This is a genomic window from Haemophilus haemolyticus M19501, from assembly GCF_000222025.1.
In the GTDB taxonomy this organism is placed as follows: Bacteria; Pseudomonadota; Gammaproteobacteria; order Enterobacterales; family Pasteurellaceae; genus Haemophilus; species Haemophilus haemolyticus_G.
On record NZ_AFQO01000016.1, the window covers coordinates 57672 to 113561 of the forward strand.

At 39.1% G+C, this 55890-nt stretch carries 67 protein-coding genes, 1 tRNA gene, 3 pseudogenes and 1 riboswitch (2 of these 72 running past the window's edge); of the genes and pseudogenes, 47 read left to right on the forward strand and 24 right to left on the reverse strand.

Going from position 1 to position 55890, the window contains the following annotated elements:
* A protein-coding gene (fruK, locus tag GG9_RS00740) for a 1-phosphofructokinase (RefSeq protein WP_005632741.1) crosses the window boundary here: on the forward strand, nt 1-305 show its end. The gene continues 637 nt to the left of window position 1, outside the view; the window shows 305 of its 942 coding nt (coding positions 638-942); its start codon lies off the left edge, out of view; its stop codon occupies nt 303-305.
* Nucleotide 306: 1 nt separating this feature from the next.
* The gene (locus GG9_RS00735; RefSeq protein WP_005632742.1) at nt 307-1977 is read left to right on the forward strand and encodes a fructose-specific PTS transporter subunit EIIC; all 1671 of its coding nucleotides are present in this window, start codon (nt 307-309) and stop codon (nt 1975-1977) included.
* A gap of 61 nt (nt 1978-2038) precedes the next feature.
* Here the strand turns inward: GG9_RS00735 and GG9_RS00730 are convergent, their stop codons facing one another.
* The gene (locus GG9_RS00730; protein ID WP_005632743.1) at nt 2039-2719 is read right to left on the reverse strand and encodes a metallophosphoesterase family protein; all 681 of its coding nucleotides are present in this window, start codon (nt 2717-2719) and stop codon (nt 2039-2041) included.
* Nucleotides 2716-3957, reverse strand: a pseudogene (gene nadR, locus GG9_RS00725) (multifunctional transcriptional regulator/nicotinamide-nucleotide adenylyltransferase/ribosylnicotinamide kinase NadR); the annotation flags it as partial. The pseudogene nadR and the gene GG9_RS00730, both read right to left, overlap by 4 nt.
* Nucleotides 3934-4111: riboswitch (FMN riboswitch) on the forward strand. (Overlaps the previous pseudogene by 24 nt.)
* Before the next feature lie 88 nt (nt 4112-4199).
* Between nadR and ribB the strand changes: the two are divergent.
* On the forward strand, nt 4200-4847 hold the full coding sequence (gene ribB / locus GG9_RS00720) for a 3,4-dihydroxy-2-butanone-4-phosphate synthase (protein WP_005632745.1): 648 nt from the start codon (nt 4200-4202) through the stop codon (nt 4845-4847).
* A 160-nt stretch (nt 4848-5007) separates the two neighbouring features.
* Entirely contained in the window at nt 5008-5748 is a 741-nt protein-coding gene (locus GG9_RS0108995; RefSeq protein ID WP_237702631.1) for a glycosyltransferase family 25 protein, read from the forward strand.
* 48 nt (nt 5749-5796) lie between these two features.
* Here the strand turns inward: GG9_RS0108995 and trmL are convergent, their stop codons facing one another.
* Complete coding sequence (trmL, locus tag GG9_RS00715; RefSeq protein WP_005632747.1) at nt 5797-6279, reverse strand: tRNA (uridine(34)/cytosine(34)/5-carboxymethylaminomethyluridine(34)-2'-O)-methyltransferase TrmL; 483 nt, start codon at nt 6277-6279, stop codon at nt 5797-5799.
* Between the two features lie 10 nt (nt 6280-6289).
* Nucleotides 6290-6871 carry a 16S rRNA (guanine(966)-N(2))-methyltransferase RsmD gene (rsmD, locus tag GG9_RS00710; protein ID WP_005632748.1) on the reverse strand — a complete coding sequence of 194 codons (582 nt, stop codon included), beginning with the start codon at nt 6869-6871 and terminating at the stop codon, nt 6290-6292.
* Nucleotides 6872-6967: 96 nt separating this feature from the next.
* Here rsmD and ftsY point away from each other — a divergent pair, with 96 nt between their 5' ends.
* From ftsY to rplQ, 31 genes are all read left to right on the forward strand, one after another.
* Nucleotides 6968-8185, forward strand: coding sequence for a signal recognition particle-docking protein FtsY (ftsY, locus tag GG9_RS00705; protein WP_005632749.1), 1218 nt, complete (start codon nt 6968-6970; stop codon nt 8183-8185).
* An 18-nt stretch (nt 8186-8203) separates the two neighbouring features.
* Nucleotides 8204-8860 (forward strand): cell division ATP-binding protein FtsE, encoded by a 657-nt coding sequence (ftsE, locus tag GG9_RS00700; RefSeq protein WP_005632750.1) that lies wholly within the window; start codon nt 8204-8206, stop codon nt 8858-8860.
* 9 nt (nt 8861-8869) lie between these two features.
* Nucleotides 8870-9802, forward strand: a complete 933-nt coding sequence (ftsX, locus tag GG9_RS00695) for a permease-like cell division protein FtsX (protein WP_005632751.1) — start codon at nt 8870-8872, stop codon at nt 9800-9802.
* Between the two features lie 319 nt (nt 9803-10121).
* A complete protein-coding gene (rpsJ, locus tag GG9_RS00690; protein WP_001181005.1) occupies nt 10122-10433 on the forward strand; it encodes a 30S ribosomal protein S10 in 312 nt (103 codons plus the stop codon).
* A 16-nt stretch (nt 10434-10449) separates the two neighbouring features.
* Nucleotides 10450-11076, forward strand: coding sequence for a 50S ribosomal protein L3 (gene rplC / locus GG9_RS00685; protein WP_005632753.1), 627 nt, complete (start codon nt 10450-10452; stop codon nt 11074-11076).
* A gap of 15 nt (nt 11077-11091) precedes the next feature.
* Nucleotides 11092-11694 carry a 50S ribosomal protein L4 gene (gene rplD / locus GG9_RS00680; RefSeq protein WP_005625901.1) on the forward strand — a complete coding sequence of 201 codons (603 nt, stop codon included), beginning with the start codon at nt 11092-11094 and terminating at the stop codon, nt 11692-11694.
* On the forward strand, nt 11691-11990 hold the full coding sequence (gene rplW, locus GG9_RS00675) for a 50S ribosomal protein L23 (RefSeq protein ID WP_005632756.1): 300 nt from the start codon (nt 11691-11693) through the stop codon (nt 11988-11990). Before rplD ends, rplW begins: the two co-directional genes overlap by 4 nt.
* Before the next feature lie 17 nt (nt 11991-12007).
* A complete protein-coding gene (gene rplB, locus GG9_RS00670; RefSeq protein ID WP_005625898.1) occupies nt 12008-12829 on the forward strand; it encodes a 50S ribosomal protein L2 in 822 nt (273 codons plus the stop codon).
* Nucleotides 12830-12855: 26 nt separating this feature from the next.
* Complete coding sequence (rpsS, locus tag GG9_RS00665; RefSeq protein WP_005539416.1) at nt 12856-13131, forward strand: 30S ribosomal protein S19; 276 nt, start codon at nt 12856-12858, stop codon at nt 13129-13131.
* Nucleotides 13132-13142: 11 nt separating this feature from the next.
* Nucleotides 13143-13475 carry a 50S ribosomal protein L22 gene (rplV, locus tag GG9_RS00660; RefSeq protein ID WP_005625897.1) on the forward strand — a complete coding sequence of 111 codons (333 nt, stop codon included), beginning with the start codon at nt 13143-13145 and terminating at the stop codon, nt 13473-13475.
* 17 nt (nt 13476-13492) lie between these two features.
* The gene (gene rpsC, locus GG9_RS00655; RefSeq protein ID WP_005625894.1) at nt 13493-14200 is read left to right on the forward strand and encodes a 30S ribosomal protein S3; all 708 of its coding nucleotides are present in this window, start codon (nt 13493-13495) and stop codon (nt 14198-14200) included.
* A gap of 13 nt (nt 14201-14213) precedes the next feature.
* On the forward strand, nt 14214-14624 hold the full coding sequence (gene rplP / locus GG9_RS00650; RefSeq protein WP_005625890.1) for a 50S ribosomal protein L16: 411 nt from the start codon (nt 14214-14216) through the stop codon (nt 14622-14624).
* Nucleotides 14624-14815: a 50S ribosomal protein L29 gene (gene rpmC, locus GG9_RS00645; RefSeq protein WP_005625888.1), complete on the forward strand. Its 192-nt coding sequence runs from the start codon at nt 14624-14626 to the stop codon at nt 14813-14815. Before rplP ends, rpmC begins: the two co-directional genes overlap by 1 nt.
* On the forward strand, nt 14815-15072 hold the full coding sequence (gene rpsQ / locus GG9_RS00640; RefSeq protein ID WP_005625886.1) for a 30S ribosomal protein S17: 258 nt from the start codon (nt 14815-14817) through the stop codon (nt 15070-15072). The genes rpmC and rpsQ overlap by 1 nt, the downstream gene beginning before the upstream one ends.
* 234 nt (nt 15073-15306) lie before the next feature.
* Nucleotides 15307-15678, forward strand: coding sequence for a 50S ribosomal protein L14 (gene rplN, locus GG9_RS00635; protein WP_005548786.1), 372 nt, complete (start codon nt 15307-15309; stop codon nt 15676-15678).
* 10 nt (nt 15679-15688) lie between these two features.
* Nucleotides 15689-16000, forward strand: a complete 312-nt coding sequence (rplX, locus tag GG9_RS00630) for a 50S ribosomal protein L24 (protein ID WP_005632759.1) — start codon at nt 15689-15691, stop codon at nt 15998-16000.
* A 17-nt stretch (nt 16001-16017) separates the two neighbouring features.
* Entirely contained in the window at nt 16018-16557 is a 540-nt protein-coding gene (rplE, locus tag GG9_RS00625) for a 50S ribosomal protein L5 (protein ID WP_005625881.1), read from the forward strand.
* 11 nt (nt 16558-16568) lie between these two features.
* Nucleotides 16569-16874, forward strand: a complete 306-nt coding sequence (gene rpsN, locus GG9_RS00620; RefSeq protein ID WP_005625879.1) for a 30S ribosomal protein S14 — start codon at nt 16569-16571, stop codon at nt 16872-16874.
* A gap of 36 nt (nt 16875-16910) precedes the next feature.
* Entirely contained in the window at nt 16911-17303 is a 393-nt protein-coding gene (gene rpsH / locus GG9_RS00615; RefSeq protein ID WP_005632761.1) for a 30S ribosomal protein S8, read from the forward strand.
* 15 nt (nt 17304-17318) lie between these two features.
* Nucleotides 17319-17852, forward strand: a complete 534-nt coding sequence (rplF, locus tag GG9_RS00610; protein ID WP_005632763.1) for a 50S ribosomal protein L6 — start codon at nt 17319-17321, stop codon at nt 17850-17852.
* A 13-nt stretch (nt 17853-17865) separates the two neighbouring features.
* Nucleotides 17866-18219 (forward strand): 50S ribosomal protein L18, encoded by a 354-nt coding sequence (gene rplR, locus GG9_RS00605; protein WP_005625873.1) that lies wholly within the window; start codon nt 17866-17868, stop codon nt 18217-18219.
* A gap of 14 nt (nt 18220-18233) precedes the next feature.
* Entirely contained in the window at nt 18234-18734 is a 501-nt protein-coding gene (gene rpsE, locus GG9_RS00600) for a 30S ribosomal protein S5 (RefSeq protein WP_005625871.1), read from the forward strand.
* A gap of 6 nt (nt 18735-18740) precedes the next feature.
* Nucleotides 18741-18920, forward strand: a complete 180-nt coding sequence (gene rpmD / locus GG9_RS00595; protein WP_005543631.1) for a 50S ribosomal protein L30 — start codon at nt 18741-18743, stop codon at nt 18918-18920.
* Between the two features lie 3 nt (nt 18921-18923).
* Entirely contained in the window at nt 18924-19358 is a 435-nt protein-coding gene (rplO, locus tag GG9_RS00590) for a 50S ribosomal protein L15 (RefSeq protein ID WP_005632765.1), read from the forward strand.
* Nucleotides 19359-19365: 7 nt separating this feature from the next.
* A complete protein-coding gene (secY, locus tag GG9_RS00585) occupies nt 19366-20691 on the forward strand; it encodes a preprotein translocase subunit SecY (protein WP_005625869.1) in 1326 nt (441 codons plus the stop codon).
* Between the two features lie 28 nt (nt 20692-20719).
* On the forward strand, nt 20720-20833 hold the full coding sequence (rpmJ, locus tag GG9_RS00580) for a 50S ribosomal protein L36 (protein ID WP_005625868.1): 114 nt from the start codon (nt 20720-20722) through the stop codon (nt 20831-20833).
* A gap of 141 nt (nt 20834-20974) precedes the next feature.
* Nucleotides 20975-21331 (forward strand): 30S ribosomal protein S13, encoded by a 357-nt coding sequence (gene rpsM, locus GG9_RS00575; protein WP_005625867.1) that lies wholly within the window; start codon nt 20975-20977, stop codon nt 21329-21331.
* A 16-nt stretch (nt 21332-21347) separates the two neighbouring features.
* Complete coding sequence (rpsK, locus tag GG9_RS00570) at nt 21348-21737, forward strand: 30S ribosomal protein S11 (protein ID WP_005543603.1); 390 nt, start codon at nt 21348-21350, stop codon at nt 21735-21737.
* A 29-nt stretch (nt 21738-21766) separates the two neighbouring features.
* On the forward strand, nt 21767-22387 hold the full coding sequence (gene rpsD, locus GG9_RS00565; protein ID WP_005625866.1) for a 30S ribosomal protein S4: 621 nt from the start codon (nt 21767-21769) through the stop codon (nt 22385-22387).
* A gap of 31 nt (nt 22388-22418) precedes the next feature.
* Nucleotides 22419-23408: a DNA-directed RNA polymerase subunit alpha gene (locus tag GG9_RS00560; RefSeq protein ID WP_005632767.1), complete on the forward strand. Its 990-nt coding sequence runs from the start codon at nt 22419-22421 to the stop codon at nt 23406-23408.
* 40 nt (nt 23409-23448) lie between these two features.
* Nucleotides 23449-23835, forward strand: a complete 387-nt coding sequence (gene rplQ, locus GG9_RS00555; protein ID WP_005632768.1) for a 50S ribosomal protein L17 — start codon at nt 23449-23451, stop codon at nt 23833-23835.
* Nucleotides 23836-23955: 120 nt separating this feature from the next.
* Here the strand turns inward: rplQ and GG9_RS00550 are convergent, their stop codons facing one another.
* Nucleotides 23956-24552 (reverse strand): Crp/Fnr family transcriptional regulator, encoded by a 597-nt coding sequence (locus GG9_RS00550; protein ID WP_005632769.1) that lies wholly within the window; start codon nt 24550-24552, stop codon nt 23956-23958.
* Between the two features lie 121 nt (nt 24553-24673).
* Nucleotides 24674-25753: an anaerobic sulfatase maturase gene (locus GG9_RS00545; RefSeq protein ID WP_005632770.1), complete on the reverse strand. Its 1080-nt coding sequence runs from the start codon at nt 25751-25753 to the stop codon at nt 24674-24676.
* A 136-nt stretch (nt 25754-25889) separates the two neighbouring features.
* On the opposite strand from GG9_RS00545, the gene GG9_RS00540 reads away from it, so the two are divergent.
* A complete protein-coding gene (locus GG9_RS00540; protein ID WP_032825188.1) occupies nt 25890-26699 on the forward strand; it encodes a sulfite exporter TauE/SafE family protein in 810 nt (269 codons plus the stop codon).
* 31 nt (nt 26700-26730) lie between these two features.
* Here the strand turns inward: GG9_RS00540 and ispC are convergent, their stop codons facing one another.
* The 13 genes from ispC to GG9_RS00475 all read right to left on the reverse strand — a co-directional run bounded on the left by ispC (nt 26731) and on the right by GG9_RS00475 (nt 41510).
* Entirely contained in the window at nt 26731-27924 is a 1194-nt protein-coding gene (ispC, locus tag GG9_RS00535) for a 1-deoxy-D-xylulose-5-phosphate reductoisomerase (protein ID WP_005632772.1), read from the reverse strand.
* Between the two features lie 109 nt (nt 27925-28033).
* Nucleotides 28034-28591 (reverse strand): ribosome recycling factor, encoded by a 558-nt coding sequence (gene frr / locus GG9_RS00530; RefSeq protein WP_005632773.1) that lies wholly within the window; start codon nt 28589-28591, stop codon nt 28034-28036.
* Between the two features lie 150 nt (nt 28592-28741).
* On the reverse strand, nt 28742-30358 hold the full coding sequence (pckA, locus tag GG9_RS00525) for a phosphoenolpyruvate carboxykinase (ATP) (protein WP_005632774.1): 1617 nt from the start codon (nt 30356-30358) through the stop codon (nt 28742-28744).
* 173 nt (nt 30359-30531) lie between these two features.
* A complete protein-coding gene (hslO, locus tag GG9_RS00520; protein WP_005632775.1) occupies nt 30532-31413 on the reverse strand; it encodes an Hsp33 family molecular chaperone HslO in 882 nt (293 codons plus the stop codon).
* 155 nt (nt 31414-31568) lie between these two features.
* Nucleotides 31569-32942, reverse strand: coding sequence for an argininosuccinate lyase (gene argH, locus GG9_RS00515; RefSeq protein ID WP_005632777.1), 1374 nt, complete (start codon nt 32940-32942; stop codon nt 31569-31571).
* A gap of 134 nt (nt 32943-33076) precedes the next feature.
* Complete coding sequence (gene galU / locus GG9_RS00510; protein WP_005632779.1) at nt 33077-33964, reverse strand: UTP--glucose-1-phosphate uridylyltransferase GalU; 888 nt, start codon at nt 33962-33964, stop codon at nt 33077-33079.
* A gap of 21 nt (nt 33965-33985) precedes the next feature.
* Nucleotides 33986-34177, reverse strand: coding sequence for a carbon storage regulator CsrA (gene csrA, locus GG9_RS00505; RefSeq protein ID WP_005632782.1), 192 nt, complete (start codon nt 34175-34177; stop codon nt 33986-33988).
* A gap of 78 nt (nt 34178-34255) precedes the next feature.
* On the reverse strand, nt 34256-36880 hold the full coding sequence (gene alaS / locus GG9_RS00500) for an alanine--tRNA ligase (RefSeq protein WP_005632784.1): 2625 nt from the start codon (nt 36878-36880) through the stop codon (nt 34256-34258).
* A gap of 187 nt (nt 36881-37067) precedes the next feature.
* Nucleotides 37068-37493: a universal stress protein UspA gene (gene uspA, locus GG9_RS00495; protein WP_005629483.1), complete on the reverse strand. Its 426-nt coding sequence runs from the start codon at nt 37491-37493 to the stop codon at nt 37068-37070.
* 101 nt (nt 37494-37594) lie between these two features.
* A complete protein-coding gene (gene pepP, locus GG9_RS00490; protein ID WP_005632786.1) occupies nt 37595-38887 on the reverse strand; it encodes a Xaa-Pro aminopeptidase in 1293 nt (430 codons plus the stop codon).
* Nucleotides 38888-38898: 11 nt separating this feature from the next.
* Nucleotides 38899-39447 (reverse strand): YecA/YgfB family protein, encoded by a 549-nt coding sequence (locus tag GG9_RS00485; RefSeq protein WP_005632788.1) that lies wholly within the window; start codon nt 39445-39447, stop codon nt 38899-38901.
* A gap of 109 nt (nt 39448-39556) precedes the next feature.
* Nucleotides 39557-41200, reverse strand: a complete 1644-nt coding sequence (gene groL / locus GG9_RS00480) for a chaperonin GroEL (protein ID WP_005632790.1) — start codon at nt 41198-41200, stop codon at nt 39557-39559.
* Between the two features lie 19 nt (nt 41201-41219).
* A complete protein-coding gene (locus tag GG9_RS00475; protein ID WP_005629492.1) occupies nt 41220-41510 on the reverse strand; it encodes a co-chaperone GroES in 291 nt (96 codons plus the stop codon).
* 290 nt (nt 41511-41800) lie between these two features.
* Between GG9_RS00475 and GG9_RS09790 the strand changes: the two are divergent.
* Nucleotides 41801-41887: pseudogene (locus GG9_RS09790) on the forward strand (urease accessory protein UreD); the annotation flags it as partial.
* Between the two features lie 155 nt (nt 41888-42042).
* Nucleotides 42043-43461 (forward strand): aspartate ammonia-lyase, encoded by a 1419-nt coding sequence (aspA, locus tag GG9_RS00470; protein WP_005632791.1) that lies wholly within the window; start codon nt 42043-42045, stop codon nt 43459-43461.
* Between the two features lie 88 nt (nt 43462-43549).
* Here aspA and tal read toward each other — a convergent pair whose 3' ends face one another.
* Together tal and GG9_RS00460 are read right to left on the reverse strand one after the other, a co-directional pair.
* Nucleotides 43550-44503, reverse strand: coding sequence for a transaldolase (gene tal / locus GG9_RS00465; RefSeq protein ID WP_005626807.1), 954 nt, complete (start codon nt 44501-44503; stop codon nt 43550-43552).
* Nucleotides 44504-44626: 123 nt separating this feature from the next.
* Nucleotides 44627-45493, reverse strand: a complete 867-nt coding sequence (locus tag GG9_RS00460) for a VirK/YbjX family protein (RefSeq protein ID WP_032825189.1) — start codon at nt 45491-45493, stop codon at nt 44627-44629.
* A gap of 104 nt (nt 45494-45597) precedes the next feature.
* Here GG9_RS00460 and yihA point away from each other — a divergent pair, with 104 nt between their 5' ends.
* Nucleotides 45598-46215 carry a ribosome biogenesis GTP-binding protein YihA/YsxC gene (gene yihA / locus GG9_RS00455; RefSeq protein ID WP_005632793.1) on the forward strand — a complete coding sequence of 206 codons (618 nt, stop codon included), beginning with the start codon at nt 45598-45600 and terminating at the stop codon, nt 46213-46215.
* 114 nt (nt 46216-46329) lie between these two features.
* On the forward strand, nt 46330-47859 hold the full coding sequence (locus GG9_RS00450) for a YifB family Mg chelatase-like AAA ATPase (protein ID WP_005632794.1): 1530 nt from the start codon (nt 46330-46332) through the stop codon (nt 47857-47859).
* Between the two features lie 33 nt (nt 47860-47892).
* Here the strand turns inward: GG9_RS00450 and deoC are convergent, their stop codons facing one another.
* Nucleotides 47893-48564 (reverse strand): deoxyribose-phosphate aldolase, encoded by a 672-nt coding sequence (gene deoC / locus GG9_RS00445; protein WP_005632795.1) that lies wholly within the window; start codon nt 48562-48564, stop codon nt 47893-47895.
* Between the two features lie 108 nt (nt 48565-48672).
* On the opposite strand from deoC, the gene GG9_RS00440 reads away from it, so the two are divergent.
* The 6 genes and pseudogenes from GG9_RS00440 (at nt 48673) to rfaC (ending at nt 53764) form a co-directional block, all read left to right on the forward strand.
* The gene (locus tag GG9_RS00440; RefSeq protein WP_005632796.1) at nt 48673-49176 is read left to right on the forward strand and encodes a protein disulfide oxidoreductase; all 504 of its coding nucleotides are present in this window, start codon (nt 48673-48675) and stop codon (nt 49174-49176) included.
* A gap of 52 nt (nt 49177-49228) precedes the next feature.
* The gene (gene rfaD / locus GG9_RS00435; RefSeq protein ID WP_005632797.1) at nt 49229-50155 is read left to right on the forward strand and encodes an ADP-glyceromanno-heptose 6-epimerase; all 927 of its coding nucleotides are present in this window, start codon (nt 49229-49231) and stop codon (nt 50153-50155) included.
* Nucleotides 50156-50240: 85 nt separating this feature from the next.
* Nucleotides 50241-51299, forward strand: coding sequence for a lipopolysaccharide heptosyltransferase II (gene waaF, locus GG9_RS00430; RefSeq protein ID WP_032825191.1), 1059 nt, complete (start codon nt 50241-50243; stop codon nt 51297-51299).
* Nucleotide 51300: 1 nt separating this feature from the next.
* Entirely contained in the window at nt 51301-51885 is a 585-nt protein-coding gene (locus GG9_RS00425) for a hypothetical protein (RefSeq protein ID WP_032825192.1), read from the forward strand.
* 28 nt (nt 51886-51913) lie between these two features.
* The gene (locus tag GG9_RS00420; RefSeq protein WP_005632801.1) at nt 51914-52819 is read left to right on the forward strand and encodes a DMT family transporter; all 906 of its coding nucleotides are present in this window, start codon (nt 51914-51916) and stop codon (nt 52817-52819) included.
* Nucleotides 52816-53764, forward strand: a pseudogene (gene rfaC / locus GG9_RS0109000) (lipopolysaccharide heptosyltransferase RfaC). Before GG9_RS00420 ends, rfaC begins: the two are co-directional and overlap by 4 nt.
* 43 nt (nt 53765-53807) lie before the next feature.
* On the opposite strand, the gene GG9_RS00415 reads toward rfaC, so the two are convergent.
* Both GG9_RS00415 and GG9_RS0109005 read right to left on the reverse strand, forming a co-directional pair.
* Nucleotides 53808-55031, reverse strand: a complete 1224-nt coding sequence (locus tag GG9_RS00415) for an MFS transporter (protein WP_005632805.1) — start codon at nt 55029-55031, stop codon at nt 53808-53810.
* Nucleotides 55032-55196: 165 nt separating this feature from the next.
* Nucleotides 55197-55286, reverse strand: a tRNA-Ser gene (locus GG9_RS0109005).
* A 124-nt stretch (nt 55287-55410) separates the two neighbouring features.
* Here GG9_RS0109005 and dauA point away from each other — a divergent pair.
* Nucleotides 55411-55890, forward strand: partial view of a C4-dicarboxylic acid transporter DauA gene (dauA, locus tag GG9_RS00410; protein WP_005632806.1) — the beginning only. It continues 1263 nt past the right edge of the window; 480 of the gene's 1743 nt are visible here — the first part of the coding sequence; its start codon is at nt 55411-55413; the stop codon falls past the right edge of the window.

The window sequence follows — 55890 nt, forward strand, 5'->3', positions numbered from 1 at the left end:
CGGAAGGCATTGAAAATGTGATTATTTCAATGGGCGCAGAAGGTTCTTTATGGATTAATAATGAAGGCGTGCTCAAAGCCGAACCACCAAAATGTGAAAATGTAGTGAGTACTGTTGGAGCAGGGGATTCCATGGTAGCAGGCTTAATTTATGGTTTTGAAAAAGGTTTATCGAAAGCTGAAACCTTAGCGTTTGCTACGGCTGTGTCCGCTTTTGCAGTGTCTCAAAGTAATGTCGGTGTGAGTGATTTGAGTTTACTTGACCCCATTTTAGAAAAAGTACAAATAACGATGATTGAAGGATAGTATGAAGTTATTTTTAACCCAATCAGCTAATGTAGGCAATGCGAAAGCCTATTTATTACATGAAGTTTTTCGAGCAGCTGCGCAAAAAGCGAATGTCTCTATTGTAGAAACACCAGCCGAAGCAGATCTTGTTCTCGTATTTGGTTCTGTATTACCAAATAACCCAGCTTTAGTCGGTAAAAAAGTCTTTATTATCGGAGAAGCTATCGCCATGATTTCTCCTGAAGTCACGCTGGCAAATGCCTTAGCGAATGGGGCAGATTATGTTGCACCGAAAAGTGCGGTGAGTTTTACAGGTGTTTCTGGTGTAAAAAATATTGTTGCGGTAACGGCTTGTCCAACTGGCGTTGCGCATACGTTTATGTCAGCCGAAGCGATTGAAGCCTATGCGAAAAAGCAAGGTTGGAATGTAAAAGTTGAAACCCGAGGTCAAGTTGGGGCTGGCAATGAAATTACTGCAGAAGAGGTCGCGGCGGCTGATTTGGTATTTGTTGCAGCAGATATTGATGTGCCTTTAGATAAATTTAAAGGTAAACCAATGTACCGCACTTCAACAGGATTAGCCTTGAAGAAAACTGAGCAAGAATTTGATAAAGCATTTAAAGAAGCCAAAATTTTTGATGGTGGAAATAATGTAGGATCAAAAGAAGAAAGCCGTGAGAAAAAAGGTGTGTACAAACACTTAATGACTGGTGTTTCTCATATGTTACCGTTAGTGGTTGCAGGGGGATTGTTGATCGCGATTTCCTTTATGTTCAGTTTTAATGTGATTGAAAATACTGGGATTTTGCAAGATCTTCCAAATATGTTGATGAATATCGGTAGTGGCGTGGCGTTCAAGTTAATGATTGCTGTGTTTGCCGGTTACGTTGCATTTTCTATCGCTGATCGTCCAGGGCTTGCAGTTGGTTTGATTGCTGGGATGCTGGCAAGTGAAGCGGGCGCAGGGATTCTTGGCGGTATTATTGCGGGTTTCTTAGCGGGCTATGTGGTGAAAGGGCTGAATGTGATTATTCGATTGCCAGCAAGCCTAACTTCATTAAAACCGATTTTAATTTTACCGCTCTTGGGTTCGATGATTGTTGGCTTGACGATGATTTACCTCATCAATCCACCAGTGGCTGAAATTATGAAAGAGCTAAGTAATTGGCTTACTTCAATGGGCGAAGTGAATGCGATTGTGTTAGGTGCAATTATCGGCGCAATGATGTGTATCGATATGGGCGGGCCGGTAAATAAAGCCGCATACACCTTTTCTGTTGGATTGATTGCTTCCCAAGTTTATACGCCAATGGCTGCGGCAATGGCCGCGGGTATGGTTCCACCAATTGGTATGGCAGTTGCCACTTGGATTGCTCGCAATAAATTTACCGTTAGCCAACGCGATGCGGGGAAAGCATCATTTGTCCTTGGTTTATGCTTTATTTCTGAAGGTGCATTACCATTTGTGGCCGCAGATCCAATTCGTGTCATTATTAGCTCTGTGATTGGTGGTGCGGTGGCTGGTGCGATTTCAATGGGATTAAATATTACATTACAAGCTCCACACGGCGGATTATTTGTCATTCCATTTGTATCTGAGCCATTGAAATATCTTGGTGCAATTGCGATTGGTGCTTTATCAACAGGTGTGGTTTACGCCATTATTAAATCGAAAAACAATGCGGAATAATACCGCACTTTGAATGTAAAAAAGCCGATTCAAATGAGTCGGCTTTTATTTTGGGATAGATTTATTTTTCACGATCGTCGATCGTTTGTAGCAAATAATTTCCTTCAGCGTCAGCAAGACTGCGGAAACCTACATTCGTGATTTTGTAGGGATACTTTGTTCGATAAGTAAAGTTTTCGTGATGATGTCCGTGGAATACTTGCTTAACCCTCATCTTCATTGCCAAATCATTGATTACTTGGAAACCCATCGGATGTGGTTTAGGTGCTTCGTGGCAAATCAACACATCTGCTTGTTGGTTTTCTAAGATTTCAATATCGGATGGAAAAATTGACGTGCGATGACGCAAAGGCACGCCGCCTCGCCAGATTTTCTCCTGTGGGCTATATTGGCAATAATGAATAGGATCAAAAAACATGGGGCGATTTGGCGGCATCCAGATTTGCCCGCGGAATACACCGCCTAATCCCGCAATGCGAGTACCTTGAATATCAACTACGCGATTGTGTAAATTCCGTGATTGCCATTCAGAACCCCAAATCGCATCAAAAGCACTAATTGTTTTGCTATCATGATTTCCATGAATAAACCAAATATCACAATGTTGTGCGAGTTTATCCAACTCATTTGTTGTGGTGAGCTGTAAATCGCCTAAAATTATGAGTGCGACATTTTCCTGTTCTCTCACAAAAGGGTAAATATGATCGTAGCTTCCGTGTGGATCACCGGCAAATAAGATCATTGATGTTTTCCTTTTATAACAAATGGACTATTTTGTAATTCACTGATTTCTTCTTCATTTAACACTTTCTCAATGACTGCTTTAACTTGGTTATAACGGTCAAGATAACTTGGCGATTCAATCTCTATGTAAGGGACTTTATATTTATCTAACAGTTTTTTGAGTAGTTGTTGAAATTGTTGGCGTTGTTTTTGTGAGCCTAAGCTACGCAAGCCATCATCCACCCATTCAGTATTGTTTTTCAGCAAAATGGTGACATCGAAGGGATATTCTTTAATCATCGAGTCTAAAAATGGATGGGCTTTTCCTTCATATTGAATGCAGAACGCTTGCGTGGTGATGAAATCCGTATCAATAAATGCAATTTTATGTGCATGGCGTACAGCGTAATCAATGTATCGTTGATGACCAAGAGCCATTTGCGGATAGTCAGAATATTGCATAGCCTGCTCATTACCACCGAGCTTTTCAAATACAAATTCACGTCCGTATTCCCATGCAGAAGTGGTATTAAATACGGCAGCTAACTTATTAACCAGCACGCTTTTACCACTGCTTTCTCCGCCTAAAATCGCCACAGTTTTAGCAAAGAAAGGGCGAACTTCTTTCGGAATAAATTTCCAATATTGGAATGGAGTCGTACGAATTTTAGTTGCGGACACATTAAAGAAAGTGCGGTCAGGATCGACTAACGAAACTTCTAAACCTAAGTATTTCTCGTAAGGCACTTTATCTTGAGGCTCGCTACTAAATACGATTGAAGGTTCAAAATGCTTTTCATTAAATAGCGTTTTAACTGCTTCACTCCAAGATTGCCAGCCATTTGGATAACTCGGAATACCGTCTTCAACCAAATGATGAATAAAAATTTGATTTTTTTGATATTTGAAAATTTGCTGCATCCAACGCAAACGATCTTGCACGGTCGGCATATGTTTCATTTTACTATCGTAAAACAATTTCAAATCACGTTCCGTATCACTACACACGATAACGTGCAGTTCATCGACTTTACTGAACGCCTCATAAATCATATTTATATGGCCTGTGTGTACGGGATAAAATTTCCCGAAAATGACACCGACTTTTTTCTCTTTTGCTTTTGACATAATCCGCTCTTGATAGCGTAAGAATTGAGTGTGTTTATTGTAGGCTAAATGAAAATATTTTTCACGTTCTGATTTAGTGCCTAGGTATTTTGCGTTATACTTAGTGTGCATTCTCAGGGCAGGGCGAAATTCCCTACCGGTGGTAAAGCCCACGAGCGTTTAAAAGTGCGGTCAATTTTTGGCAAATTTTTCTTGCTAAATTGTCCTGAACTTCACTTTTAAAGTCAGCAGATTTGGTGAAATTCCAAAGCCGACAGTAAAGTCTGGATGAAAGAGAATAAAACGAGTTGGGTTCCCAAATCGTTCATTTTATTTGCATTTCTCAGCCCTGATTCTGGTATTTAATTGAAATCTCAAATTAGGAAATTACTATGAATCAGTCAATTTTATCTCCATTCGGCAATACCGCTGAAGAACGCGTACTTAATGCAATTAATGCCTTCAAAAATGGAAATGGCGTATTAGTTTTAGATGATGAAGATCGTGAAAATGAAGGTGATTTAATTTTCCCAGCAGAAACAATCACGCCAGAACAAATGGCAAAATTAATTCGTTATGGCAGTGGCATTGTTTGTTTATGCATTACTGATGAACGTTGCCAACAACTCGATTTACCGCCAATGGTAGAACACAATAATAGCGTAAACAAAACGGCTTTTACCGTAACGATTGAAGCTGCGAAAGGTGTTTCTACAGGCGTATCTGCTGCAGACCGAGTCACAACCATTCAAACGGCGATTGCTGATAATGCAGTTCCAACAGATTTACATCGTCCTGGCCATGTCTTCCCACTTCGTGCCGCAAATGGTGGCGTACTTACTCGCCGCGGACACACTGAAGCGTCCATTGATTTAGCACGTCTAGCTGGATTTAAAGAAGCAGGTGTTATTTGTGAAATTACTAACGACGATGGCACAATGGCTCGCGCCCCTGAAATTGTAGAATTTGCGAAAAAATTTGGTTATTCGGTGCTTACTATTGAAGATTTAGTCGAATATCGTTTAGCACATAATATTTAAAATACAAAAGTGCGGTGAAAATTTCTATGATTTTTTACCGCGCTTTTTATATTATACTGTTCCACTTTTTTATTTATTTGGGTTACTTTTATGCACAGCACAGCACAGCACAGCACAGCACAGCACAGCACAGCACAGCACAGCACAGCACAATTATGTTATTAGTTTAACGACTGAACAAAAACGCCGAAAACATATTACAGAGGAATTCGGTAAGCAAAATATTCCTTTCGCATTTTTTGATGCTATTACGCCCGAAATTATTGAAGAAACTGCTAAAAAATTCAATATTACATTAGATCGTTCTCCTAAAGCCAAGTTATCGGATGGAGAAATTGGTTGCGCATTAAGCCATATTGTTTTATGGGATTTAGCATTAGAAAATAATTTAAACTATATCAATATCTTTGAAGATGATATTCATCTGGGAGAAAATGCTAAAGAATTATTAGAAATTGATTATATTTCTGATGATATTCATGTCTTAAAATTAGAAGCAAATGGCAAAATGTTCTTTAAACAGCCACAATCTGTAAAATGCGATAGAAATATTTATCCTATCACAGTGAAACAATCAGGATGTGCGGGATATACTGTTACAGCGAAAGGGGCTAAATATTTACTTGAATTAGTAAAAAATAAACCACTTGACGTGGCGGTTGATTCTCTTGTTTTCGAGGATTTTTTACATTTTAAAGATTATAAAATAGTACAACTTTCTCCTGGTATTTGCGTTCAAGATTTTGTGTTACATTCAGATAATCCTTTTGAAAGCAGTTTACAAGAAGGACGAGATAGAGTACACGGAAATCAACGCAAGTTTTCTATTTTAGAAAAAATAAAAAATGAATTTGGACGAGTAAAAATAAAAATATTTGGAAAACAAGTTCCATTTAAATAATAAAAGTGCGGTTAAAAATCTTATTAAATTTTAACCGCACTTTTTTGTTTATTTTACTTCTGGTAAATTTACTGCACCTTCGTAGCCTAATTGTCGCCACGCTTCATAAACCGTTACTGCAACCGAATTAGACAAGTTCATACTGCGGCTATTGGCTGTCATTGGAATGCGGATTTTTTGTTCCATCGGCATTTCATTTAAAATTAACATCGGAATGCCACGAGTTTCTGGGCCAAACATTAAATAATCCCCAAGTTCAAATTTTACTTGGCTATGTGCTGGACTGCCTTTTGTTGTGAGTGCCAAGAGACGTTTGGGTTTCTCGCTTTCTAAAAAGGCTTCAAAAGTCTTGTGGCGTTTGATTTCCGCAAATTCGTGATAATCCAAACCTGAGCGGCGTAAGCGTTTATCATCCCAAGTGAAACCAAGTGGTTCAATTAAGTGCAAGCGAAATCCTGTATTGGCACAAAGGCGGATAATGTTACCGGTATTTTGTGGGATTTCTGGTTCATATAAAACAATATCTAACATAATTTTCTCTCTAATTCTGATATAAACGATAACTCACCATTCCTGTCGTTTTTTCTTTCAATAACATCCAGTTTTCTGGTGTGATGAGTGGTTTATCTTTCTCTGTTTCTACGTAAATTAACGCATTGGGTTTTAGCCAATTATTTTCGCAAAGCAAGTTAATTGCTTGTTCTGCTAAATTAAAATGAAAGGGTGGATCTAAAAACACCACATCAAAGTGCGGTTGATTTTGTGGCTGTTTTAGAAAATCCAAACTACTTTGATTAATCACTTCAGCCTGTTCTGATGAGCATTTGAGCGTTTGTAAATTCTTTTTTAATTGATTGGCGACGGTTTTATCTAGTTCTAAAAAAGTCACTTTTTTCGCTTGACGAGAAAGTGCCTCAAAACCTAATGAGCCGCTCCCCGCAAAGCCATCTAAACATTCAGATTGGTGGATATAAGGCATTAACCAATTAAAAAGCGTTTCTTTCACTCTATCGCCAGTTGGGCGTAAGCCTTCTGAACTTAATACGGGAAGTTTTCGCCCTCGCCACAGTCCAGCAATAATGCGAACCTCGCCCTTTGCATTTGGCGTTTGTATTTTTTTCATAAAGATTCGATTTTTATTGAAAATTGTGCTTAGTTTAGACGATTTTTTGCTAGAATGAACGACATTTTTATCGGATTACAGTTAAGAGAGCATTTTATGGCTGAAGAAAATAAAAAAGGCGGATTTTGGGCATCGTTATTTGGGCGTAATAAAAAGCAAGATGAACCTAAAATTGAGCCGAAAATTGAAGAAGAAAAGATTAAAGATGTTGAGCCATCTGTTGAAAAATTTGACGCTAATGATTTAGTCGAAGAAGAAAAAATACAGGAAATTTCAACCGCACTTGAGCCAGTTGCACTTGAGCCAGTCGAAGAAATCATCGAAGCGAAAAATTTAGAAGATGATCTTCAGCCCGTTGTTGAAATTGAAACTCGCGAAAAGCCAAGTGAAGGGAGCTTTTTTAGTCGTTTAGTTAAGGGATTACTGAAAACTAAACAAAATATTGGCGCGGGTTTTCGTAGTTTTTTCTTAGGAAAGAAAATTGATGATGAGTTGTTTGAAGAATTAGAAGAACAACTTTTGATTGCGGATATTGGCGTGCCGACAACAAGTAAAATCATCAAAAATTTGACTGAACATGCAAGTCGCAAAGAATTACAAGATGCCGAGCTTTTATATCAACAATTAAAAGTAGAAATGGCAGATATTCTTGAGCCAGTAGCACAACCGTTAGAGATTGATAGCACGAAAAAACCTTATGTGATTTTAATGGTGGGCGTAAATGGCGTGGGTAAAACAACGACAATTGGTAAGCTTGCACGTAAATTTCAGTCTGAAGGAAAATCAGTGATGCTTGCGGCGGGCGATACTTTCCGTGCGGCGGCTGTTGAGCAGCTTCAAGTTTGGGGAGAACGTAATCATATTCCAGTTGTTGCGCAAAGCACTGGCTCTGATTCTGCATCGGTAATTTTTGATGCGATGCAATCAGCGGCTGCACGCAATATTGATATTCTTATTGCGGATACGGCGGGTCGTTTGCAAAATAAAAATAACTTAATGGACGAACTGAAAAAAATTGTTCGTGTTATGAAAAAATATGACGAAACTGCACCACATGAAATTATGCTTACGCTGGATGCTGGAACAGGACAAAATGCTATTAGCCAAGCGAAGTTATTTAATGAGGCTGTCGGTTTAACAGGAATTTCACTCACAAAATTAGACGGCACGGCAAAAGGCGGCGTGATTTTTGCCATAGCCGATCAGTTTAAGTTGCCTATTCGTTATATTGGCGTGGGCGAGAAAATTGAAGATTTACGTGAGTTTAATGCCAAAGAATTTATTGAGGCATTATTCGTTCATGAAGAAGAATAAAAAGAATAAGGAAAAATTGTGATTAAGTTCTCAAATGTTTCTAAAGCCTATCATGGTGCAACGCAGCCAGCGTTACAAGGCTTGAATTTTCATCTTCCTGTGGGAAGTATGACTTATTTGGTTGGACATTCAGGTGCAGGGAAGAGTACATTACTCAAGCTTATTATGGGGATGGAAAAAGCCAATGCTGGTCAAATTTGGTTTAACGGGCACGATATTACTCGTTTGTCAAAATATGAAATTCCATTTCTGCGTCGCCAAATCGGTATGGTTCACCAAGATTATCGTTTATTAACAGATCGTACTGTGGTGGAAAATGTGGCATTGCCGTTGATTATTGCAGGTATGCATCCAAAAGATGCGAATACTCGAGCAATGGCATCTTTAGATCGAGTAGGATTGCGTAATAAAGCGCACTATTTGCCACCACAAATTTCTGGCGGGGAGCAGCAACGTGTTGATATTGCGCGTGCGATTGTGCATAAACCTCAACTTTTATTAGCAGATGAACCAACGGGTAATTTAGACGATGAACTTTCTTTAGGCATTTTTAATTTGTTTGAAGAATTTAATCGTCTCGGAATGACAGTGTTAATTGCTACTCACGACATTAATTTAATTCAACAAAAACCAAAACCTTGTCTTGTGCTTGAACAAGGTTATTTACGTTATTAAGGAATAATCATGAGCCGATCAACGGATGCATCTGTTTTTGTTCAAACAGCCTATACTTTGCGTGCAGTATGGGTAGATTTATGGCAACGTAAATTTGGCACGCTGCTCACGATTTTGGTTATTGCTGTGTCTCTGACAATCCCAACCGTGAGCTATTTAATGTGGAAAAATTTACATTTAGCGACCACTCAATTTTATCCTGAAAGTGAATTGACGATTTATCTTCACAAAAATTTAAGTGAAGAAGATGCGAATTTAGTGGTAGAGAAAATTCGTCAGCAAGAAGGGGTGGAATCCCTTAATTATGTTTCTCGTCAAGAAAGTTTAAAGGAATTTAAAAGCTGGTCTGGCTTTGGCGAAGAATTGGAAATTTTAGATGATAATCCATTGCCTGCGGTCGTGATGGTAAAACCGACGAGCGAATTTAATGTGTCAGAAAAACGTGATGAATTACGTACCAATTTAAATAAAATCAAAGGGGTACAAGAAGTTCGCTTGGATAATGATTGGATGGAAAAATTAACCGCACTTTCTTGGTTAATTGCTCATGTGGCAATTTTCTGTACTGTATTAATGGCGATAGCGGTATTTCTGGTTATTGGTAACAGTATCCGCTCTGATGTGTATAGTAGCCGATCAAGTATTGATGTGATGAAATTGCTTGGTGCAACAGATCAATTTATTCTCCGTCCTTACCTTTATACAGGGATGATTTATGCTGTATTAGGTGGATTAGCCGCTGCAATTTTTAGTAGTTTTATTATCAGCTATTTTACTTCTGCAGTGAAATATGTAACGGATATTTTTGCCGTCCAATTCAGTTTGAATGGATTAGGTGTTGGCGAATTTATATTCCTATTAGTGTGCTGTTTAATTATGGGCTATGTTGGGGCGTGGATTTCTGCAAAACGGCATTTATCGGTGTTAGATAATCGTTATTAATTGAAGATGTTAAAGTGCGGTTATTTTTCAATATATTTTTTGAAAGAGAAATTATGGAGAAAAATAACCGCATTTTTTATTTGTTTTGAATAAATTCCTTGCAATTTGTTTAACTTTTGTGTAGCATTCACGGGCTTTCAATGTGAGAGCCGTTTAATGTAATCATTTATTAAACGAGTATTACGATATGTAATACTAACAATGTTTCCGATTTGGAGACTATATAACAGGTAACTTGCACCTCCTTTTCTATTTTGAAGTTAGAATTGTGATTGGTGTTAGTTTTTTATTAGCTAAATTTTATTGGAGCTCTGGTCTAATGCAGAACCAAAGAATCCGTATCCGCTTAAAAGCTTTCGATCACCGTTTGATCGATCAATCTACTGCGGAGATCGTAGAAACAGCTAAACGTACTGGTGCACAAGTTCGTGGTCCAATTCCTTTACCAACTCGTAAAGAGCGTTTTACCGTGTTGATTTCTCCACACGTGAACAAAGATGCGCGTGATCAATACGAAATTCGTACACACAAACGTTTAGTAGATATCGTAGAGCCAACAGAAAAAACTGTTGATGCATTAATGCGTTTAGATTTGGCTGCCGGCGTGGACGTGCAGATCAGCCTAGGTTAATTAAGAGGTTATTACAATGATTGGTTTAGTCGGTCGTAAAGTTGGTATGACCCGTATCTTCAATGAAGACGGTGTTTCTGTACCAGTTACCGTTATCGAAATCGAAGCCAACCGCGTAACTCAAGTTAAAACTCTTGAAAACGATGGCTATACTGCAGTTCAAGTTACTACTGGTTCTAAAAAAGCGAATCGTGTAACTAAACCTGAAGCAGGTCATTTCGTGAAAGCAGGTGTTGAAGCTGGTCGCGGTTTATGGGAATTTCGTACTGAAGGTGAAGAATTCACTTTAGGTCAAGAAATCAATGTTGACATCTTTGCAGATGTTAAAAAAGTAGATGTTACTGGTACTTCTAAAGGTAAAGGTTTCCAAGGTGGTGTTAAACGTTGGAACTTCCGTACTCAAGATGCTACACACGGTAACTCTTTATCACATCGTGTACTTGGTTCTATTGGTCAAAACCAAACTCCAGGTCGTGTGTTTAAAGGTAAAAAAATGGCAGGACATTTAGGTGCTGAGCGTGTAACCGTTCAATCACTTGAAGTTGTTCGTGTAGATGCTGAGCGTAAATTGCTATTAGTAAAAGGTTCTGTACCTGGTGCTATCAATGGCGATGTTATCGTTAAGCCAGCAGTTAAAGCATAAGTCTAGGAGATAGAGATGGAATTACAAGTTGTAGGTGCAAACGCACTAACTGTTTCTGAAACTACCTTCGGACGTGAGTTTAACGAAGCTTTGATTCACCAAGTTGTTGTTGCTTATGCAGCAGGTGCTCGTCAAGGTACTCGTGCGCAAAAAACTCGTGCTGAAGTGTCTGGTTCAGGTAAAAAACCTTGGCGTCAAAAAGGTACAGGTCGTGCTCGTGCTGGTGATATCAAATCACCAATCTGGCGTTCTGGTGGTATAACCTTCGCGGCTAAACCACAAGATCACAGCCAAAAAGTGAACAAGAAAATGTACCGTGGTGCTATCAAGAGCATTCTTTCTGAATTAGTTCGTCAAGACCGTTTAGTGGTTGTTGAAAAATTCGAATTAGATGCACCAAAAACTAAAGTTTTAGTACAAAAATTAAAAGATTTAGCAGTTGAAGATGCATTAATTATCACAGCAAGCTTAGATGAAAATCTATTCTTAGCAGCGCGTAACTTATACAAAGTTGATGTACGTGATGTTCAAGGTATCGATCCAGTTAGCTTAATCGCTTTCGATAAAGTGATTGTTACTGTTGATGCTGTGAAACAAATTGAGGAGATCCTAGCATGAGTCAAGAACGTTTGCTAAGCGTGCTACGTGCACCGCACATCTCTGAAAAAGCAACGAACAATGCTGAAAAATCTAACACTGTTGTACTTAAAGTTGCTTTAGATGCGAACAAAGCTGAAATTGCTGCTGCTGTTGCTCAATTATTTGAAGTAAAAGTTGACTCAGTTCGTACTGTGGTTGTTAAAGGTAAAACTAAACGCCGTGGTAACAAAATGGGTCGTCGCAGCGACTGGAAAAAAGCTTATGTAACTTTAGCCGAAGGCCAAAACTTGGACTTCGTGGACAGTGCAGAGTAATCGGAGGAAATTAGAGAATGGCTATCGTTAAATGTAAGCCGACCTCCGCTGGTCGTCGTCACGTTGTTAAAATCGTGAACCCTGAATTACACAAGGGTAAACCTTACGCACCTCTTCTAGATACTAAATCTAAAACTGGTGGTCGTAACAACTATGGTCGTATTACTACTCGTCACATTGGTGGCGGTCACAAACAACACTACCGTTTAATCGATTTCAAACGTAACAAGTTAGACATCCCAGCGGTTGTTGAGCGTTTAGAATATGATCCAAACCGTTCTGCTAACATTGCTTTAGTGCTTTATAAAGATGGTGAACGCCGTTATATCTTAGCACCTAAAGGTTTGTCAGTAGGCGATCAAATCCAAGCTGGTGTAAACTCACCAATTAAAGTGGGTAACTCATTACCAATGCGTAATATCCCAGTTGGTTCAACAGTACATAACGTTGAATTAAAACCAGGTAAAGGCGGTCAAATCGCTCGTTCTGCTGGTGCTTATGTACAAATCATCGCACGTGAAGGCAACTATGTAACTTTACGCTTACGTTCTGGCGAAATGCGTAAAGTATTAGCTGAATGTGTTGCAACAATCGGTGAAGTTGGTAACTCAGAACATATGCTTCGCGTATTGGGTAAAGCTGGTGCTAACCGCTGGAGAGGTATTCGCCCTACAGTTCGTGGTACTGCAATGAACCCAGTAGATCACCCACACGGTGGTGGTGAAGGTCGTAACTTTGGTAAACACCCAGTAACTCCTTGGGGCGTTCAAACCAAAGGTAAGAAAACTCGTCACAACAAACGTACTGATAAATATATCGTACGTCGTCGTGGCAAATAATAGATTAAATTAAAAGAGGATTAGCCATGCCACGTTCTCTCAAGAAGGGTCCTTTCCTTGACCTACACTTGTTGAAGAAGGTAGAGAAGGCGGTGGAAAGCGGGGATAAAAAACCAATCAAAACTTGGTCCCGTCGTTCAATGATCATTCCATCAATGATCGGATTGACCATCGCAGTCCATAATGGTCGTCAGCACGTTCCTGTTTATGTATCTGATGAAATGATCGGTCATAAGCTTGGTGAATTTGCACCGACTCGTACATACCGCGGTCACGCGGCAGATAAGAAAGCTAAGAAATAAGAGGTAAATAGATGGAAACTATCGCAAAACATCGTTACGCTCGCACTTCTGCCCAAAAAGCTCGCTTAGTTGCCGATTTAATTCGTGGTAAAAAAGTTGCGCAAGCATTAGAAATCTTAACTTTCACTAACAAAAAAGCAGCAGCTTTAGTGAAGAAAGTTTTAGAATCAGCTATTGCAAACGCAGAGCACAATGACGGTGCAGATATCGATGATCTTAAAGTTGCTAAAATCTTCGTTGATGAAGGTCCTAGCATGAAACGTGTTATGCCACGTGCTAAAGGTCGTGCAGATCGTATTTTAAAACGTACTAGCCACATTACTGTGGTTGTGTCAGATCGTTAATAAGTAGAGGAATAGCAATGGGTCAAAAAGTACATCCACATGGTATTCGCCTAGGTATTGTTAAACCTTGGAGCTCTACTTGGTTCGCGAATACACAAGACTTCGCTGACAATCTTGAAGGCGATTTCAAAGTACGCAAATTCTTAAATAAAGAATTAGCAAATGCTTCAGTTTCACGTATTACTATTGAGCGTCCAGCTAAAAGTATTCGTGTAACTATTCACACAGCTCGTCCTGGTATCGTAATCGGTAAAAAAGGCGAAGATGTTGAAAAATTACGTAACGCAGTGTCTAAAATCGCTGGCGTTCCTGCTCAAATCAACATTGCTGAAGTGAAAAAACCTGAATTAGATGCGAAATTAGTTGCAGATAGCATCGCTTCTCAATTAGAACGTCGTGTAATGTTCCGTCGTGCAATGAAACGTGCGGTACAAAGCGCTATGCGTTTAGGTGCTAAAGGTATCAAAGTTGAGGTTAGCGGTCGTTTAGGTGGTGCAGAAATCGCACGTTCAGAATGGTATCGTGAAGGTCGCGTACCTCTACATACTCTTCGTGCGGACATCGATTATAACACTGCAGAAGCTCACACAACTTACGGCGTAATCGGCGTTAAAGTGTGGATCTTCAAAGGTGAAATTCTTGGTGGAATGGCTGCCGTTGCGCAATCAGAACAACAACCTGCCGACAAGCCTAAAAAGGCTCCTCGCGGTAAAGGTCGTAAGTAAGGAGAAACGCTAAATGTTGCAACCAAAACGTACAAAATTCCGTAAAGTTCACAAAGGCCGCAACCGTGGTATCGCGGGCGGTACTGAAGTTAGTTTCGGTACTTACGGTTTAAAAGCAGTTGGTCGTTGTCGTTTAACCGCTCGTCAAATCGAAGCGGCACGTCGTGCAATGTCACGTGCAGTAAAACGTCAAGGTAAAATCTGGATTCGTGTATTCCCAGATAAACCAATTACTGAAAAACCATTAGAAGTCCGTATGGGTAAAGGTAAAGGTAACGTTGAGTACTGGGTAGCCTTAATCCAACCGGGTAAAGTGCTTTATGAAATGGATGGTGTGTCTGAAGAAGTAGCAAGAAACGCATTTGCATTAGCAGCTGCTAAATTGCCAGTTAAGACCACTTTCGTAACTAAGACGGTGATGTAATGAAAGCTCAAGATTTACGTACAAAAAGTGTTGAAGAGCTGAATGCTGAATTAGTAAACCTTTTAGGTGAACAATTCAAGTTGCGTATGCAGACAGCCACCGGTCAGCTTCAACAAACCCATCAGGCTAAACAAGTGCGTCGTGATATTGCACGTGTAAAAACTGTATTAACCGAAAAGGCGGGTGAGTAATGACTGATAAAATTCGTAGCGTACAAGGTAAAGTTGTTAGCGACAAAATGGAAAAATCTTTCGTTGTTGCTATTGAACGTAAGGTAAAACACCCTTTATATGGTAAATTTATCCGTCGTACAACTAAATTACACGTACACGATGAGAACAATGAAGCCAAAGTTGGTGATACCGTAGAGATTCGCGAATGTCGCCCTCTATCAAAAACCAAATCTTGGACTTTAGTTCGTGTTGTTGAGAAAGCAGTAATCGCTTAATTCACAATGTAACAATAAAAGGCCAATGGTTAATTCCATTGGCTTTTTTTACATTTAAAGTATTGTAAATTTCAACCGCATTTTTAGTAAATGGGTCAAGAGGATAAAGGTAAATTATCATTGCCTTTCTCTTTTTCTTTTGATAAAATCCGCCACCTATCCGCCATTCTATCTGAATAGTGTGGATGGGTTCGTCCCGAAAGGGTGTTTTTTTAATCTTAACGGAGCACTAATATGATCCAAGAACAGACTATGCTGGATGTTGCTGATAATTCAGGCGCTCGCAGCGTAATGTGTATCAAGGTTCTAGGTGGATCGCACCGTCGTTATGCTGCGATTGGTGACATCATCAAAATTACTGTAAAAGAAGCAATTCCACGCGGTAAAGTAAAAAAAGGTGATGTATTAAAAGCAGTTGTTGTGCGCACCAAGAAGGGTGTTCGTCGCCCAGATGGCTCAGTTATTCGTTTCGATGGTAACGCTTGTGTAATTTTAAATAATAACACTGAGCAACCAATCGGTACTCGTATTTTTGGACCAGTGACTCGTGAACTTCGCTCTGAGAAATTCATGAAGATCATTTCTTTAGCTCCAGAAGTACTGTAAGGGGAATGTAATGGCTGCTAAAATCCGTCAAAATGATGAAGTAATTGTTCTTACTGGTAAAGATAAGGGCAAACGTGGCAAGGTAACTAAAGTGTTACCAAACGGTAAAGTGTTTGTTGAAGGTATCAACATCATTACTAAACATGAAAAACCAGTTCCTGCATTAGGAAAAGCTGGTGGTTTAGTGAAAAAAGAAGCTGCAATTGACGCTTCAAATGTTGCGATTTTCAATCCTAAAACAAATAAAGCTGACCGTATAGGTTTTAGATTCGAAGACGGCAAAAAAGTACGTTTCTTCAAATCTAACAATGAAATTATCTAACAAACTGGAGTAATGCGATGGCGAAACTGCATGATTACTACAGAGATCAAGTAGTAAGCGAATTAAAAAATAAATTCGGCTACAAATCTGTCATGCAAGTCCCACGAATCGAAAAGATTACCCTGAATATGGGTGTGGGTGAAGCATTGACCGACAAAAAATTGCTAGACAACGCAGTAGCGGACCTAGCAGCAATCAGCGGTCAAAAACCTTTAGTAACTAAAGCCCGTAAATCTGTTGCTGGCTTTAAAATCCGTCAGGGATATCCAATCGGTTGTAAAGTAACACTACGCGGTGAGCGTATGTGGGAGTTCTTTGAACGTTTAATTACAATTGCTGTTCCACGTATTCGTGACTTCCGCGGTTTAAGCGCGAAATCATTCGATGGTCGTGGTAACTATAGCATGGGTGTGCGTGAACAAATCATCTTCCCTGAAATCGATTACGATAAAGTAGATCGTGTACGTGGTTTAGATATCACTATCACAACTACTGCTAAGAATGATGAAGAAGGTCAAGCACTACTTGCTGCCTTTAATTTCCCATTCCGTAAATAAGGCAGGTTATAATGGCTAAACAATCAATGAAAGCACGCGATGTAAAACGCGTTAAATTGGCTGAAAAATTCTACGCAAAACGTGTTGAATTAAAGAAAATCATTTCTGATGTCAATGCCTCTGATGAAGATCGTTGGGATGCAGTGTTAAAGTTACAAACTTTGCCACGTGATTCTAGCCCATCTCGTCAACGTAACCGTTGCCGCCAAACTGGACGTCCTCATGGCGTTTTACGTAAGTTTGGTTTAAGCCGAATTAAGGTTCGTGAAGCTGCGATGCGCGGTGAAATCCCTGGTCTTAAAAAGGCGAGCTGGTAATATACCACTTTATTTTGGAATCGGAGAAAAAGTACAATGAGTATGCAAGATCCAATCGCAGATATGCTGACCCGTATTCGTAACGGTCAAGCTGCGAATAAAGTTGCGATCAATATGCCTTCATCCAAGCTAAAAGTGGCAATCGCCAATGTATTAGCTGCTGAAGGTTATATCGAAAGCGTTAAAGTTTTAGAAGGTGCAAAACCTGAATTGGAAATTACTTTAAAATATTTCCAAGGTAAACCGGTTGTAGAAAGCATCCAACGTGTAAGCCGTCCTGGTCTTCGTATTTACAAACGTAAAGACGAATTACCAAAAGTGATGGGTGGTTTAGGTGTTGCAGTTGTTTCTACATCTAAAGGTGTTATGACTGACCGCGCTGCTCGTCAAGCAGGTTTAGGCGGTGAGATTATCTGTTACGTAGCTTAATAGAGAGGTAGGAAAATGTCTCGTGTTGCAAAGGCACCTGTTAATATTCCTGCCGGCGTTGAAGTTAAACTCGACGGTCAGCTATTAACAGTAAAAGGTAAAAATGGCGAGTTATCTCGCGAAATTCACAAATCAGTTGAAGTAAAACAAGATAACGGACAATTTACTTTCACACCTCGTGAAGGTTTTGTTGAAGCGAATGCTCAATCGGGTACAGCTCGTGCATTAGTTAATGCAATGGTTATCGGTGTTACTGAAGGCTTCACTAAGAAATTAGTATTGGTGGGTGTTGGTTACAGAGCTCAACTTAAAGGCAATGCAATTGCATTAAGTTTAGGCTATTCTCACCCAGTAGAGCACACTTTGCCGGCAGGTATTATTGCAGAATGTCCATCTCAAACCGAAATCGTGTTGAAAGGTGCAGACAAACAGTTGATCGGTCAAGTTGCAGCAGATATTCGTGCTTATCGCCGTCCTGAACCTTATAAAGGTAAAGGGGTACGTTACGCTGATGAAGTGGTACGTATCAAAGAGGCTAAGAAGAAATAATTAAGGTAACACTATGGATAAGAAATCAGCTCGTATCCGTCGTGCAGCTCGTGCACGTCATATGATGAGAGAGCAAGGTGTAACTCGTTTAGTTATTCACCGCACTCCACGTCATATTTATGCACAAGTTATTGCACCAAACGGTTCAGAAGTGCTTGCCGCTGCTTCAACTGTTGAGAAAGCAATTCGTGAGCAAGTAAAATACACCGGTAATAAAGATGCCGCTGCTGCAGTAGGTAAAGCTGTTGCAGAACGCGCATTAGCAAAAGGCGTTCAAGCTGTTGCTTTTGATCGTTCCGGTTTTAAATATCATGGTCGTGTCCAAACTTTAGCGGACGCTGCACGTGAAGCTGGTCTACAGTTCTAATGAGGTAAATTGAGATGTCAAACATCGAAAAACAAGTTGGTGAACTGCAAGAGAAGCTAATCGCAGTAAACCGTGTATCAAAAACTGTAAAAGGTGGTCGTATTATGAGTTTCACTGCATTAACTGTGGTGGGCGATGGTAATGGCCGAGTAGGTTTTGGTTATGGTAAAGCACGCGAAGTTCCAGCAGCGATCCAAAAAGCAATGGAAAAAGCACGTCGTAATATGATTAACGTTGCTTTGAATGAAGGTACATTACAGCATCCAGTTAAAGGTGTACATACTGGTTCACGTGTATTTATGCAGCCAGCAAGTGAAGGTACAGGTATCATCGCTGGTGGTGCAATGCGTGCAGTATTAGAAGTTGCAGGTGTACGTAACGTTCTTTCTAAAGCGTATGGTTCTACCAACCCAATTAACGTTGTTCGTGCAACTATTGATGCATTAGCAAACATGAAATCACCAGAAATGGTTGCTGCAAAACGCGGTAAAACTGTTGATGAAATCTTGGGGTAATGAATAATGGCTAAAACTATTAAAGTAACACAAGTTCGTAGCTCAATTGCTCGTTTACCGAAGCATAAAGCTACCTTGCGTGGTCTTGGTCTTCGCCATATGCACCACACTGTTGAGTTAATTGATACGCCTGCAGTACGTGGTATGATTAACCAAGTTTCATACATGGTTAAAGTGGAGGAGTAAGAGATGCGTTTAAATACTCTATCTCCGGCTGAAGGTTCAAAGCATAGCGCTAAACGCCTCGGTCGTGGTATTGGTTCAGGTTTAGGCAAGACTGGTGGCCGTGGTCATAAAGGTCAAAAATCTCGTACTGGTGGCGGTGTTCGTCGCGGTTTCGAAGGTGGTCAAATGCCGTTATACCGTCGTTTACCAAAATTTGGTTTTACTTCAATGAAAGCTGCAGTAACTGCAGAAGTTCGTTTGAATGAGTTAACCAAAGTTGAAGGTAATGTAGTAACCTTAGAAACATTAAAAGCAGCAAATATCTTAACTAAAGATATCCAATTCGCTAAAGTAGTTTTAGCGGGTGAAGTGAAATCTGCAGTAACAGTTCGTGGTTTGCGTGTAACTAAGGGTGCAAAAGCAGCAATTGAAGCTGCTGGCGGTTCAGTTGAGGAATAATTAGCAAATGGCTAAACAACCAGGTTATCAAGCAAGAAGTACTAATAGCGGTAAAGGTGAATTAAAAAGCCGATTACTTTTCGTTTTAGGTGCGCTTATCGTTTACCGAATTGGTTCTTTCATTCCGGTTCCTGGTATTGATGCGGCTGTGCTAGCTCAATTAGTTGAACAACAAAAAGGCACCATCATTGACATGTTTAATATGTTCTCTGGTGGTGCATTAAGCCGTGCATCTATCTTAGCATTAGGTATTATGCCGTATATCTCGGCATCTATTGTAATTCAGTTGCTTGCAACGGTTTCTCCTGCTTTAGCAGAATTAAAGAAAGAAGGTGCTGCTGGTCAACGTAAAATTTCTAAGTATACTCGGTATGCGACAGTTGTTTTTGCAACCATTCAGGCAGTAGCTATTTCAACAGGCTTACCAAATATGTTACCTGGCTTAGTGCCAAACGTTGGATTTGGTTTTTACTTCACTTCGGTTGTTAGCTTAGTAACTGGAACTATGTTCCTCATGTGGTTAGGTGAACAAATTACTGAAAGAGGTATTGGTAACGGTATTTCAATTCTTGTTTTTGGCGGTATCGTAGCTGGTTTACCATCAGCTATACTTCAAACTATTGAGCAGGCTCGTCAAGGACAGATGCATCCATTAGTGCTTCTTCTGATCGCAGCTATTGTATTTGCAGTAACTTATTTCGTTGTTTTTGTTGAAAGAGGACAGCGTAGAATTCGCGTTGAATATGCAAAGCGTCAACAAGGTCGTCAAATTTTAGGTGGTCATTCGACACATTTACCATTGAAAGTAAATATGGCAAACGTAATGCCGGCAATTTTTGCCTCAAGTATTATTTTATTTCCTGCTACCTTAACTCAATGGTTTGGACAAAATGATAAGTTTGAGTGGTTAAATAACTTATCTATGCTGTTGAATCCTGGTCAGCCTCTTTATTTGCTTGTTTATGCTGTAGCAATTATTTTCTTTAGCTTCTTTTACACTGCAATGCAGTATAATCCGCGAGATACAGCAGATAATCTAAAAAAATCTGGTGCATTTATTCCAGGAATTAGACCAGGGGAACAAACATCTCGTTATATTGATAAAGTTATGACTCGTCTTACACTGATTGGCGGTCTTTATGTAACGTTTGTGTGTTTAGTTCCTTATATTATGACATCGGCTTGGGATGTTAAATTTTACTTCGGTGGAACATCTCTTTTAATTGTAGTCGTTGTAATTATGGATTTCATCGTGCAGGTTCAGAGTCACTTAATGTCGTCTCAATATGAATCTGCGTTGAAAAAAGCAAACCTAAAAGGTTTTGGACAATAATTGTTCATTTAGTAGAAAAGGATAAGCAATGAAAGTTCGTGCTTCCGTAAAGAAAATGTGTCGTAACTGTAAAATTGTTAAACGTGAAGGTGTTGTACGTGTATTGTGCAGCGATCCTAAACATAAACAACGTCAAGGTTAATTCATATTTTTTCTTGCAAAGAACCAGTTGAGCAGTTATACTGCTCAACTCATTTATGTCCTTGGTATTCTGTTTGAGTATCCTGAAAACGGGCTTTTCAAGATCAGAATACCAAATTAGTTAAAATAATAGGAGTGCATAGTGGCCCGTATTGCAGGCATTAACATTCCTGATCACAAACACGCTGTAATCGCTTTAACTGCAATTTACGGTATTGGTAAGACTCGTTCGAAAGCTATTTGTGCTGCAGCGGGTATTGCTGAAGATGTTAAGATCAGAGAATTGTCTGAAGAGCAGATTGACAAACTGCGTGACGAAGTTGGTAAATTTACCGTTGAAGGTGATTTACGTCGTGAAGTAACACTAAACATCAAACGTCTTTTAGACTTAGGTTGTTATCGTGGTTTACGTCACCGTCGTAGTTTACCGGTACGTGGTCAACGTACTAAAACTAATGCGCGTACCCGTAAGGGTCCACGTAAGCCGATCAAAAAATAGTCGGGGTAAATAAAGAATGGCTAAAACACCAGTTCGTGCACGTAAACGTGTAAAAAAACAAGTCGTAGATGGCGTAGCACATATTCACGCATCTTTCAATAATACAATCGTTACTATTACTGACCGTCAAGGTAACGCTCTAGCATGGGCGACTGCAGGTGGTTCAGGTTTCCGTGGTTCTCGTAAATCTACCCCGTTCGCTGCGCAAGTTGCTGCTGAACGTTGTGCTGAAATTGTTAAAGAATTCGGCTTAAAGAACTTGGAAGTTATGGTTAAAGGTCCGGGTCCAGGTCGTGAATCTACAATTCGCGCGTTAAACGCAGCGGGTTTCCGTATCACGAATATTACTGATGTGACTCCGATTCCTCATAACGGTTGTCGTCCACCGAAAAAACGTCGCGTTTAAGACGTATATAGGATAGTTGGAGAAAGAAAATGGCAAGATATTTGGGTCCAAAACTCAAGCTCAGCCGTCGTGAAGGTACTGATTTATTTCTTAAATCAGGCGTGCGTGCGATTGATTCAAAATGTAAAATTGATACAGCACCTGGTCAACATGGTGCTCGTAAACCGCGTTTGTCTGACTATGGTAGTCAATTACGTGAAAAACAAAAAGTTCGTCGTATCTATGGTATTTTAGAACGTCAATTCCGTAACTACTATAAAGAAGCAAACCGTTTAAAAGGTAACACTGGTGAGAACTTATTAGTGTTATTAGAAGGTAGATTGGATAACGTTGTTTATCGCATGGGATTTGCTGCAACTCGCGCAGAAGCTCGTCAATTAGTGAGCCACAAAGCGATTGTTGTAAATGGTCGTGTTGTTAATATTCCATCATTCCAAGTTTCAGTAAATGATGTTGTTGCTGTTCGTGAGAAATCTAAAAAACAAGCACGTATTAAAGCATCATTAGAATTAGCAGAACAAAGAGAGAAACCAACTTGGTTAGAAGTTGATTCTGCGAAAATGGAAGGTGTGTTCAAACGTGTTCCTGAACGTTCTGATTTATCAGCAGACATTAACGAACATCTGATCGTTGAGCTTTACTCTAAATAATAGTTAAGCTTAAAAGCAAAGAGAGGATAAAATGCAGGGTTCTGTTACAGAATTTTTAAAACCACGTTTAGTAGATATTGAACAAATTAGTTCAACTCATGCTAAGGTGATCTTAGAACCGTTAGAGCGCGGTTTTGGCCATACTCTAGGTAATGCATTGCGTCGTATCCTTCTGTCTTCAATGCCAGGTTGTGCTGTAACTGAAGTAGAAATTGATGGCGTATTGCACGAATATAGTAGTAAGGAAGGTGTTCAAGAAGATGTTCTTGAAGTACTTTTAAACCTTAAAGGTCTAGCGGTTAAAGTACAGAATAAAGATGACGTTATTCTGACATTAAATAAATCTGGAATTGGCCCTGTTGTTGCAGCGGACATTACCCACGATGGTGATGTTGAAATTGTGAATCCGGATCATGTAATCTGTCACTTAACAGACGAGAATGCATCAATTAGTATGCGTATTCGTGTTCAACGTGGTAGAGGATATGTTCCAGCTTCAGCTCGTACACATAGCCAAACTGAGGAGCGTCCAATTGGTCGTTTATTAGTGGATGCTTGTTATAGCCCTGTAGATCGCATTGCATACAATGTAGAAGCAGCGCGTGTAGAACAACGTACGGACTTAGATAAGCTTGTTATTGAGTTAGAAACTAACGGTACGCTTGAGCCTGAAGAAGCAATTCGTCGTGCAGCAACAATTTTAGCAGAACAACTCGATGCATTCGTTGATTTGCGTGATGTTCGTCAACCTGAAGTTAAGGAAGAAAAACCGGAATTTGATCCGATTTTACTACGTCCTGTAGATGACTTAGAGTTGACAGTTCGTTCTGCTAACTGTTTGAAAGCAGAAACAATTCATTATATCGGTGATTTAGTACAACGTACAGAAGTTGAATTATTAAAAACACCTAATCTTGGTAAGAAATCTCTTACTGAAATTAAGGATGTGCTCGCTTCACGTGGCTTGTCACTTGGTATGCGCCTTGAAAATTGGCCACCAGCAAGTATTGCTGAAGACTAGTTTGGTCATAGGTTAAGATTTTTCTGAGAAGGATAAGATCATGCGCCATCGTAAGAGTGGTCGTCAACTAAACCGTAATAGCAGCCATCGCCAAGCGATGTTTCGTAACTTAGCAAGTGCTTTAGTTAGTCATGAAATCATTAAGACTACTTTGCCTAAAGCTAAAGAATTACGCCGTGTAGTTGAACCGTTAATTACATTAGCAAAAGTAGATAGCGTTGCAAACCGTCGTTTAGCATTCGCTCGTACTCGCAACGTTGAAACTGTTGCAAAATTATTTAATGAATTAGGCCCACGTTTTGCTCAACGTGCAGGTGGTTACACTCGCATTTTGAAATGTGGTTTCCGTGCAGGCGATAATGCACCAATGGCATACATTGAGTTAGTTGATCGCCCAGAAGTTGCTGATGCAGCTACTGAGGAATAAAAATCAATTCAAAGGAAAAGCTCACTTTATAGTGAGCTTTTTTATTTTATATGTAAGTAAAAAGCGTTTTATTTACTGAAAAATTATTTAGATAGATAGTTCAAAACCATAATCTTAAATTTAAGAGCAGATTCGTAAATGTCTTGTATTTTTGTCTAGAATTCCTTGTTTCTTTAATTCTTGACTAATACGAATAGCCGTTTCTGTTTCGCATCCACAAAATTCAGCTACTTCTCGGTAGGTCCAAGGATAATCGGGATAACTTTCAGTTAGATTTTCAATTGCATCAATTATACGCTCATAGCTTCGTTTATAGGCTGTACTACTTACTCGGTGTTCTGCATCATATAATTCATTCGAGAGTTGTTTCATAAGATAGCAGGAAAAATCAGGATTATTTGCGATAAAAGTAGTGTGATTTCCAGGAAATATACGAATAATATCTGCTTCTAGTAATACCTTTGCACTACAATGATAAGTTGTTTCACTAAAGATTGTTCTAAACCCAAAATATTCGTTAGCATGATAAAGTCGAGTCAAGGTTTCTTTACCATTTTCTAAGCTGTGATAAAGCCCGACAAGCCCTCGTTTTAAAAAATAAAATTCTTTAGGTTTTTCACCTTGAGTATAAATTAAGCTGTTTTTCCCTAGTGTTTTGCTTTCAGAAATCATGCATTGGTGTAAGTTTTGAGGTAAATAAGGTGATGAGCTTGACATAAATATCCTTTTAATACATAAAAAACTTTTGGCTACTATACAAATTTCTGTTTTTATCCGCTATAAGCAAGTTTTAAAAGTGTTAACTTGGTAACAAAATTTTTATTTTAAATGAATAATGTTATTTTGCTTTACCAAAGCATTTTGCAAATTCTTTCAAATAGGGTTCCATGTGAGAGAGCGCGGCATAATAGGCTTCACAGAGTTGATTATGTGGTTTTCCAAATCCTTGAACAGTTCGATGTTTTGGGCAACCTCCATGACAGGCAAAACGAAATTTACAGCTTTTGCATCGTTCGGAAAGAAAGGATTTCGCTGAACCGAAATGTTTTTGTTTTATGTTATCAACCAATGTTACTAGTGGTGTTTCTATGAGATTTCCCAACTTGTACTCAGGGTAAACATAATGATCGCAACTATAAATATCGCCATTTTGTTCAATAACTAATTGATCACCGCAGGTTTCACGAAAAATACATAAATCAGGTTGCAATCCAAGATAGGCCATAAACCATTGTTCAATAAACTGAATCCCAATTTTTCCTACATCATTGGCGTACCATTCATCAAAAATATTAATTAGAAACTGGCCATAATCCTTTGCAGAGGCTTGTTGCTTATAATCTCCCATTAGTGGAATAAATTGCATATATGGCGATCCAATTCGTTTTAGAAAATGATAGATTTCTTTGCCATGTAGGACATTTAGATTATGCACGACTGTGAGAGTATTAAAAGATACTTGATAGTTATGTAGTAAATCTAGTGCATCTATTACTTGTTGAAATGTGCCTTTGCCATTTTTAGTTAAACGGTAGGCATCATGTAAGTATTCTGGACCATCTATAGAAAGCCCCACAAGAAAATTCTGATCATGTAGAAAACGGCACCAATCGGCATTAAGTAATACACCATTGGTTTGTAGCGAATTTTCAATTTGTTTCCCATTAGCGTATTTATGCTGAAAATCGACCGCTCTTTTATAGAAATCAAGGCCTGCCATAGTTGGCTCACCGCCTTGCCAGAGGAAAGTTACTTGTTGTTGAGGGGCAGTTTCTATGTAAGCTTTGATATAGGTTTCTAATACCTTATCACTCATGGCTCGTTGATTTAAATGAGGTTTTTCCAAGTAAAAGCAATATTGGCAATCTAAATTACAAATTGAGCCAGTAGGTTTTGCCATTAATTGAAATGCGTTCATACATCATATCCTTTCTATTTTTTTCATCATAACAGAATATTTTTAAGTGTATATGATGCTGATCATAAGATATGCTCATCCCCTTACGCCACAATTAGAATATATTATTAAGCTGATTTTCTTGATAGGAGTAGCAATGGCAATTAGTACAATTTTTATCTTACTGATTTGCGGTATTTGTACCAATATGGTTTCTGCTATTTTTGGTATTGGCGGTGGGGTATTGATGGTGCCAATTTTACGTACGTTATTTCCCGAATTGCCGCTTCAAGTTATTTCAGCTACGTCACTCACCATTGTGATGTGTACCGCATTGATTAACTTATTATTTTTCCATAAGCAAAAAATCAAAATTGATTATATCAATATGATTTTATGGTCTATTGCTATGGTGATTGGCGTGCAAATTGGTTTTGAATTAAGTTTTTATTTTTCTACAGCGATCATTAGTTTAATTTTTACGGTTAGTTTAAGTGCACTTGCGATTAAAACATTTTTAAACAGATCGAGAACACAAATAGAAGTGTTTAATATGTCTCCTATAGAACGAGCTAAAGGCAGTATTAGTTGCTGCGGAGGAGGCTTAATTGCGGGTATTACAGGTATTGGAGGCGGATCTATCCTTGCTCCGCTTGTAGGCCAATTAAAAGGGGTAAAAACACAGCAAATTGCCGTTTATACGAACTACATGATGATTATTGGTGGTATTGGTAATTTATATGGCTATCTTACAAGAGCTTTTCCTTATGGTGTCAGTCTAAGTGGCCAATTAGGATATGTAAATTTTCTTGTAGTTGGTGTCGTTACCTTGGGTTCATTTGGAATGAGTTTCTTCTCAATGAAATTGCGTGGATTAATGAATCCGGCTTTAACAAGAAAATTATTGGCGATTATTTTATTTTGTATTGCAGCTTATATGTGTATTTTGGAATTTGTATTCCATTAAATCGAATAAACTAGACCTAGTTATTCTAGGTCTATTCCCCAATTAGCGTTTTCGCAATCTCTCTTGCTTGCGCATCAATTTCGAGTACATCATCAATATTTTGAATGGTATAAGGCGAAATTTTCTCAATCGTTTTCGAATTAATTTTTACAATATCTATAAAGCTAATTTGACGATCTAAAAATGCTTGTACAGCAATTTCATTAGCTGCATTCATTGCTGTTGTCGCATATTGACCCGCAGCAAAGGCATCAATAGCCAGTTTTAAATTTGGATAGCGATTAAAATCAGGTTCAATAAACGTCAGTTCTTTGACTTTAAAGAAATCGAGTGGTTCTACTCCAGCAAAAGTGCGGTGAGGATATGCCATAGTTTCTGCAATTGGTGTACGCATATCTGGATTTCCCATTTGAGCAATGACTGAGCCATCAACATAACGCACCATAGAATGAATAATCGATTGTGGATGAATAATGACTTCCATTTCTTCTGCACTTGCGTTGAAAAGCCAGCGAGCTTCAATGTATTCTAAGCCTTTATTCATCATTGTTGCTGAATCGACAGAGATTTTTTTACCCATAGACCAATTAGGGTGCGCAACTGCTTGTTCTGGCGTGATACTAGTAAACTGTTCGAGTGGTGTGTAACGAAATGGCCCGCCAGAACCAGTGAGTATAATTTTACTTACACCTAATTCAGAAAGTGGGCAAAAACCGATTTTTTCTTGTGCTTCTGGTGGTAACGATTGAAAAATAGCATTATGTTCACTATCTACTGGTAAAAGCTTCGCACCACAGTTTTTTACAGCATCAATAAAAAGCTGTCCGCAGGTTACCAATGATTCTTTATTTGCTAGTAACACCTGTTTACCCGCTTTAACCGCTGAAAGAGTCGGTAACAATCCTGCTGCACCAACAATCGACGCCATTATCTGATCGGCATCTGGGTGTGCTGCGAGTTTGCAAATAGCTTGTTGTCCCGCTAATACTTCCGTTGGAATATGATGCGCAATTAATTTCTCACGTAAAATTTTAGCAGCATTTACATCATCAAGAGCCGCAAAGTGCGGTCGGAATTTGATACATTGTTCAAACATTGCTTCTACATTCTTTCCGCCTACGAGTGCAAATGCATGATATTTCTGAGGATTATTTTCGATAACAGAAAGAGTACTCTTACCGATTGATCCCGTTGAACCAAGAATGACAATGTTTTGTTTTTGCATAGAATCTTTACCGCACTTTTGTTGATTATATTTTCATTGGTACGTCTAAATCCGCATACCTAATAAAATAAAGGCAGACAAAACTGTCTGCCTTTCGAATTTTTTATGATTAGAAATCCATTAATTCTTTTTCTTTATCCGCTAATACTTCATCTACTTTTTTAATGTAAATATCTGTGATTTTTTGGATTTCTTCTTCTGCTTTATGTTGTTCGTTTTCGCTGATTTCTTTGTCTTTTAATAATGCTTTGATTTTATCATTCGCATCACGACGCACATTACGAACCGCAACTTTACCTTGTTCACCTTCGCCTTTTACAATTTTGATTAAATCGCGACGGCGTTCTTCTGTTAATGGAGGAAGCGGAACACGGATTGTGGTACCCGCTGAAGATGGGTTTAAACCTAAATCTGAGGTTAAAATTGCTTTTTCTACCGCAGAGATTAAAGAACGATCAAAAACAGTTACAGCTAAAGTACGTGCATCTTCTGCCACTACGTTTGCTAATTGGCGAAGTGGGGTCGCCGCACCATAATATTCAACTTGAATTGCATCAAGTAAACTTGGTTGTGCACGACCAGTACGGATTTTCGAAATATGGCCTTTTAATGCTTCAAGGCTTTTTTCCATACGATCTTGAGCATCTTTTTTAATTTGGTTAAGCATTGCATTATCCTTTTAATTGACGAAAGTTAAAACGCGGTGATTTTACTGGATTTTTGTAAATTTTTGAATACATTTATCAGCTTGAAAACAGATAAAAAATGACCGCACTTCAGTTACCCAAAGTGCGGTTAATATTTTTAGTATTTTTAATTAAGCTTTAGGACCAGCTGCAATTAAAGCTTTGCCTTCTTCATTAGTTGCATATTTAACAAAGTTTTTCACAAAGCGACCGGCTAAGTCTTCAGCTTTTGATTGCCATTGTGCTTTATCTGCGTAAGTATCACGAGGATCCAAGATTGCAGAATCTACACCTGGTAATGCTTTAGGAATTGCTAAGTTGAAGATTGGTAATTCGCCCATTTCAGCTTTTTCAATTGAGCCATCTAAGATTGCATCAATGATTCCGCGAGTATCTTTGATTGAGATACGTTTTCCTGTGCCATTCCAACCAGTATTCACTAAGTAAGCTTCAGCACCTGCTGCTTGCATACGTTTTACTAACACTTCCGCATATTGAGTTGGGTGAAGCGTTAAGAACGCTGCGCCGAAGCATGCTGAGAAAGTTGGAGTTGGTTCAGTAATACCACGTTCAGTACCTGCTAATTTTGCAGTGAAACCTGATAAGAAGTAGTATTTAGTTTGTTCTGGTGTCAATTTAGATACTGGTGGTAATACGCCAAATGCATCTGCTGTTAAGAAAATCACTTTAGTTGCGTGGCCAGCACGAGAAACTGGTTTTACAATGTTATCGATGTGATAAATTGGGTAAGACACGCGAGTATTTTCTGTTTTTGAACCATCATCGAAATTAACAGAACCATCTGCACGAACAACCACGTTTTCTAATAATGCATCGCGACGGATAGCGCGGTAAATATCTGGTTCATTTTCTTCTGAAAGGTGAATGGTTTTCGCATAGCAACCACCTTCAAAGTTAAAGATACCCACATCATCCCAACCGTGTTCATCGTCACCGATTAATTCACGTTTTGGATCGGTTGAAAGAGTTGTTTTACCTGTACCAGATAAGCCGAAGAAGATTGCTACATCGCCATCTTTACCAACATTAGCTGAACAGTGCATTGCGCCAACACCTTTAAGTGGTAGGAAGTAGTTCATCATTGAGAACATACCTTTTTTCATTTCACCGCCGTACCAAGTACCACCGATTAATTGAATGCGCTCAGTTAAGTTGAAGGCAACGAAGTTTTCTGAATTTAAACCTTGTTCTTTCCAGTTTGGATTGGTTACTTTAGAACCATTCATTACAACGAAATCTGGTTCAAAATTTTTGAGTTGTTCTTCAGTTGGGCGAATAAACATATTTTTCACAAAATGTGCTTGCCATGCAACTTCAGTTACAATACGTACTGCAATACGGTCGCGTTCGCTCGCGCCACAGAAACCATCAACCACAAATAAGCGTTTACGAGAAAGTTGGTTAGTCACCAAGTCTTTTAAGCTTTGCCATGTAGCTTGGTTCATTGGTTTGTTGTCATTTTTCGCTGCTTCAGATGTCCACCAAACAGTATCTTTGGTTTTTTCATCTAACACGATATATTTATCTTTTGGTGAACGGCCAGTGAAGATACCAGTATCTACAGCTACGGCACCAGTCGTAGTTAAAGTACCTTTTTCAAAGCCTTCTAAACCTGGATTGGTTTCTTCTTCGAACAATTGCTCGTAGCTTGGATTGTAGACAACGTCTTTTACGTCATAAATGCCTAGCGCTTCAAGTTCTTTTACTACTTTGTTTAAGTCTGTCATAAGTCACCTCTAATATTTAAGATTAAAATTTAACTATTGCCTATTCTAAAGAATGTCAATGCAAAAAAATGTTAACTAGATCTCATTTTTAAAAAATTATAGCTCTCCATTACCTATTTTTAGGTGTATCAATGATGTAGATCAAAAATCCCGACATGGCGTCGGGATTGTTTTTAAAGCTTTGTTGATTTTAATTTTTCAATCGCTTCTTTATTAAAGAAGTAGTGTGTGCCACAACATTCACATTGCATATCAATACTGCCTTTATGCTCGGTTAATATTTCGTCAATTTCTTCATCGGAGATGAGCAGTAATGCAGAACCAGAACGCTCTGCGGAGCAGCCACAGAAAAATTGTACATCTTGTGCTGGATAAAGATTGACGGTTTCTTCGTGATATAAACGATAGAGTAACTCTTCTGCTGGGAGACCAAATAATTCTTCATCTTTTACTGTTGATGCGAGCGTAGTTAAATGCTCAAAATCTTCTAATGTACCAGAACCATCAGGCATAATTTGTAATAACATACCTGCTGCCACTGGCTTTCCTTCATATTCTCCAGTACGAATAATTAATTGAGTTTGAAGCTGTTCTGAGCGTACAAAATAATCTTCTAAGCATTCTGTGATCGTCGGTTTATCCAAGCTAATTACACCTTGATAGCGTTCGCCTTCTTTTGGTGCAATAGTAATGACCAATACGCCTTTGCCAATCATATTGTGCAGACTCATATTTTCAGTGATGTTGCCATCCACTCGAGCAAGGGCGCGGATTTGTTGTTGATCATTGCCATTTACTAATGCTAAGCGTAATGGACCATCGCCTTGAATTTGTACGGTGATATTGCCGTCAAATTTTAGTGTGGCAGTGAGCAAATTAGTCGCCACCATCATTTCACCTAATAAATCTTGTACTGCTTTAGGATACTGATGGGTATTTAATGTATCAGTGAATGTTTTATTTAAGCGAACCCATTCCCCACGAACCGCACGATTTTGGAAAAGATAACGGTAAAGCTTGTCATTGTCTTGAGTATAGTCTTGTTGATTGGTCATTAATCATTCCTAATTGAAATAAAAAGTGCGGTAGTTTTTCCCGCACTTTTTGTTTTATCATCTTATTTAAGTGTTGCTACTCATAATTGGGGCTATTCAGTGGATTGCAAGGGAGTCTTGTGAAATCCAATTGTGATATGCGTGTTAAAATATGATTAAGTAAATCTTGTTTTGGCTTCTGCAATAGCTTCGGCAACACGCAATGGCGATACACCACCTTTTGCACAACGTTTGTCTAAACAAGATTGGAGAGAAAGAATCTCGTAAACATCATCTCCCACTACTTCACTAAATTGGCGGAATTCAGGGATAGTAAGATCTTCTAATCCTTTGCCTTTCTCGATTGCATAAACAACCGTTTCACCCACGATATGATGGGAATCTCGGAAAGGTACGCCCTTAGAAACCAAATAATCTGCTAATTCAGTTGCGTTTGAATAGCCTTTTAGCGCCGCTTCACGAGTACGTTCAACATTTACTTTCAATTCATCTAATACGAAAGTTGCCATGTCCACACAGTTTTGCCAAGTATCTAGGGCATCAAAAATACCTTCTTTGTCTTCTTGCATATCTTTATTATACGCAAGTGGCAAACCTTTTAAGGTGACTAGCATGCCTGTTAATGAGCCAATCACTCTACCTGCTTTGCCTCGAATTAACTCACATGCATCAGGATTTTTCTTTTGTGGCATTAATGATGAGCCAGAAGTCACACGATCAGATAGTTCCACGAAATTTGCCTCTCCGCTGTTAAAGATAATCATATCTTCAGCAAAGCGGGAAAGATGGGCCATACTGAGGGAGGCGATGGAAAGCAATTCTACGATATGATCGCGGTCAGAGACGCTATCTAAGCTATTTCTAGTCGCAAAAGTAAAACCAAGATCGTGCGCAAGTGAATCACGATCTACAGCATAAGCCGTACCCGCCAGCGCACCACTACCAAGTGGACAGGTATTCATACGATTATACGCATCTGTTAAACGTGAATAGTCACGCTCGAACATTTCTACATATGCCATACACCAATGCGCAAAAGTGATTGGTTGCGCTCGTTGTAAATGGGTATAGCCAGGCATTACTGCTTGTTGTGTGTTTTCTGCGGTTTGAACTAAATGGCGTTGCAAATTACGTACTGATTCTTGTAATTCAACCACACGTTGTTTGCACCATAGTTTTATATCTACAGCCACTTGATCGTTACGACTACGGCCGGTATGTAATTTTTTACCAAGGTTGCCTACTTTATCAATTAGCTTACTTTCAACCCAACTATGAATATCTTCAGCATCATCTTGTAAAATTGCTTGCGGATTTGACCGCACTTCAATAAGTAATTCATTTAGTGCTTGTTCAAGTTGATGCTGTTCTTCGATAGTTAATACATTGACTTTCATCAAGGCGTTGGACCAACCAATTGAGCCTTGAATGTCCTGTTCTGCCAAACGATAATCAAAACGTAACGAGTCATTAAAATCTTTAAAACGTTTATCCGTTGCCTGCGTAAAACGCCCACCCCAAAGTGCCATAATCTTTCCTTTTTATTTTAATTAATTATTCTATTATTATGCATATTTATGCATAAAGCAATATTCTATATTAATAATAAAACAAAAATGGACAAAACCTCTCATTTTGTCCATTTTATCTATATTGGTGCTATTTATAGGGTTTTCGCCAAATTTTTGATAAAGGATTTAAATTCTTTACCTAATTTTTCGTGACGAATACCATATTCTACGAAAGCTTCCATATAGCCAATTTTATCGCCACAATCAAAAGTTTCCCCAGTCATATGAAATGCTTCAACAGTTTCTTTTTCAATTAGCATATCAATAGCATCAGTTAATTGGATTTCATCGCCAACACCAATTGGTGTTTTTTCCAACAAATCCCAAATTGCTGCTGAAAAAACATAACGCCCAACTACAGCAAGATTTGATGGTGCGTCTTCAATAGAAGGTTTTTCAACAATACTATTAATTTTTGCACTTTCACCGCCATTAAGCTCAATGCCACCACAATCTGCAACACCATAGCTACTCACATTTTCTTGCGGAACTGAGGTTACCATAATTTGGCTTGCGCCAGTTTCATTAAAGCGTTGAATCATTGCAGCAAGATTTTCTTTTTTCTGATCTGCACTAAATTCAGCTAATAATACATCTGGTAACATAACGGCAAAAGATTCATTTCCTACTAAAGGACGACCGCATAACACGGCGTGACCTAAGCCTTTCGCATTACCTTGACGAACGTGCATAATGGTTACATTTTTCGGACAGATAGAACGAACTTCTTCTAGAAGCTGACGCTTCACACGTTTTTCCAGCATCGTTTCTAATTCAAAAGATGTATCAAAATGGTTTTCGATAGCATTTTTTGATGAATGTGTTACCAGCACAATTTCTTTTATGCCAGCAGCTACACATTCATTTACCACGTATTGAATTAACGGTTTATCCACCAAAGTGAGCATTTCCTTCGGAATCGCCTTCGTGGCGGGCAACATACGTGTGCCAAGACCGGCGACAGGAATAATTGCTTTCATATTATCATATCCATTGTTTAACTAAGAGGAACCTAAATAGGGTTCATCTTTCGTTTGTTTAATTCGTTGGTAAATTTCTTCTCGGTGAACGGATACTTCTTTAGGCGCTTCAACACCGAGTTTAACTTGGTTTCCACGTACACTCAAAACCGTGATAGAAATATCATCTCCAATAAGTACACTTTCGCCAACTTTACGAGTTAAGATTAACATCTTTTATCTCCTTAGTTTGCATTTATTAGATATCCCTATCAATCAAGGAAGGGTTGGCATCCCACCAACCAGCTTGTACTACAGATTTTTGTTTAACCAGTCTTGTGCCACTTTAATTGCTTGTGCCACATTTTCTGGTTGGGAACCTCCTGCCATTGCCATATCCGGACGACCACCGCCTTTACCCCCGACCTGTTGAGCCATTAAATTAACGAGCTCTCCAGCTTTTACTTTGGTAGTTAAATCGTTTGTTACACCAACGACAAGGTTGACTTTTTCATCTAAGAACGATGCGAATGCGATTACGCCTGAGCCGAGTTGATTTTTTAAATCATCGACCATCACACGTAATGATTTTGTTTCTATGCCGTCTAATTGTTGTGCGATAACAGAAACACCATTAATTTTCACCGCACTTTTTACAAAATCAGAACCAGCCTGCATTGCGGCTTTTTCTTTCAGACCTTGCAATTCTTTTTCCACTTTCTTCGCTTTGTCTTGAAGTTGCTGGATTTTTTCCGCTAAGGTATTTACGTCTGATTTTAATAAGTCCGCGCTTTGGGTTAGAATACGTTGTTGATTATGTAACCACTCAATCGCATTTTCACCTGTTACAGCTTCAATACGACGAACGCCTGCCGCCACTGCACTTTCAGTAATAATTTTAAATAGACCAATATCCCCAGTGCGTTTTGCGTGAATACCACCACAAAGCTCAATTGAGAAATCGCCCATGGTTAATACGCGAACCTTATCACCATATTTCTCGCCAAAGAGCGCCATTGCCCCTTTAGCTTTTGCTGAATCAATGTCCATAATATCCGTTTGAACAGGGAAGTTAGCACGGATTTTTTGGTTTACTAATGTTTCAATTTGAGTTAATTGTTCTTTTGTAATTGCTTCAGGTTGAGCGAAGTCAAAACGCAAGGCTTTATCTGAAACAAGTGATCCTTTTTGCACAACATGCTGACCTAAAACTTGACGTAAGGCTGCGTGCAATAAGTGTGTTGCTGAGTGATTGAGTGATGTGTTGTGGCGACGTTCTGCATCCACAATAGCATTCACCGATTGTCCAACTTTCAAACTTCCTTGCGTTAATTCTCCAATGTGTCCAAATACTTGCCCATATTTTTGGGTATCTTTAACATTAAAGGTCATTCCTTGTGCGCTTAAATATCCGCTATCGCCAATTTGGCCACCTGATTCTGCATAAAACGGCGTATTTTCTAAAATAACGAACGCACTTTGACCCGCTTCGATACTTTCTACTGATTTACCATCATAGAAAAGTGCGGTGATTTTTGCTTGAGATTCGACTTCAGTATAGCCTTCAAACTTAGTTTCACCATCTACGCGAATAACGCTGTTGTAGTCCACACCAAACTGGCTCGCTGCTTGAGCACGAGTACGTTGTGCTTCCATTTCACGGTCAAACGCTTGTTCATCAATAGTGATATTGCGCTCACGACATACATCAGCCGTTAAATCTAATGGGAAACCATAGGTGTCATACAGTTTGAATGCAACTTCACCTGAAAGAACGCCATCTTTCACTTGAGCAAGGGCTTCATCTAATAAGCTCAACCCACGTTCTAGAGTGCGAGCAAATTGTTCTTCTTCTAGACGTAATAGTTTTTCAACATTTACTTGTTTTGCTTTTACGTCTTTGCCTGCTTCTGCCATTACTTCAATTAGAGTTGGCACGAGTTTATAGAAAAAGGCTTCTTTGGCACCTAATAAGTGACCGTGACGAACTGCGCGGCGAATAATACGACGTAATACATAACCACGGCCTTCATTTGATGGAATAACGCCATCTGCGATTAAATATGCACAAGAACGAATATGGTCAGCAATAACACGTAATGATTTATTACTTAAATCTGTTGTGCCTACAACTTCAGCCGTTTTTGCGATTAATGTTTTGAAAATATCAATCTCATAGTTTGAGTTAACATGTTGTAATACAGCAGAAATACGCTCTAATCCCATCCCGGTATCAACCGATGGTCGTGGTAATTTTTCCATTGTGCCATCTGCTAAACGGTTGAACTGCATAAACACAACGTTCCAGATTTCGATATAGCGGTCGCCATCTTCTTCTGGTGAGCCTGGAGGTCCGCCCCAAATATGCTCACCGTGATCGTAGAAAATTTCAGTACAAGGACCGCAAGGACCCGTATCGCCCATTGCCCAGAAGTTGTCTGATGCGTAAGGTGCGCCTTTATTGTCACCAATGCGAATAATGCGTTCAGCAGGAACACCGACTTCTTTATTCCAGATATTGTAGGCTTCGTCATCGGTTTCATACACGGTTACCCATAGTTTTTCTTTAGGTAAACCGAGCCATTGTGGGGAGGTTAAATATTCCCAAGCAAAATTAATCGCATCGTGTTTGAAATAATCACCGAAGCTGAAGTTTCCTAACATTTCAAAGAATGTATGGTGACGTGCGGTATAACCCACGTTTTCTAAATCGTTATGTTTACCGCCTGCGCGTACGCAACGCTGTGCAGTGGTTGCACGAGAATAAGGACGTTTATCCATTCCAAGGAATACATCCTTAAATTGGTTCATCCCAGCATTCGTGAAAAGCAAAGTCGGATCATTTTCCGGCACAAGTGAGCTACTCTCAACTACTTGGTGGCCTTTGCTATGGAAAAAGTCAAGGAATGATTGTCTTATTTCTGCTGTTGTTTTCATTAAAAAGAATCCTTGTTACCCATAATAAAAATAAAAACTAAATCGCTCTATTTTTGCATATTTTTGAAATTTATAAAAAGGCTTTTTGCCAAAACCCCAAAATAAAACCGCACTTCACGACGCTATTTGAGAAGTGCGGTTAAAATTTAAGTTATTTCAGATTATTCAAAAAACAATTTCTTGTTAATTATTCATCTCTAAGCGGAACAACCAACATATCAATTTTAATCGTATTCATTACTTGACGTGTTGAAGACATTAACTTACTCCAAAAGTCTTGGTGATGTCCCGTCACTAATAAATCTACATCATATTGTTCGATAGCATCACTTAGAACTTGTCCTAAATCACCACTGCCACTCAATTTTTCTGAAATTGGATAATCTGCACTTTCAGCTAAATCTAATAAGGCTTTTTGTGTTTCCGTGGAAATTCTGTCTTGCATTGAAGACATATTCACATCAATCAATCCAGTGTAAAGATCCGAAAAGTTCACATCAACGTGGATGATAGAAAGTTTTGCTTCGTGGCGTTTTGCAACCCCAACTGCTTTTTTAAGTAAAACAGGACTCTCTTCAGAAAGATCTACTGCCACTAAAACGTGTTTGTACATAATCGACTCCTTAACTGATTGGTTCGGCTTTTAACTGGCTCTAATGCTAACATTTTGAGCAATAAGAAACTGTGTACTAGATCACAATTTAAACATTTTTATTAAAAATTCATTAAATTTTCAATGTCTGCAATTTCTTTAGGGGCCGCTGCGGTTAGGATTTTATTACCATATTCAGTCATGAGTAAATTGTCCTCAATGCGTACGCCAATACCTTTGTATTGCTCTGGCACATCAGTATCTTCTGAAATATAAATACCAGGCTCAACGGTAATCACCATGCCGATTTCGAGTATCCGTTGTTTATCTTGGCCATAGCTACCTACATCATGCACATCTAACCCTAGCCAGTGCCCTAATCCATGCATATAAAATTGGCGATAAGCTTGTTGTTGAATGAGTGTATCGACATCACCTTTTAATATACCTAAATCGACTAATCCTTGGGTTTTGATACGAATGACTTCATCATTGGCTTGCTTAATGGAATTGCCAGGTATAAGTAATTCAATCGCACGTTTTTGGGCTTTTAAAACTAACTCGTAAATTTCACGTTGAGGCTGACTAAATTTTCCATTTACAGGAAAAGTGCGGGTAATATCGCCCGCATACATGGCAAATTCACAGCCAGCATCAATGAGCACTAAATCCCCATCATTTAATGGGCGATCATTTTCTGTGTAGTGCAAAATACAGGCGTTATTTCCCCCTGCAACAATGGAATTGTAAGAAGGAAACCTGGCACAATGGCGATTAAATTCATGCAATATATCGCTTTCAATTTCATATTCAAAGCGATTTGGACGTGTTGTTTGCATTGCTTTAATATGCCCTAGAGCCGTAATTTGTCCCGCTTGTTGCATTAATCGGATTTCATTAGGCGATTTTATAAGGCGCATTTCGCTGAGCATTGGTCGCCAATCTATAATCTCGCTAAAATTCACCGCACTTTCTGTCACTAATTTATCACCCCAAGTATGAATTTCTGACACATGGTAAAGTGCGGTCAAATTTTTCAGTATTTTTGGCAGTACGGTAGCGAACTCTTCAATAGAATAGGCTTCATTCACATTAAGTTGTTGTGGTGCGCGCTCAACACCTAATCGGCGACCATTCCAAGTTTCAAGTAACGGATCGCGTGGACGGAGAAAAATAATGGTTTTTTCTGCTTGTTCTGTTTTCAGTAATAACAGTGCTGCATTCGGTTCATTAAAGCCTGTTAAATACCAAAAATAGCTATCTTGACGGAAAGGATAGGAACAATCATTATTACGGCGTTTTTCGATTTCAGAAAAAAGCAATAATGCCGAATTAGGTTGCATTTGAGCAAATACTCGTGTGCGGCGTTCCCAAAATTCTTCTTTAGGCAATTCAGCCATATAAGCCAATTCCATCCTAGATCTCCTTAATGTAATACAGGTTTGCTCTCAATTTCTCCTTCGTTGAAATGAGAATAGAACAACATTGCAATGGTGCGAACATATTCAATAATTTCTTCTAGCGCTTCCGCAAGTTCTTCTTCGTTATCGTCTTCATCATAACCAAGTTGGCAAATATCTTGTAGATCATCTACGGCTTCGCCAATTTCGCCTTTTTCTTTTGCTAATTCAGGTTGTGCTAAGCCAAGACCAAGTAAGAACTGGTTTGCCCAGTCAGATAGGCTATCCGCTTGTGTAAAGATATTTTCATCTTCGGTTAAACCAAGTTCAAAGGTAAATCCTTCAACATCTGATAAGGTTTGACTAATTTTTTCATAAAGTTCTGTAACGGGTTGAACTAATGCGGTTGGGTAAGCGTGATTATCATTGCTGAATTGATATAAGAGCGGTAGCCAACTTTGATCTTTTAAGCCACCACAAAGTAAACCGCTTAAAAAACCGTGTAGTTCTGTTACATTAAAGCCGATTCCAGCAGATTTAAGTTGTTGGTTAAGGTCGGAGTGAGAAATGAGCATAATAGATGTCCTGAGTAAATTTGAAATTAGTGTAAACCTTTGTAAATAAAAAAGCGATCGCTTTTCCTTGTGGAAAAACGACCGCACTTTTTATCTGATGATGAGCGAATTACATCATTCCGCCCATGCCACCCATACCGCCCATACCTGCGCCTAGGTCAGCTTTTTCATCTTTTGGAAGCTCGGTTACCATACATTCAGTGGTAATCATTAAGCCTGCTACAGACGCCGCAAATTGCAATGCAGAACGAGTTACTTTAGTTGGATCTAAGATACCCATTTCGATCATATCGCCGTATTGTTCTGTCCCTGCGTTATAACCAAAGTTTCCTTCGCCATTTTTAACCGCACTTGCCACAACTGAAGCTTCTTCACCTGCGTTAGTGACGATTTGACGTAAAGGTGCTTCCATCGCACGTAATGCAAGTTTGATACCCACATTTTGTTCTTCGTTATCACCTTTTAGGCTTGCTGCAACTTTCGCTGCTGCGCGAACTAATGCAACGCCACCACCCGCAACGATACCTTCTTCAACTGCGGCACGAGTTGCGTGTAACGCATCATCCACACGGTCTTTTTTCTCTTTCATTTCAACTTCAGTTGCCGCGCCTACTTTGATTACAGCCACACCGCCAGCTAATTTAGCCACGCGTTCTTGAAGTTTTTCTTTATCGTAGTCAGAAGTTGATTCTTCAATTTGTTGACGAATTTGAGCTACGCGACCTTTGATTTGTGCTTCATCACCAATACCATCAATAATGGTTGTGTTATCTTTATTGATAACAACACGTTTCGCTTGACCTAAATCTTCTAATGTCGCTTTTTCAAGCTCCATACCGATTTCTTCAGAAATCACAGTACCTGCAGTTAAGATCGCAATATCTTGTAACATCGCTTTACGACGATCACCAAAACCTGGCGCTTTCACGGCTGCAACTTTCACGATACCGCGCATAGTGTTCACCACTAAGGTTGCAAGTGCTTCGCCTTCCACATCTTCAGCAATGATTAATAACGGTTTACCTGCTTTCGCAACACCTTCTAACACTGGAAGTAATTCACGGATGTTAGAGATTTTTTTATCAACAAGAAGAAGATATGGATTATCTAATTCAACGGTTGCAGTTTCTGGTTTGTTGATGAAATATGGAGAAAGGTAACCACGGTCGAATTGCATACCTTCAACCACATCTAATTCATCTTCAAGACCCGTACCATCTTCAACAGTAATTACCCCTTCTTTGCCCACTTTTTCCATAGCTTGTGAGATTAATTGACCCACAATGCTGTCAGAGTTTGCAGAAATAGTCCCTACTTGTTCAATTTCTTTTGCTGTTTCACAAGGTTTAGATAAATTTTTAAGCTCAGAAACAACCGCACTTACTGCTTTATCAATACCACGTTTTAAATCCATTGGATTCATGCCTGCCGCTACTGCTTTCAATCCTTCATTTACGATAGCTTGCGCAAGTACAGTTGCAGTGGTTGTACCGTCACCTGCAGCGTCATTTGCTTTAGATGCCACTTCTTTCACCATTTGTGCACCCATGTTCTCGAATTTATCTTCTAATTCGATTTCACGAGCAACAGATACTCCGTCTTTCGTGATAGTTGGTGCGCCAAATGATTTATCTAAAATTACATTACGACCTTTCGGGCCAAGGGTTACTTTTACTGCATCGGCTAATACATTCACGCCTTTAAGCATTTTTACGCGTGCGTCGTTACCAAATTTTACGTCTTTTGCTGCCATTTTCTTTTCCCTTATTTAATTATTCTACAATTGCTAAGATGTCATTTTCAGAAATGATTAATACTTCTTCACCATCGATTTTTTCGCTTTTCACGCCGTAACCGTCGTTGAAAATGACGGTATCGCCAACTTTCACATCTAATGGTTGAACGGTGCCATTTTCCAAAATACGACCCTTACCCACTGCCAATACTTTCGCACGGGTGGATTTAGTCGCTGCTGAGCCAGTTAATACGATACCGCCAGCTGAACGAGTTTCGACTTCTTCACGTTTAATAATTACACGATCGTGTAAAGGACGAATATTCATGATTAATTTCCTTCTTAAGAATTTGTAAGTGCGGTTTTTATATAAGGAGGATTTTTTCGCTTTCAAGGGCTACGAATAAAAAAATTCTGACAAAATGTTTTTCCTATTTGGGTTTTTTACGTAAAATTCGGCGCTCCTTGTGCGATAAATAAATGAAGGAATGAAGATATGCACTTAACATCAAGAGAACAAGAAAAGTGATCTGCCCCCAAAAGTTGGACTCAACAAACCAACAATTGAGGTGCAGATTTTTTATGAGTCAACACTTTTAACCGTTGATGATGTAATCAGGTTGTACCGTGCGAGTGTTAGGGCATAGAGCAGAGCAAATTCAGAATCTGTTTGAGAAAATTGGTGAGCAGTTAAAAGCTGCGTAAGATTGATAGATAACTTATTTTCCCCTAAAAAAACTAATCTGAAAAATGAAAATATCTCTTGAGAGCATTTTTTGAAAATGTGATCTCAGTCAAGTTTTTTCTCCTTAAAATTTCTATAATGGCGTCAAATTAACTAACCAGAAAAGGTGATTCAAATGACTCAATTTAGAAAAGAAGTAGATTTACTCGGCGAACGTGATGTACCAGCAGATGCATACTGGGGTATTCATACATTAAGAGCGGTAGAAAATTTCAATATTTCTAACGTAACCATTTCTGACGTACCAGAATTTGTACGTGGCATGGTAATGGTGAAAAAAGCAACGGCTTTAGCCAATGGTGAATTAGGTGCAATTCCAAGTGATATCGCAAAAGCGATTGTAGCAGCTTGTGATGAAATTCTTACCACTGGAAAATGCTTAGATCAATTCCCATCAGACGTATATCAAGGTGGTGCAGGTACGTCTGTCAATATGAATACCAATGAAGTGGTTGCTAACCTTGCGCTTGAAAAAATTGGCCATAAAAAAGGCGAATATAACGTGATTAACCCAATGGACCACGTTAATGCAAGCCAATCAACCAACGATGCGTATCCTACGGGTTTCCGTATTGCAGTGTATAACAGCATCTTAAAATTGATCGATAAAATTCAATATTTACACGATGGTTTTGATAATAAAGCAAAAGAGTTTGCAAATATCTTAAAAATGGGTCGTACCCAATTGCAAGATGCGGTGCCAATGACTGTTGGTCAAGAATTCAAAGCTTTCGCCGTATTACTTGAAGAAGAAGTGCGTAACTTAAAACGTACAGCAGGTTTATTACTTGAAGTAAACCTTGGTGCAACGGCAATCGGTACTGGTTTAAATACACCACAAGGCTATACAGAATTAGTTGTAAAACATCTTGCTGAAGTGACTGGATTAGCTTGCGTACCAGCAGAAAACTTAATTGAAGCAACATCTGACTGTGGTGCTTATGTCATGGTTCACGGTGCATTAAAACGTACTGCAGTGAAACTTTCTAAAGTATGTAATGACTTGCGTTTACTTTCTTCTGGCCCTCGTGCAGGTTTAAAAGAAATTAATCTTCCTGAATTACAAGCAGGTTCTTCTATTATGCCAGCAAAAGTAAACCCAGTTGTTCCTGAAGTGGTGAACCAAGTATGCTTTAAAGTAATTGGTAACGATACCACTGTGACTTTCGCATCTGAAGCTGGTCAATTACAATTAAACGTAATGGAACCTGTAATTGGTCAAGCAATGTTCGAATCTATTGATATCTTAACGAACGCTTGTGTGAACTTACGCGATAAATGTGTAGACGGTATTACTGTAAACAAAGAAATTTGTGAAAACTACGTATTTAACTCAATCGGTATCGTGACTTACTTAAATCCATTTATCGGTCACCATAATGGCGACTTAGTGGGTAAAATCTGTGCTCAAACCGGTAAAGGTGTACGTGAAGTCGTATTAGAAAAAGGTTTATTAACAGAAGAACAATTAGATGACATTCTTTCTGTAGAAAACTTAATGAATCCAACTTACAAAGCGAAATTAAATAAATAAATCTGAATTATTTATTCAGTTCTTGAATGGAAATAACCGCACTTTGATTACTCAAAAGTGCGGTTATTTTTTTATATTGAATGATGGATTAAAGTTTTGCTGAAAGCATGGTTTCCAATTTTTCTTGGTCAACAGCAAATTTACGAATACCATCTGCTAATTTTTCAACAGCCATAGCATCGCTGTTATGTTGCCAGTAGAACTCAGCTTCTGTTAATGGTTGTGGTTTCGCTTTTACTTCGCCTTTGTATTCTAGTTTGCGTACAAGTGCGGTTGAATTTTCTTGTAATTCTTTCAGTAATGCCGGTGCAATGGTTAAACGATCGCAACCTGCAAGTTCAGTAATTTCACCTACATTACGGAAGCTCGCGCCCATCACAACGGTGTTGTAGCCATATTCTTTGTAGTAATTGTAGATTTTGGTGACAGAAATAACGCCTGGGTCTTCTGCTGGCGCATATTCTTTTTTGTCGGAGTTTGCTTTGTACCAGTCTAAAATACGACCTACAAATGGAGAAATTAAGTAAACGCCTGCTTCTGCACAAGCACGAGCTTGCGCTTCAGAGAATAATAAGGTTAAGTTACAGTTAATGCCTTCTTTTTCAAGGATTTCTGCAGCTCGGATACCTTGCCATGTTGAAGCGATTTTAATCAAAATACGATCATTTGAGATGCCAGCTGCATTATAAAGTGCGATTAGTTTACGCGCTTTTTCAACCGTTGCTTGTGTGTTGTAAGAAAGACGTGCATCCACTTCAGTAGAAATACGTCCTGGAACGATTTTTAAAATTTCTAAACCAATGTTTACTGCTAATTTATCTTCTGCATCAATAAGTTGCTGTGCTTTATCATTGCTTTGAGCTTTTGCATAAGCTACAGCTTCATCAATTAATGGCGCATATTGTGGAAGTGCAGATGCGCTTAGAATTAATGATGGGTTAGTAGTCGCATCTTGTGGTTGATATTTTTTAATCGCGTCGATATCGCCGGTGTCTGCGACCACAACGGTCATTTGACGAAGTGAATCTAATTGAGTTGTCATTTGTATCTCCTATTAGAGTGAAATGGAATGAATAATGTGGGCTACGATAGCATAAATTTAATCTTAAAAGGAAAAATTTTTCGATAGAAAAAATAGGCGCAGGCGTTGATCTGCGCCATTATTTTAAAGATTGAGAGTGTCTTTTATAGTGAGAGTTATTTCATCTAACATGGCATAGCGTTTACGATACATGGAACGTTTTTTACTTGGAATATCATCCAGATTTCTATCCATTTCTAAAGGCAATTCCCAGTAATCTTTTAACTCTCCGCCCGATTCACCAAAAATTGCATCATAGTCTACAGTGTATTGTTTACTTTGGATGAACCGAGATTTATTTTGGTATTTTTGCGGAATACCAAGCAATTTATCGTAGCCTAAGATTTTCGTGAGTGATTTCATGGTTTCAACCATTAAATAGGCTGGGCGTAAACCGTGGCATGATTTGGTTAGTTGTTTCACCATTTCCTTTGAGCCTTCAAAATTTGGCCCTTGTACAACAGCAATAAGCAACGCATCGCCCAATTTGGCAAAGGTAAGCAAATAGACTAATTCATTTCTTGGTTTATGCCATAGCTCCAATACCCAATATCCTTCCATCGGTTGATGGGTTGTCATGCTTAATGTCATTTCAAAATCAGGAATGACTTCGCCAAAACTTAATGGCTTTTCCCATAACGGCGTAGAAAGTGCGGTAAGTTTTTTGGGTAAAAATAAAAGGTTATCACAAACAGCATCAAAGCGTTGTGAAGCGTTGAAACGTTTATCGAGAAAACGACAAGCAATGGGATAACTATAATCCAAGTGCGTATTAAAAATATCGACGAGAAAAGGATGTTGATTGATAAATTGTTCAAAGCGACGAATTGAACCACGATTTAAAAAGCTACGTAAGTTATAACGCCAATGTTTTGGTGCATCAAAACGCCCTGGTCGATATGGATAAAGATCCTTAGATTGAGGCCATTGGTAAGTTGTTTTTGTTGTCATCTGGAGTGCCATTAGTTGATTATAATTTCGGAGAGAATTTTGACATAATTTCAGGAAATTTTCCATTTATGCTATTCTAAACACAATTTTTAAAAGGAATCCTTATGTCTGAAATTAAACTTAATTATCATAAAACTCACTTTTTAACGAGTGCGCCGAATATTCGTTCCATTCCTGAAGATACTGGCATTGAAATTGCCTTTGCGGGTCGTTCAAATGCAGGAAAATCAACTGCACTTAATGCATTAACCAATCAAAAAAACTTGGCTCGCACCTCAAAAACGCCGGGACGCACGCAACTCATTAACTTATTTGAAGTAGAACCAAATTGTAAATTGGTAGATTTACCGGGCTATGGTTATGCTGCCGTGCCAGAGCAGATGAAAATTCAATGGCAAAAATCATTAGGCGAATATTTACAAAAACGCGAATGTTTGGCAGGGTTAGTTGTGTTGATGGATATTCGCCATCCACTTAAAGATCTTGACCAACAAATGATTGAATGGGCGGTTTCAGCAGATTTACCAGTACTTTTATTGCTTACTAAAGCCGATAAATTGAGCCAAAGCGCACGTAGTAAACAAGTAAAAATGGTGCGTGAAGCAATTCTTCCCTTTCAAGGCGATATACAAGTAGAAGCCTTTTCTGCACAAAATAAAATTGGTATTGATAAACTTGCGGCGAAATTAGATTTTTGGTTTTCGCCACTTTTTGCGGAATAAAATATGAATTTTGCGATCTAGATCGCAAAAAAAGCACATGATGAATGATTTCATTATGTGCTTTTTTTATAGTGCAAAAACTGTCTTCATTTTTACCGCACTTTAAGGATTATCATGTCTCTTGCTATTGTTTACAGCCGTGCTTCTATGGGTGTGCAAGCACCGCTTGTCACTATTGAGGTGCATTTAAGCAACGGAAAACCCGGATTTACACTTGTTGGTTTACCCGAAAAAACGGTGAAAGAGGCACAAGATCGGGTGCGTAGTGCGTTGATGAATGCACAATTTAAATACCCAGCCAAACGCATTACCGTGAATCTCGCACCAGCAGATTTACCGAAAGAAGGCGGACGATTTGATTTGCCTATTGCCATCGGGATTTTAGCAGCATCGGATCAGCTTGATGCGAGCCGCTTAAAGCAATTTGAATTTGTGGCAGAACTTGCACTGACGGGACAATTACGTGGCGTACACGGCGTAATTCCCGCTATTCTTGCAGCACAAAAGTCAAAGCGAGAATTAATTATCGCAAGGCAAAATGCCAATGAAGCCTCGCTAGTGTCTGATCAAAATACTTATTTTGCACAAACACTTTTAGACGTAGTGCAATTTCTCAATGGTCAAGAAAAATTACCTCTTGCCACTGAAATTGTGAAAGAAAGTGCGGTAAATTTTTCGGGTAAAAATACATTAGATTTAACGGATATTATTGGACAACAGCATGCTAAACGAGCATTGACCATTGCCGCAGCAGGGCAGCATAATTTACTCTTTCTTGGCCCTCCGGGTACAGGGAAAACCATGTTAGCTAGCCGATTAACAGGGCTTTTACCTGAAATGACAGATTTAGAAGCGATTGAAACGGCATCTGTAACGAGTTTAGTACAAAACGAGTTAAATTTTCATAATTGGAAACAACGTCCTTTTCGCGCCCCACACCATAGTGCATCAATGCCAGCTTTAGTTGGTGGTGGGACGATCCCTAAACCTGGTGAAATATCCTTAGCAACAAATGGCGTACTTTTTCTTGATGAACTTCCAGAGTTTGAGCGAAAAGTATTGGATGCACTACGTCAGCCTTTGGAAAGTGGTGAGATTATTATTTCTCGTGCTAATGCAAAAATTCAATTTCCAGCTCGTTTTCAATTGGTGGCAGCGATGAATCCAAGCCCCACAGGTCATTATACTGGAACACATAACCGCACTTCGCCGCAACAAATTATGCGTTATTTAAATCGACTTTCAGGACCCTTTTTAGATCGATTTGACTTGTCTATTGAAGTGCCTTTATTGCCACAAGGTAGCTTACAAAATACGGGCGATCGTGGCGAAACCAGCGCGCAAGTTCGTAAAAAAGTGTTAAAAGTGCGAGAGATTCAAATGGAAAGAGCGGGGAAAATTAACGCTTATTTGAACAGTAAAGAGATTGAGCGTGATTGCAAGTTAAACGATAAAGATGCCTTTTTCCTTGAAAAAGCACTGAATAAACTTGGGCTTTCTGTTCGGGCTTATCATCGTATTTTGAAAGTATCTCGAACCATTGCCGATCTACAAGAAGAACAACAAATTTCTCAACCGCACTTAGCGGAGGCCTTGGGCTATCGAGCAATGGATCGTTTGTTGCAGAAATTGTCGAATATGTAAAAACGCGTGGAAAGAATACCACGCGTGAAAGGATTAGTAGGTGCTTTGGATGTCTTGTGTACCGCTAATAATTGCAATGCCTGCACTTGCACCAATGCGAGTTGCACCTGCTTTAATCATTGCAAGTGCCGTTTCAGTATCACGCACGCCGCCTGATGCTTTAACACCAATATTGCCGACCGTTTGTTTCATCAATGCAACATCTTCTACAGTTGCACCACCTTTATTGAAGCCTGTTGATGTTTTAACAAAAGCCACACCGATTTCTTTACAAATTTCGCAAGCTTTCACTATTTCATCTTTAGTGAGCAAACAAGTTTCTAAAATCACTTTTAATGGTGTGCCATTACAAGCATTAAACACCGCTTGAATATCTTGTTTTACTGCATTCCATTTTTGCGATTTTATCCAACCTACGTTGATTACCATATCAATTTCATCTGCACCTGCTTTAATGGATTCTTGTGTTTCAAATGTTTTTACAGAGGTTAAATTCGCCCCCAAAGGGAAGCCAACTACGGTACAAATTTTTACATTTGAGCCAGCAAGTTTTTCTTTAGCGAGTGGAATATAACCAGAATTGATACATACAGAATAAAATCCGTGTTCAATCGCTTCATTACAGAGTGTCAAAATATCTTGTTCATTTTTTTCTGCAGTCAGTGCAGTGTGATCGATATATTGAGCAAGTTGATTCGGTGTCATAATTTTCCTCCTTTATTTATGTTTTACCTATTGTAGCAAAATCCCTTGTTTTTGACTGTACTTTTATGCTTGATTACAATCATCTCAATTCGATAAGGAATAAAGAAAATGAAGATTAAAAAACTACTTAAGAATGGATTATCCCTCTTTTTAACTTTTATTGTGATGAGTAGCATACTGGATTTTGTTCGCCGTCCTGTGGTGCCAGAGGAAATAAATAAAATCACGTTACAAGATCTTCAAGGGAATACGTTCTCTCTTGAAAGTCTTGACCAAAATAAAGCGACGTTGCTTTATTTTTGGGGAACTTGGTGTGGTTATTGTCGCTATACTTCGCCAGCAATTAATTCTTTAGCAAAAGAAGGTTATCAAGTTGTATCGGTGGCGTTACGCTCAGGCAATGAGGCGGACGTAAATGATTATTTAAGTAAAAATGACTACCACTTCACTACAGTGAATGACCCGAAAGGCGAGCTTGCACAACAATGGCAAATTAATGTGACGCCCACAATTGTGTTGTTGAGTAAAGGCAAAATGGATCTTGTTACGACGGGTTTAACGAGTTATTGGGGGTTAAAAGTGCGGTTGTTTTTCGCAGAGTTTTTTGGCTAAGCGGTAGAAAATCTATTACAATACGCAAACTTATTTTAAAGAGGACAGAATTATGATTATCGTAACAGGTGGCGCAGGTTTTATTGGCAGCAATATTGTCAAAGCATTAAATGATTTAGGGCGTAAAGATATTTTAGTGGTCGATAACTTAAAAGATGGCACAAAATTTGCCAATTTAGTTGATTTAGACATTGCAGATTATTGTGATAAAGAAGATTTCATTGCTTCCATTATTGCGGGCGACGAATTTGGCGATATTGATGCGGTATTCCACGAGGGAGCATGTTCTGCGACTACGGAATGGGATGGTAAATACATTATGCACAACAACTACGAATATTCTAAAGAGTTGTTGCATTATTGCCTTGACCGCGAAATCCCTTTCTTTTATGCCTCAAGCGCAGCAACTTATGGTGATACCAAAGTATTCCGTGAAGAACGTGAATTCGAAGGCCCATTAAATGTTTATGGCTATTCTAAATTCTTGTTCGATCAATATGTGCGTAACATTTTGCCAGAAGCGAAATCGCCAGTATGTGGTTTCCGCTATTTCAATGTTTACGGGCCGCGTGAAAATCATAAAGGTTCTATGGCGAGTGTGGCATTCCACTTGAATAACCAAATCTTAAAAGGCGAAAATCCAAAATTATTTGCGGGTAGCGAACACTTCCGCCGTGATTTTGTTTATGTAGGCGATGTGGCTGCAGTGAATATTTGGTGTTGGCAAAATGGTATTTCAGGTATTTACAATCTTGGTACAGGGAATGCAGAAAGTTTCCGTGCGGTGGCTGATGCAGTAGTGAAATTCCACGGAAAAGGCGAGATTGAAACCATTCCATTCCCAGAGCATTTGAAATCTCGTTATCAAGAATATACGCAAGCTGATTTAACTAAACTTCGTTCAACAGGCTACGATAAACCATTCAAAACAGTCGCGGAAGGCGTGACTGAATATATGGCATGGTTGAATAGAAAATAAACCGTAGGTTTGCCTACTTCCAATCAACAAAGTGCGGTTAAAAATCTCGGTATTTTTAACCGCACTTTTATCTGAAAGACAGAAAATGAATATTCTAATTATTGGCCCGTCTTGGGTCGGCGATATGATGATGTCGCACAGTTTGTATCAACAACTCAAACTGCAATATCCCCATTGCCAAATTGATGTGATGGCACCCAATTGGTGTAAGCCGCTTTTAGCCCGTATGCCAGAAGTGCGTAAGGCGATTGAAATGCCATTAGGGCACGGAGCCTTTGAATTGGGAACGCGTTATCGTTTAGGAAAGTCTTTGCGTGAACAATATGACATGGCGATTATTTTGCCTAATTCATTGAAATCTGCGTTTGTTCCTTTCTTCGCAAAAATTGCTCATCGTCGTGGTTGGAAAGGCGAAAGCCGTTATATTTTATTGAATGATTTACGAGCTAATAAAAAAGATTATCCAATGATGGTGCAGCGTTATGTTGCATTAGCTTTTGAAAAAGATGCTGTACCAAAAGCTGATGATATTCCTATCTTGAACCCCTATTTGACGGTTGAGCCAGCGCAACAAGCTGAAACCTTAAAAAAATTTGAAAAACAAACCGCACTTTTAGGCGAGCGTCCAATTATTGGTTTTTGTCCTGGCGCAGAATTTGGCCCTGCAAAACGTTGGCCACATTATCATTATGCTAAATTGGCCGAAATGCTCATTGAAAAAGGCTATGCGGTAGAATTATTTGGTTCACCAAAAGATGTGGAAGCAGGAGAGCAAATTCGCAATGCATTACCAGCCGAGCTACAATCATTTTGTTTAAATTTAGCGGGGCAAACTAATCTGAATCAGGCGGTGGATTTAATTGCTCACTGCACGGCGATCGTGAGTAACGACAGTGGTTTAATGCACATTGCCGCTGCTACTGATCGTCCGTTAGTGGCGCTTTACGGCCCAACCAGCCCAACGTACACACCTCCACTATCCGATAAAGCAGAAATCATCCGTTTAATTGAAGGCGATTTGATTAAAGTGCGTAAAAGCACCGACAGCGCTGAAGGATATCATCAAAGTTTGATCGATATTACGCCGGAAAAAGTATTGGAAAAATTGACCGCACTTTTAAGTGCTAACAAAAAAGGAATATAAAATGGAAATTACATATCAACCTGTATTAGATAAAAGTTATTCTAAAGTAGCTAGGAAAGTAAGTCGTGATATTTATAAACATAATAAATTTCGTAAGATAATGCATATTGGTGATTTCCTATTGTATTTATTATTTCTGATTCCAAGCTGTTTTATTGCCTTTGTAATGATGGATTGGTCTGAATATTTTTATGATTATTATGAAAATATTTTGGCTTATTATGTGGGATATATATTACTTGTCATTTCTCTATTAGCATTTATATACGCAGTTTTAATTCGACCTTATTTAAATAATCGAGCAATTCAAAGCCAAGTACTTAATAGAATAGAGCAAGAAAAGAGAACCGTACGTATTCAAGATGATGGTTTATATTCTGAAATAGCGCTCTGCCAAACTTTATATAATTATCGGTACATTCATCATATCGAAAATCATTATGGTTACTTAATGATTCGAGTTGATACAGGCTTGTTTTTCTTAATTCCTCATTCAGCCTTTCAAGATGATGCTCATCGAGCAGCATTTGAAGCCGCTTTACGAGAAAAAATAAAAGCTTACCAAGCAGAGCCTTTAAGTAAATAGAAAAGGCGTAACTGGATATGTTAATGATATGAACCCTCTACGCATACATTTACAATTAATTGGAATGGTGATTTTATGGGGTGCTTCTTGGCCTTGGGGGCGAGTGGTTGCCCAAGCCATGCCGACATTTGTGGCTTCAAGTTTACGATTTTTGTTCGCGATTGTTCCATTGTTGATTTGGTTGTATGTGGCTAATCGCTTTATTTATGTGAGAAAGCTTCGTCCTAACCAATGGTTTGGATTATTATTAACGGCTTTGCTTGGGATCTTTGGTTATTCGACTTTCTTTATTTGGGGTTTGAAATATGTTCCAGCAGGGCAAGGAACGATGGTCGTTGCCTCTAATCCTGTCTTTACGATGTTTTTTGCTATTTTATTATTTAAAGAAAAATGGAATCGCTGGGTTGTATTAGGGATGATTATTGCCATTAGCGGTTCTTTGTTAGCCATGACAAAAGGGAATCCAACTAACCTCTTACAAAATTTTGGATTCGGTCAAATGTTATTGCTTTGTGCTTTAGTTTGCTGGGTTGCTTATACTTTATTGGCTCGTAAGGTATTAATCGGAATTGATTCTCTCACCGCTACCACGATTTCTTCTACTTTTGGTTTTTTCATGCTGACGTTGGCAGCATTATGGACGGAAAGTGCGGAAGATTGGGCAACCGTATTTCAATTAAATGGATCGCAATGGTTTAGTTTACTTGGTCTTGCATTTGGTGCAACAGTATTAGCCTATGCGTGGTATTTTGATGGTGTGAAACACTTAGGGGCAGGCAATGCCTCGGCTTATATTATCCTTGTGCCAATTTTAGGGATTTTATTTTCAGCCGTTTGGTTGAATGAACAGGTAGATTCCTCCTTAATTATTGGGGGTATTTTAGCCGTATCAGGGCTTGGAATTATGCACTGGGGAAGAAGGTTAATTAAATGAAAGTATGTGTGATTAAGACTTCCTCTATGGGCGATGTGATTCATACTTTGCCGGCATTGACTGATGCACAGCGTGCTATTCCTAATTTATCTATTGATTGGGTGGTGGAAGAGAATTTTGCCGAAATCCCACGTTGGCATTCTGCAGTGAATCAAATCATTCCAATTGCCTTAAGACGCTGGCGAAAATCACCTTTTTCAGCTCAAACAAAAAACGAATGGAAATCTTACCGCACTTTATTACAAGCCAATCAATATGATGCTGTGATTGATGCGCAAGGGCTTTTTAAGAGCGTTTTTTTTGCGACACCTTAGCCAATGGCATTAAGCATGGCATGATCGCAAGAGTATCCGTGAGCCGATAGCTTCATTTTTCTACGATAAAAAATATGCCATTTCTTATCAACAGCATGCGGTGGAACGAATTCGTCAGCTTTTTGCTCAAAGTTTAGGTTATGAATTACCTCAGGTTCAGGGTGACTATGGTATTGCTCGCCATTTTCTTCATCAAACTTCAGAAAAAAACTATGTGGTATTCATTCATTCTACAACTCGGGCAGATAAGCATTGGGAAGAATTAGAATGGCAAAAATTGATTGAAAAAATTACCGCACTTTCTGATTACGAAATTCGCTTGCCGTGGGGGAATGAACAAGAAAAAGAGCGAGCAGAGCGTTTGTCTCAAGTTCATTCTAAAGTGATTGTATTGCCAAAATTAACTTTAACGGAGCTTGCAAAACAGCTTGCAAATGCAAAGGCTGTTGTATCAGTGGATACAGGTCATTTAACAGCTGCTTTGGATAAGCCCAATATTACGCTTTATGGCGCAACGGATCCTAAATTGATTGGCTGTTATGGTAAAAATCAGCATTACTTATCGGCAAGTTCAATGAAAGAGATTTCAGCTGAACAAGTGTTATCACAATTGTTCCCTTTTATTTCATAAAAAATGCTCGCATTTGGCGAGCATTTTTATCTTTTATATTTTCTTAGTCTAAGGCTTTACCTTTTAATTCAGGGATTAAGAAAATTGTCGCTAACATATCAATTACGTAGATAATCGCAAGTAGGGCGATGGCCGTTTGGAAAGAGTAGGCGAGTACAACTGCGCCCACAACCACAGGTCCAAATCCCCCTACGGCACGACCAATATTGAAAAGTACGTTTTGTGCGGTTGCTCGAGCTTCTGTTGGGTAGGCTTCCGCCATCAATGCACCGTAACCGCCCAGCATTCCGTTCACAAACATACCTAAAAATGCCCCAGCAAGAAGCATGATGTCAGGATCGGTAAGTTGTGAGTAAACCACAATACTTATCACTGCGCCTAATTGGAAAAGTAAGAAACTTGGTTTGCGTCCGATGCGGTCGGCGAGTTGTCCGAAAATCCAAATGCCAGCCATCATGCCGCAGACGGTAACGGCTGTCCAAAGCCCAGATTTAGTTAAACTGAATCCAAGTTGTTTTGATAAGAAATTAGGTAACCAAATCATAATGCCGTAATAACCGAAGTTTTGTACAGAAGTGAGTACGACGATACCAAGGCTAATTTTGCTCGTGGCTTTGTCTTTAATCAGAAGCTGAAATGAACGTAATTTATCAGTAAAGCTGGATTGCGTTGAAAGTGCGGTTTGTTTTTGCGTGAAAATTTCAGGTTCGTGCAGATGAGAACGTAAGAACCAAGCGACAAATGCAGGGAAGATACCCACCAAGAACATTCCACGCCAGCCAATATGCGGAAGCAATAATGGTGTAAGCAATGCTGCACCTAACACACCAACTTGCCAACCTAATGCAACATAAGATGCTGCTTTAGCTCGGTGGCGTGCGGGCCATGCTTCCGCCGCTAGAGCCATCCCAATTCCAAATTCACCGCCTAAGCCAATGCCAGCAATTGTGCGGTAAATCAGTAAGTCCCAATAACCTTGTGCAATCGCACATAAACCAGTAAATACTGCAAAAAGAAGAATGGTCCAAGTAAGTACGCGTACACGACCGTATTTATCGCTTAATGCGCCAAATAAAATACCGCCAAATACGGCACCAATCAGAGTCCATGTCACGAGAGAGCCACCTTGGGCTGGCGTTAGATTTAAGTCTGCGGAAATTGCACTAAGCATGAAACCTAAAATGAGAAGATCGAAACCGTCCATTGCATAGCCGACGGCAGAGCCAATTAAGGCTTTCCAGCCATAACTGTTTACTTTGTTTGTCATGATGTGTCCTTTTGTTACTCGCGGGTAACATTTAAAGTGAAAAGAAAGGTGATTAAAAATCGGTGGCTAGTTTACTGCATTGATGAAAAAATTCAATGAACAGAATATGAAAAGAAGAAAAAATTGATTTTGAATAAGAAGGAAAATAAGGGAATAAAATTAGGATGGCGGTGAGAAAGGGATTCGAACCCTTGATGCAGTTTCCCACATACACGCTTTCCAGGCGTGCTCCTTCAACCACTCGGACATCTCACCGTAAAAGGTGCGCAAACTATAAAGATTTGCTCCAGTTTAGTCAAGTTTTTTGCGCTAGAACATAAAAAACTTTTAAAAGTTTCGCTAGAATAACCGCACTTTATTTATCGTTTGTAGTTTTTTTATGCATATTAAAGCGTTATTTTCTAAAAATGTTTTTTTAGCCGTAAAACCCTTTAGCGCGCTGAAAGATTCCTTTCGTTTAGGTTATTCGAAAAAATCGCTGATTCGCGACATTATTTCAGGTTTGACCGTGGGGGTGATTGCAATTCCGCTTTCCATGGCTTTGGCGATTGCGAGTGGTGTACCGCCACAACATGGTCTTTATACGGCAATTATTGCGGGTATCGTTATCGCGCTGACTGGTGGTTCTCGCTTTAATATATCTGGGCCTACGGCCGCTTTTGTTGTGATTCTGTATCCTGTTACTCAACAATTTGGGCTAAGCGGTCTTTTGATGGCAACGTTGCTTTCTGGGCTGATTTTGGTTTTGATGGCGTTATTTCGCCTAGGGCGTTTAATTGAATATATTCCTTTGCCCGTCACCTTAGGTTTTACTTGTGGGATTGGGATTACTATTGGGACTTTGCAGATTAAGGATTTT

Excerpts from the sequence above, each read along its gene's own strand:
- GG9_RS00735 (WP_005632742.1), top strand. The coding sequence starts at position 307 with ATGAAGTTATTTTTAACCCAATCAGCTAATGTAGGCAATGCGAAAGCC.
- GG9_RS00730 (WP_005632743.1), bottom strand. The coding sequence starts at position 2,719 with ATGATCTTATTTGCCGGTGATCCACACGGAAGCTACGATCATATTTAC.
- ribB (WP_005632745.1), top strand. The coding sequence starts at position 4,200 with ATGAATCAGTCAATTTTATCTCCATTCGGCAATACCGCTGAAGAACGC.
- trmL (WP_005632747.1), bottom strand. The coding sequence starts at position 6,279 with ATGTTAGATATTGTTTTATATGAACCAGAAATCCCACAAAATACCGGT.
- rsmD (WP_005632748.1), bottom strand. The coding sequence starts at position 6,871 with ATGAAAAAAATACAAACGCCAAATGCAAAGGGCGAGGTTCGCATTATT.
- ftsY (WP_005632749.1), top strand. The coding sequence starts at position 6,968 with ATGGCTGAAGAAAATAAAAAAGGCGGATTTTGGGCATCGTTATTTGGG.
- ftsX (WP_005632751.1), top strand. The coding sequence starts at position 8,870 with ATGAGCCGATCAACGGATGCATCTGTTTTTGTTCAAACAGCCTATACT.
- rpsJ (WP_001181005.1), top strand. The coding sequence starts at position 10,122 with ATGCAGAACCAAAGAATCCGTATCCGCTTAAAAGCTTTCGATCACCGT.
- rplC (WP_005632753.1), top strand. The coding sequence starts at position 10,450 with ATGATTGGTTTAGTCGGTCGTAAAGTTGGTATGACCCGTATCTTCAAT.
- rplD (WP_005625901.1), top strand. The coding sequence starts at position 11,092 with ATGGAATTACAAGTTGTAGGTGCAAACGCACTAACTGTTTCTGAAACT.
- rplW (WP_005632756.1), top strand. The coding sequence starts at position 11,691 with ATGAGTCAAGAACGTTTGCTAAGCGTGCTACGTGCACCGCACATCTCT.
- rplB (WP_005625898.1), top strand. The coding sequence starts at position 12,008 with ATGGCTATCGTTAAATGTAAGCCGACCTCCGCTGGTCGTCGTCACGTT.
- rpsS (WP_005539416.1), top strand. The coding sequence starts at position 12,856 with ATGCCACGTTCTCTCAAGAAGGGTCCTTTCCTTGACCTACACTTGTTG.
- rplV (WP_005625897.1), top strand. The coding sequence starts at position 13,143 with ATGGAAACTATCGCAAAACATCGTTACGCTCGCACTTCTGCCCAAAAA.
- rpsC (WP_005625894.1), top strand. The coding sequence starts at position 13,493 with ATGGGTCAAAAAGTACATCCACATGGTATTCGCCTAGGTATTGTTAAA.
- rplP (WP_005625890.1), top strand. The coding sequence starts at position 14,214 with ATGTTGCAACCAAAACGTACAAAATTCCGTAAAGTTCACAAAGGCCGC.
- rpmC (WP_005625888.1), top strand. The coding sequence starts at position 14,624 with ATGAAAGCTCAAGATTTACGTACAAAAAGTGTTGAAGAGCTGAATGCT.
- rpsQ (WP_005625886.1), top strand. The coding sequence starts at position 14,815 with ATGACTGATAAAATTCGTAGCGTACAAGGTAAAGTTGTTAGCGACAAA.
- rplN (WP_005548786.1), top strand. The coding sequence starts at position 15,307 with ATGATCCAAGAACAGACTATGCTGGATGTTGCTGATAATTCAGGCGCT.
- rplX (WP_005632759.1), top strand. The coding sequence starts at position 15,689 with ATGGCTGCTAAAATCCGTCAAAATGATGAAGTAATTGTTCTTACTGGT.
- rplE (WP_005625881.1), top strand. The coding sequence starts at position 16,018 with ATGGCGAAACTGCATGATTACTACAGAGATCAAGTAGTAAGCGAATTA.
- rpsN (WP_005625879.1), top strand. The coding sequence starts at position 16,569 with ATGGCTAAACAATCAATGAAAGCACGCGATGTAAAACGCGTTAAATTG.
- rpsH (WP_005632761.1), top strand. The coding sequence starts at position 16,911 with ATGAGTATGCAAGATCCAATCGCAGATATGCTGACCCGTATTCGTAAC.
- rplF (WP_005632763.1), top strand. The coding sequence starts at position 17,319 with ATGTCTCGTGTTGCAAAGGCACCTGTTAATATTCCTGCCGGCGTTGAA.
- rplR (WP_005625873.1), top strand. The coding sequence starts at position 17,866 with ATGGATAAGAAATCAGCTCGTATCCGTCGTGCAGCTCGTGCACGTCAT.
- rpsE (WP_005625871.1), top strand. The coding sequence starts at position 18,234 with ATGTCAAACATCGAAAAACAAGTTGGTGAACTGCAAGAGAAGCTAATC.
- rpmD (WP_005543631.1), top strand. The coding sequence starts at position 18,741 with ATGGCTAAAACTATTAAAGTAACACAAGTTCGTAGCTCAATTGCTCGT.
- rplO (WP_005632765.1), top strand. The coding sequence starts at position 18,924 with ATGCGTTTAAATACTCTATCTCCGGCTGAAGGTTCAAAGCATAGCGCT.
- secY (WP_005625869.1), top strand. The coding sequence starts at position 19,366 with ATGGCTAAACAACCAGGTTATCAAGCAAGAAGTACTAATAGCGGTAAA.
- rpmJ (WP_005625868.1), top strand. The coding sequence starts at position 20,720 with ATGAAAGTTCGTGCTTCCGTAAAGAAAATGTGTCGTAACTGTAAAATT.
- rpsK (WP_005543603.1), top strand. The coding sequence starts at position 21,348 with ATGGCTAAAACACCAGTTCGTGCACGTAAACGTGTAAAAAAACAAGTC.
- rpsD (WP_005625866.1), top strand. The coding sequence starts at position 21,767 with ATGGCAAGATATTTGGGTCCAAAACTCAAGCTCAGCCGTCGTGAAGGT.
- GG9_RS00560 (WP_005632767.1), top strand. The coding sequence starts at position 22,419 with ATGCAGGGTTCTGTTACAGAATTTTTAAAACCACGTTTAGTAGATATT.
- rplQ (WP_005632768.1), top strand. The coding sequence starts at position 23,449 with ATGCGCCATCGTAAGAGTGGTCGTCAACTAAACCGTAATAGCAGCCAT.
- GG9_RS00550 (WP_005632769.1), bottom strand. The coding sequence starts at position 24,552 with ATGTCAAGCTCATCACCTTATTTACCTCAAAACTTACACCAATGCATG.
- GG9_RS00545 (WP_005632770.1), bottom strand. The coding sequence starts at position 25,753 with ATGAACGCATTTCAATTAATGGCAAAACCTACTGGCTCAATTTGTAAT.
- GG9_RS00540 (WP_032825188.1), top strand. The coding sequence starts at position 25,890 with ATGGCAATTAGTACAATTTTTATCTTACTGATTTGCGGTATTTGTACC.
- ispC (WP_005632772.1), bottom strand. The coding sequence starts at position 27,924 with ATGCAAAAACAAAACATTGTCATTCTTGGTTCAACGGGATCAATCGGT.
- frr (WP_005632773.1), bottom strand. The coding sequence starts at position 28,591 with ATGCTTAACCAAATTAAAAAAGATGCTCAAGATCGTATGGAAAAAAGC.
- pckA (WP_005632774.1), bottom strand. The coding sequence starts at position 30,358 with ATGACAGACTTAAACAAAGTAGTAAAAGAACTTGAAGCGCTAGGCATT.
- hslO (WP_005632775.1), bottom strand. The coding sequence starts at position 31,413 with ATGACCAATCAACAAGACTATACTCAAGACAATGACAAGCTTTACCGT.
- argH (WP_005632777.1), bottom strand. The coding sequence starts at position 32,942 with ATGGCACTTTGGGGTGGGCGTTTTACGCAGGCAACGGATAAACGTTTT.
- galU (WP_005632779.1), bottom strand. The coding sequence starts at position 33,964 with ATGAAAGCAATTATTCCTGTCGCCGGTCTTGGCACACGTATGTTGCCC.
- csrA (WP_005632782.1), bottom strand. The coding sequence starts at position 34,177 with ATGTTAATCTTAACTCGTAAAGTTGGCGAAAGTGTACTTATTGGAGAT.
- alaS (WP_005632784.1), bottom strand. The coding sequence starts at position 36,880 with ATGAAAACAACAGCAGAAATAAGACAATCATTCCTTGACTTTTTCCAT.
- uspA (WP_005629483.1), bottom strand. The coding sequence starts at position 37,493 with ATGTACAAACACGTTTTAGTGGCAGTAGATCTTTCTGAAGAGAGTCCT.
- pepP (WP_005632786.1), bottom strand. The coding sequence starts at position 38,887 with ATGGAATTGGCTTATATGGCTGAATTGCCTAAAGAAGAATTTTGGGAA.
- GG9_RS00485 (WP_005632788.1), bottom strand. The coding sequence starts at position 39,447 with ATGCTCATTTCTCACTCCGACCTTAACCAACAACTTAAATCTGCTGGA.
- groL (WP_005632790.1), bottom strand. The coding sequence starts at position 41,200 with ATGGCAGCAAAAGACGTAAAATTTGGTAACGACGCACGCGTAAAAATG.
- GG9_RS00475 (WP_005629492.1), bottom strand. The coding sequence starts at position 41,510 with ATGAATATTCGTCCTTTACACGATCGTGTAATTATTAAACGTGAAGAA.
- aspA (WP_005632791.1), top strand. The coding sequence starts at position 42,043 with ATGACTCAATTTAGAAAAGAAGTAGATTTACTCGGCGAACGTGATGTA.
- tal (WP_005626807.1), bottom strand. The coding sequence starts at position 44,503 with ATGACAACTCAATTAGATTCACTTCGTCAAATGACCGTTGTGGTCGCA.
- GG9_RS00460 (WP_032825189.1), bottom strand. The coding sequence starts at position 45,493 with ATGACAACAAAAACAACTTACCAATGGCCTCAATCTAAGGATCTTTAT.
- yihA (WP_005632793.1), top strand. The coding sequence starts at position 45,598 with ATGTCTGAAATTAAACTTAATTATCATAAAACTCACTTTTTAACGAGT.
- GG9_RS00450 (WP_005632794.1), top strand. The coding sequence starts at position 46,330 with ATGTCTCTTGCTATTGTTTACAGCCGTGCTTCTATGGGTGTGCAAGCA.
- deoC (WP_005632795.1), bottom strand. The coding sequence starts at position 48,564 with ATGACACCGAATCAACTTGCTCAATATATCGATCACACTGCACTGACT.
- GG9_RS00440 (WP_005632796.1), top strand. The coding sequence starts at position 48,673 with ATGAAGATTAAAAAACTACTTAAGAATGGATTATCCCTCTTTTTAACT.
- rfaD (WP_005632797.1), top strand. The coding sequence starts at position 49,229 with ATGATTATCGTAACAGGTGGCGCAGGTTTTATTGGCAGCAATATTGTC.
- waaF (WP_032825191.1), top strand. The coding sequence starts at position 50,241 with ATGAATATTCTAATTATTGGCCCGTCTTGGGTCGGCGATATGATGATG.
- GG9_RS00425 (WP_032825192.1), top strand. The coding sequence starts at position 51,301 with ATGGAAATTACATATCAACCTGTATTAGATAAAAGTTATTCTAAAGTA.
- GG9_RS00420 (WP_005632801.1), top strand. The coding sequence starts at position 51,914 with ATGAACCCTCTACGCATACATTTACAATTAATTGGAATGGTGATTTTA.
- GG9_RS00415 (WP_005632805.1), bottom strand. The coding sequence starts at position 55,031 with ATGACAAACAAAGTAAACAGTTATGGCTGGAAAGCCTTAATTGGCTCT.